General features: G+C 61.0%; 54 protein-coding genes and 3 pseudogenes (1 of these 57 running past the window's edge). 20 read left to right on the forward strand and 37 right to left on the reverse strand.

Features of this window, described 5'->3' with window-relative positions; genetic code table 11:
* Positions 1-199 precede the first annotated feature (199 nt).
* Entirely contained in the window at positions 200-1,078 is an 879-nt protein-coding gene (locus ACNA0I_RS23295; protein ID WP_415808409.1) for an HpcH/HpaI aldolase/citrate lyase family protein, read from the forward strand.
* Positions 1,079-1,177: 99 nt separating this feature from the next.
* On the opposite strand, the gene ACNA0I_RS23300 is transcribed toward ACNA0I_RS23295, so the two are convergent.
* Positions 1,178-2,254, reverse strand: a complete 1,077-nt coding sequence (locus ACNA0I_RS23300) for a sensor histidine kinase (protein WP_415808410.1) — start codon at positions 2,252-2,254, stop codon at positions 1,178-1,180.
* A gap of 186 nt (positions 2,255-2,440) precedes the next feature.
* Here ACNA0I_RS23300 and ACNA0I_RS23305 point away from each other — a divergent pair, with 186 nt between their 5' ends.
* From ACNA0I_RS23305 to ACNA0I_RS23315, 3 genes are all read left to right on the forward strand, one after another.
* Positions 2,441-3,130 carry a LytR/AlgR family response regulator transcription factor gene (locus ACNA0I_RS23305; RefSeq protein WP_415808411.1) on the forward strand — a complete coding sequence of 230 codons (690 nt, stop codon included), beginning with the start codon at positions 2,441-2,443 and terminating at the stop codon, positions 3,128-3,130.
* Positions 3,131-3,567: 437 nt separating this feature from the next.
* Entirely contained in the window at positions 3,568-4,533 is a 966-nt protein-coding gene (gene bioB, locus ACNA0I_RS23310) for a biotin synthase BioB (RefSeq protein WP_415808458.1), read from the forward strand.
* A 77-nt stretch (positions 4,534-4,610) separates the two neighbouring features.
* Positions 4,611-5,480: an EamA family transporter gene (locus tag ACNA0I_RS23315; protein ID WP_415808412.1), complete on the forward strand. Its 870-nt coding sequence runs from the start codon at positions 4,611-4,613 to the stop codon at positions 5,478-5,480.
* Positions 5,481-5,520: 40 nt separating this feature from the next.
* Here the strand turns inward: ACNA0I_RS23315 and ACNA0I_RS23320 are convergent, their stop codons facing one another.
* Genes ACNA0I_RS23320 through ACNA0I_RS23365 form a run of 10 tightly spaced genes read right to left on the reverse strand, consistent with a single transcriptional unit; the run spans position 5,521 to position 14,517 of the window.
* Positions 5,521-5,847 (reverse strand): NIPSNAP family protein, encoded by a 327-nt coding sequence (locus ACNA0I_RS23320; protein ID WP_415808413.1) that lies wholly within the window; start codon positions 5,845-5,847, stop codon positions 5,521-5,523.
* Between the two features lie 28 nt (positions 5,848-5,875).
* Positions 5,876-6,265, reverse strand: coding sequence for a cupin domain-containing protein (locus ACNA0I_RS23325; RefSeq protein WP_415808414.1), 390 nt, complete (start codon positions 6,263-6,265; stop codon positions 5,876-5,878).
* A 6-nt stretch (positions 6,266-6,271) separates the two neighbouring features.
* The gene (locus ACNA0I_RS23330; RefSeq protein ID WP_415808415.1) at positions 6,272-7,177 is read right to left on the reverse strand and encodes an NAD(P)-dependent oxidoreductase; all 906 of its coding nucleotides are present in this window, start codon (positions 7,175-7,177) and stop codon (positions 6,272-6,274) included.
* Positions 7,174-7,587 (reverse strand): carboxymuconolactone decarboxylase family protein, encoded by a 414-nt coding sequence (locus ACNA0I_RS23335; RefSeq protein ID WP_415808416.1) that lies wholly within the window; start codon positions 7,585-7,587, stop codon positions 7,174-7,176. The genes ACNA0I_RS23330 and ACNA0I_RS23335 overlap by 4 nt, the downstream gene beginning before the upstream one ends.
* Positions 7,588-7,643: 56 nt before the next feature.
* The gene (locus ACNA0I_RS23340; protein ID WP_094822568.1) at positions 7,644-8,861 is read right to left on the reverse strand and encodes an ABC transporter substrate-binding protein; all 1,218 of its coding nucleotides are present in this window, start codon (positions 8,859-8,861) and stop codon (positions 7,644-7,646) included.
* Positions 8,862-8,908: 47 nt separating this feature from the next.
* Positions 8,909-9,616, reverse strand: coding sequence for an ABC transporter ATP-binding protein (locus tag ACNA0I_RS23345; protein WP_460478161.1), 708 nt, complete (start codon positions 9,614-9,616; stop codon positions 8,909-8,911).
* A complete protein-coding gene (locus ACNA0I_RS23350; RefSeq protein WP_415808418.1) occupies positions 9,609-11,384 on the reverse strand; it encodes a branched-chain amino acid ABC transporter ATP-binding protein/permease in 1,776 nt (591 codons plus the stop codon). The genes ACNA0I_RS23345 and ACNA0I_RS23350 overlap by 8 nt, the downstream gene beginning before the upstream one ends.
* A complete protein-coding gene (locus ACNA0I_RS23355; protein WP_415808419.1) occupies positions 11,384-12,355 on the reverse strand; it encodes a branched-chain amino acid ABC transporter permease in 972 nt (323 codons plus the stop codon). Before ACNA0I_RS23355 ends, ACNA0I_RS23350 begins: the two co-directional genes overlap by 1 nt.
* Position 12,356: 1 nt before the next feature.
* On the reverse strand, positions 12,357-13,742 hold the full coding sequence (locus tag ACNA0I_RS23360) for an MmgE/PrpD family protein (protein WP_415808420.1): 1,386 nt from the start codon (positions 13,740-13,742) through the stop codon (positions 12,357-12,359).
* A gap of 31 nt (positions 13,743-13,773) precedes the next feature.
* The gene (locus ACNA0I_RS23365) at positions 13,774-14,517 is read right to left on the reverse strand and encodes an SDR family NAD(P)-dependent oxidoreductase (protein ID WP_415808421.1); all 744 of its coding nucleotides are present in this window, start codon (positions 14,515-14,517) and stop codon (positions 13,774-13,776) included.
* 195 nt (positions 14,518-14,712) lie between these two features.
* Between ACNA0I_RS23365 and ACNA0I_RS23370 the strand changes: the two genes are divergently transcribed.
* Entirely contained in the window at positions 14,713-15,528 is an 816-nt protein-coding gene (locus ACNA0I_RS23370; protein ID WP_415808422.1) for an N-acyl homoserine lactonase family protein, read from the forward strand.
* Here the strand turns inward: ACNA0I_RS23370 and ACNA0I_RS23375 are convergent.
* The 4 genes from ACNA0I_RS23375 to ACNA0I_RS23390 form a co-directional block, all read right to left on the reverse strand.
* Complete coding sequence (locus ACNA0I_RS23375) at positions 15,525-16,424, reverse strand: NAD(P)-dependent oxidoreductase (RefSeq protein WP_415808423.1); 900 nt, start codon at positions 16,422-16,424, stop codon at positions 15,525-15,527. The genes ACNA0I_RS23370 and ACNA0I_RS23375 overlap by 4 nt on opposite strands.
* Before the next feature lie 79 nt (positions 16,425-16,503).
* Complete coding sequence (locus tag ACNA0I_RS23380) at positions 16,504-17,487, reverse strand: Bug family tripartite tricarboxylate transporter substrate binding protein (protein ID WP_415808424.1); 984 nt, start codon at positions 17,485-17,487, stop codon at positions 16,504-16,506.
* Positions 17,488-17,538: 51 nt separating this feature from the next.
* The gene (locus ACNA0I_RS23385; RefSeq protein ID WP_415808425.1) at positions 17,539-18,921 is read right to left on the reverse strand and encodes an MmgE/PrpD family protein; all 1,383 of its coding nucleotides are present in this window, start codon (positions 18,919-18,921) and stop codon (positions 17,539-17,541) included.
* A 32-nt stretch (positions 18,922-18,953) separates the two neighbouring features.
* Positions 18,954-19,955, reverse strand: coding sequence for a Bug family tripartite tricarboxylate transporter substrate binding protein (locus ACNA0I_RS23390; RefSeq protein ID WP_415808426.1), 1,002 nt, complete (start codon positions 19,953-19,955; stop codon positions 18,954-18,956).
* A gap of 155 nt (positions 19,956-20,110) precedes the next feature.
* Between ACNA0I_RS23390 and ACNA0I_RS23395 the strand changes: the two genes are divergently transcribed.
* Complete coding sequence (locus ACNA0I_RS23395; protein WP_415808427.1) at positions 20,111-20,983, forward strand: LysR substrate-binding domain-containing protein; 873 nt, start codon at positions 20,111-20,113, stop codon at positions 20,981-20,983.
* 24 nt (positions 20,984-21,007) lie between these two features.
* Here the strand turns inward: ACNA0I_RS23395 and ACNA0I_RS23400 are convergent.
* From ACNA0I_RS23400 to ACNA0I_RS23415, 4 genes and pseudogenes are all read right to left on the reverse strand, one after another.
* A partial coding sequence (locus tag ACNA0I_RS23400) for an MFS transporter (protein ID WP_415808428.1) occupies positions 21,008-22,016 on the reverse strand: 1,009 nt, incomplete at its 5' end.
* 1 nt (position 22,017) lies between these two features.
* A pseudogene (locus ACNA0I_RS23405) lies at positions 22,018-22,408 on the reverse strand (MFS transporter); the annotation flags it as partial.
* A 158-nt stretch (positions 22,409-22,566) separates the two neighbouring features.
* Positions 22,567-23,070 carry a peroxiredoxin gene (locus ACNA0I_RS23410; RefSeq protein ID WP_415808429.1) on the reverse strand — a complete coding sequence of 168 codons (504 nt, stop codon included), beginning with the start codon at positions 23,068-23,070 and terminating at the stop codon, positions 22,567-22,569.
* Positions 23,071-23,189: 119 nt separating this feature from the next.
* Positions 23,190-26,828 (reverse strand): DUF748 domain-containing protein, encoded by a 3,639-nt coding sequence (locus ACNA0I_RS23415; protein ID WP_415808430.1) that lies wholly within the window; start codon positions 26,826-26,828, stop codon positions 23,190-23,192.
* A gap of 145 nt (positions 26,829-26,973) precedes the next feature.
* Between ACNA0I_RS23415 and moaC the strand changes: the two genes are divergently transcribed.
* The 5 genes and pseudogenes from moaC to ACNA0I_RS23440 all read left to right on the forward strand — a co-directional run.
* Positions 26,974-27,462, forward strand: a complete 489-nt coding sequence (moaC, locus tag ACNA0I_RS23420) for a cyclic pyranopterin monophosphate synthase MoaC (protein ID WP_415808431.1) — start codon at positions 26,974-26,976, stop codon at positions 27,460-27,462.
* Entirely contained in the window at positions 27,443-27,694 is a 252-nt protein-coding gene (locus tag ACNA0I_RS23425) for a MoaD/ThiS family protein (RefSeq protein ID WP_415808432.1), read from the forward strand. The genes moaC and ACNA0I_RS23425 overlap by 20 nt, the downstream gene beginning before the upstream one ends.
* A 4-nt stretch (positions 27,695-27,698) precedes the next feature.
* Positions 27,699-28,181, forward strand: coding sequence for a molybdenum cofactor biosynthesis protein MoaE (locus tag ACNA0I_RS23430; protein WP_415808433.1), 483 nt, complete (start codon positions 27,699-27,701; stop codon positions 28,179-28,181).
* A gap of 42 nt (positions 28,182-28,223) precedes the next feature.
* Positions 28,224-28,641 (forward strand): annotated as a pseudogene (locus ACNA0I_RS23435) (molybdopterin molybdotransferase MoeA); the annotation flags it as partial.
* A gap of 15 nt (positions 28,642-28,656) precedes the next feature.
* Positions 28,657-29,429 (forward strand): annotated as a pseudogene (locus ACNA0I_RS23440) (molybdopterin molybdotransferase MoeA); the annotation flags it as partial.
* Between the two features lie 70 nt (positions 29,430-29,499).
* On the opposite strand, the gene moaA reads toward ACNA0I_RS23440, so the two are convergent.
* Entirely contained in the window at positions 29,500-30,612 is a 1,113-nt protein-coding gene (moaA, locus tag ACNA0I_RS23445; RefSeq protein WP_415808434.1) for a GTP 3',8-cyclase MoaA, read from the reverse strand.
* Positions 30,613-30,648: 36 nt separating this feature from the next.
* On the reverse strand, positions 30,649-31,731 hold the full coding sequence (locus tag ACNA0I_RS23450; protein WP_415808435.1) for a substrate-binding domain-containing protein: 1,083 nt from the start codon (positions 31,729-31,731) through the stop codon (positions 30,649-30,651).
* A 158-nt stretch (positions 31,732-31,889) separates the two neighbouring features.
* Here ACNA0I_RS23450 and ACNA0I_RS23455 point away from each other — a divergent pair, with 158 nt between their 5' ends.
* From ACNA0I_RS23455 to ACNA0I_RS23475, 5 genes are all read left to right on the forward strand, one after another.
* Positions 31,890-32,459: a formate dehydrogenase subunit gamma gene (locus ACNA0I_RS23455; protein WP_415808436.1), complete on the forward strand. Its 570-nt coding sequence runs from the start codon at positions 31,890-31,892 to the stop codon at positions 32,457-32,459.
* 143 nt (positions 32,460-32,602) lie between these two features.
* Entirely contained in the window at positions 32,603-34,138 is a 1,536-nt protein-coding gene (locus ACNA0I_RS23460) for a formate dehydrogenase beta subunit (RefSeq protein ID WP_415808459.1), read from the forward strand.
* A 17-nt stretch (positions 34,139-34,155) separates the two neighbouring features.
* Positions 34,156-37,041: a formate dehydrogenase subunit alpha gene (gene fdhF / locus ACNA0I_RS23465; protein ID WP_415808437.1), complete on the forward strand. Its 2,886-nt coding sequence runs from the start codon at positions 34,156-34,158 to the stop codon at positions 37,039-37,041.
* Positions 37,042-37,071: 30 nt separating this feature from the next.
* Positions 37,072-37,902 carry a formate dehydrogenase accessory sulfurtransferase FdhD gene (gene fdhD / locus ACNA0I_RS23470; RefSeq protein WP_415808438.1) on the forward strand — a complete coding sequence of 277 codons (831 nt, stop codon included), beginning with the start codon at positions 37,072-37,074 and terminating at the stop codon, positions 37,900-37,902.
* A gap of 6 nt (positions 37,903-37,908) precedes the next feature.
* Entirely contained in the window at positions 37,909-38,163 is a 255-nt protein-coding gene (locus ACNA0I_RS23475) for a formate dehydrogenase subunit delta (protein WP_415808439.1), read from the forward strand.
* Positions 38,164-38,479: 316 nt separating this feature from the next.
* On the opposite strand, the gene ACNA0I_RS23480 is transcribed toward ACNA0I_RS23475, so the two are convergent.
* The 4 genes from ACNA0I_RS23480 to ACNA0I_RS23495 form a co-directional block, all read right to left on the reverse strand.
* Positions 38,480-39,229, reverse strand: a complete 750-nt coding sequence (locus tag ACNA0I_RS23480) for a lysophospholipid acyltransferase family protein (RefSeq protein WP_415808440.1) — start codon at positions 39,227-39,229, stop codon at positions 38,480-38,482.
* A gap of 128 nt (positions 39,230-39,357) precedes the next feature.
* The gene (gene ruvX, locus ACNA0I_RS23485; RefSeq protein WP_415808441.1) at positions 39,358-39,753 is read right to left on the reverse strand and encodes a Holliday junction resolvase RuvX; all 396 of its coding nucleotides are present in this window, start codon (positions 39,751-39,753) and stop codon (positions 39,358-39,360) included.
* Positions 39,746-40,360, reverse strand: coding sequence for a YqgE/AlgH family protein (locus ACNA0I_RS23490; protein ID WP_415808442.1), 615 nt, complete (start codon positions 40,358-40,360; stop codon positions 39,746-39,748). The genes ruvX and ACNA0I_RS23490 overlap by 8 nt, the downstream gene beginning before the upstream one ends.
* Positions 40,361-40,409: 49 nt before the next feature.
* Positions 40,410-40,574: a rubredoxin gene (locus ACNA0I_RS23495; RefSeq protein WP_094819754.1), complete on the reverse strand. Its 165-nt coding sequence runs from the start codon at positions 40,572-40,574 to the stop codon at positions 40,410-40,412.
* 159 nt (positions 40,575-40,733) lie between these two features.
* On the opposite strand from ACNA0I_RS23495, the gene ACNA0I_RS23500 reads away from it, so the two are divergent.
* Genes ACNA0I_RS23500 through hemL form a run of 3 tightly spaced genes read left to right on the forward strand, consistent with a single transcriptional unit; the run spans position 40,734 to position 43,568 of the window.
* Positions 40,734-41,543 (forward strand): bifunctional hydroxymethylpyrimidine kinase/phosphomethylpyrimidine kinase, encoded by an 810-nt coding sequence (locus ACNA0I_RS23500; RefSeq protein ID WP_415808460.1) that lies wholly within the window; start codon positions 40,734-40,736, stop codon positions 41,541-41,543.
* Positions 41,540-42,277, forward strand: a complete 738-nt coding sequence (thiE, locus tag ACNA0I_RS23505; protein WP_415808443.1) for a thiamine phosphate synthase — start codon at positions 41,540-41,542, stop codon at positions 42,275-42,277. The genes ACNA0I_RS23500 and thiE overlap by 4 nt, the downstream gene beginning before the upstream one ends.
* A gap of 7 nt (positions 42,278-42,284) precedes the next feature.
* Entirely contained in the window at positions 42,285-43,568 is a 1,284-nt protein-coding gene (gene hemL / locus ACNA0I_RS23510; RefSeq protein WP_415808444.1) for a glutamate-1-semialdehyde 2,1-aminomutase, read from the forward strand.
* A gap of 76 nt (positions 43,569-43,644) precedes the next feature.
* Here hemL and ACNA0I_RS23515 read toward each other — a convergent pair whose 3' ends face one another.
* Genes ACNA0I_RS23515 through ACNA0I_RS23535 form a run of 5 tightly spaced genes read right to left on the reverse strand, consistent with a single transcriptional unit; the run spans position 43,645 to position 48,264 of the window.
* Positions 43,645-44,385 carry an ABC transporter substrate-binding protein gene (locus ACNA0I_RS23515; RefSeq protein WP_415808445.1) on the reverse strand — a complete coding sequence of 247 codons (741 nt, stop codon included), beginning with the start codon at positions 44,383-44,385 and terminating at the stop codon, positions 43,645-43,647.
* 23 nt (positions 44,386-44,408) lie between these two features.
* Positions 44,409-45,179, reverse strand: coding sequence for an MBL fold metallo-hydrolase (locus tag ACNA0I_RS23520; protein WP_415808446.1), 771 nt, complete (start codon positions 45,177-45,179; stop codon positions 44,409-44,411).
* Between the two features lie 3 nt (positions 45,180-45,182).
* Positions 45,183-46,160: a Bug family tripartite tricarboxylate transporter substrate binding protein gene (locus ACNA0I_RS23525; RefSeq protein ID WP_415808447.1), complete on the reverse strand. Its 978-nt coding sequence runs from the start codon at positions 46,158-46,160 to the stop codon at positions 45,183-45,185.
* A 28-nt stretch (positions 46,161-46,188) separates the two neighbouring features.
* Entirely contained in the window at positions 46,189-47,238 is a 1,050-nt protein-coding gene (locus ACNA0I_RS23530; protein ID WP_415808448.1) for an Ldh family oxidoreductase, read from the reverse strand.
* Between the two features lie 33 nt (positions 47,239-47,271).
* The gene (locus ACNA0I_RS23535) at positions 47,272-48,264 is read right to left on the reverse strand and encodes a Bug family tripartite tricarboxylate transporter substrate binding protein (protein ID WP_415808449.1); all 993 of its coding nucleotides are present in this window, start codon (positions 48,262-48,264) and stop codon (positions 47,272-47,274) included.
* Between the two features lie 108 nt (positions 48,265-48,372).
* On the opposite strand from ACNA0I_RS23535, the gene ACNA0I_RS23540 reads away from it, so the two are divergent.
* Complete coding sequence (locus ACNA0I_RS23540; RefSeq protein ID WP_415808450.1) at positions 48,373-49,269, forward strand: LysR family transcriptional regulator; 897 nt, start codon at positions 48,373-48,375, stop codon at positions 49,267-49,269.
* Positions 49,270-49,366: 97 nt separating this feature from the next.
* Here the strand turns inward: ACNA0I_RS23540 and ACNA0I_RS23545 are convergent, their stop codons facing one another.
* The 7 genes in view from ACNA0I_RS23545 to ACNA0I_RS23575 are tightly spaced (at most 55 nt apart) and all read right to left on the reverse strand, a layout consistent with a single transcriptional unit that may run on beyond the window.
* Entirely contained in the window at positions 49,367-49,771 is a 405-nt protein-coding gene (locus ACNA0I_RS23545) for a RidA family protein (RefSeq protein ID WP_415808451.1), read from the reverse strand.
* Between the two features lie 37 nt (positions 49,772-49,808).
* Positions 49,809-50,279, reverse strand: coding sequence for an acyl-CoA thioesterase (locus ACNA0I_RS23550; RefSeq protein ID WP_415808452.1), 471 nt, complete (start codon positions 50,277-50,279; stop codon positions 49,809-49,811).
* Between the two features lie 41 nt (positions 50,280-50,320).
* Positions 50,321-51,961, reverse strand: coding sequence for an AMP-binding protein (locus ACNA0I_RS23555; protein ID WP_415808453.1), 1,641 nt, complete (start codon positions 51,959-51,961; stop codon positions 50,321-50,323).
* Positions 51,962-52,006: 45 nt separating this feature from the next.
* Entirely contained in the window at positions 52,007-53,176 is a 1,170-nt protein-coding gene (locus tag ACNA0I_RS23560) for an acyl-CoA dehydrogenase family protein (protein ID WP_415808454.1), read from the reverse strand.
* Between the two features lies 1 nt (position 53,177).
* On the reverse strand, positions 53,178-54,035 hold the full coding sequence (locus ACNA0I_RS23565) for an enoyl-CoA hydratase family protein (RefSeq protein ID WP_415808455.1): 858 nt from the start codon (positions 54,033-54,035) through the stop codon (positions 53,178-53,180).
* 55 nt (positions 54,036-54,090) lie between these two features.
* Positions 54,091-54,882, reverse strand: a complete 792-nt coding sequence (locus ACNA0I_RS23570) for an SDR family NAD(P)-dependent oxidoreductase (RefSeq protein WP_415808456.1) — start codon at positions 54,880-54,882, stop codon at positions 54,091-54,093.
* On the reverse strand, positions 54,879-56,789 hold the 3' portion of the coding sequence (locus ACNA0I_RS23575; RefSeq protein WP_415808457.1) for a bifunctional salicylyl-CoA 5-hydroxylase/oxidoreductase. It continues 534 nt past the right edge of the window; 1,911 of the gene's 2,445 nt are visible here — the last part of the coding sequence; its start codon lies off the right edge, out of view; it ends in the stop codon at positions 54,879-54,881. Before ACNA0I_RS23575 ends, ACNA0I_RS23570 begins: the two co-directional genes overlap by 4 nt.

The following is a 56,789-nucleotide window of genomic DNA, read 5'->3' on the forward strand; positions in this document are numbered from 1 at the left end:
CCCCCACTGCCCTTCACCTGCCTCGCCAGGCGGGGCGGCTGGGCAAACTCGCTCCGCTNCGCTCCACTCAAACATGCCCAGCCGACTGNCNCACTTGGTTCGGCGGACNCTACGGGCCGGCGTGGCCTTTATATGGCGGCCCCCTGCGACTTAAGAACTCCATCCCCAACCGTAAAACACAGCCCCCAAGAGACCCCTCATGAGCAAAGTCTTCACCTGGCGCTCCATGCTTTTCGTCCCCATCGTCAACGACCGCTTCATCCAAAGCGCCCTGAAACAACCCACCGACGCCATCCAGCTGGACCTCGAAGACAGCATCGCCCTCGACCAAAAAGAGCAAGCCCGCGAACGCGTCGCCAGCGTCGCCAAGCTATGCCGTGAGCAAGGAGGCAAAGACGTCATCGTGCGCGTCAATCGCCCCTGGCGTCAGCTGATACGCGACATCGAAGCCAGCATCGGCCCGCACGTACAGGCATTGACCCTGCCCAAAGTCCCCAACGCCGCCTTCGTGCAATCCGTCGCAGAAATCATCGATGAGCTGGAAACCGAACGGGGCATGCCGTTGGGCACCACCCGCCTGATCGTCATGGTCGAAGACGCCGAAGGCCTGCACAACATGCACGACATCGCCGCCGCGCACCCACGCATCTGCGGCCTCATCGTCGGCGCCGAAGACCTCGCCGTCTCCTTGCAAATGGCCGTCACCGCCGACACCCTATACGTACCGAACGTCATGGCCGTGGCCGCATGCCGGCGCGCAGGCATCGCCCCCATTGGCTTCGTCGGCTCCGTCGCGGACTTTGCCGACCGCGACGCCTTCCAGAAAACCGTCGAGCGCGGCGCAGCATTAGGATTCGAAGGCGCCTTTTGCATCCATCCCGCCCAAGTCGCCATCGCCAACGCCGCATTTGCCCCCAGCCCCGAGGCCGTCGCACGCGCCCGCCGCCTCATCGCGGCGTTCAAAGAAGAAGAAGCCAAGGGCCGCTCGGCCTGCACCTTCGAAGGCCGCATGGTTGACGCCCCCGTCGTCAAACAGGCGCAACGCGTCGTAGAAAAAGGCGAAGCATTCGGGATTTGAATACGGCCTGGGCACAGGCGAACGGACTTGCCATATGCCCAGGCCTCGTATTTCAAACAGTCGGCAGCGCATAACCGCCACCCGGCAACCGCCGTACGACTACAACAGCAACGGCTCGCCCTTCATACGAATCTCGGCCACGATCTTGTCCGCACGCTGTTCCAGCGAAAAACTGTGCCGATCCGGGTAACGCAACGCCAGGCGGCGGCACAGATTCCCCAGTCCGCCGCCGCTGCGCGCCAAATCATACGGGGCATGCAACTGCCCCGGATTGTCCACCTCGACAATCAACTCATCTCCCTGCACACGCGTCCTGACATTAATCAGAAAATGATCATATTCAGAACGCATGCCATGCTTGATCGCATTTTCCACCAGCCCCTGCATCGTCATATGCGGCACCAGTAATTCCAGCGACGCTGGATCGACCTGGCAGCGATACTCCAGCCGCTTATCAAAGCGCAGCGCTTGAATGCGGATATACGTTTCCGCTGCTTCGATCTCCTCTTCCAGCCGGCACATCCCGCGCCCGCGCCGATCCAGCGAATAGCGCAGATAGGCCGCCAACCGGCGCGTCATTTCCTCGGCAATCGCCGGACGATCCGTGATTTCCGCCACAATCGTATTCAACGCATTGAATAGAAAATGCGGCTCGATCTGCAGTTTCAGGTATTCCAGTTCCAGCCGCAGCGCCCGAGTCTCGGCCTTCATCTTCGAAATACGCTCAGTGCGCACCGCCAGCTCCGCCGACACGCCAAAGTAGATCAGCGTCCAGATCGACAAGATACCCATGTAGTAGATAAAGCCCAACCGATACTGGTCGACCGGCATCACATACCGGATCTCCGGGCCGAACATCTGATGTATCCCATAAGCGATTCCCGCCAACACCGCCGACGTTGCCAGGCACAGCAACACCGCACTGGCCAGCACCTGGATCGATGCATTCGGCTTGGGATGACGGCCATGAAAAACCGCCACGGCGCTCGTGATCGCAAACGCCAGCGGCTCCACCCCCACAGTCAGCCAAAACGCGACCGTCGCATTGGCAAACACCACCAGCCGTATACAAAAGCCAATGATCGCCAGCACGCACCACCCAACCACCTGGGCGCGCCAGAATGCTACCGACGACTCCCCCAGGCTCAATGCCTGACCGATGGGCACAAAAATCATGAAAACATCCCCTTACACCCTATTGGACGTACCGACTACGGGCCGTTACGGATTTCCGACACGCTGAACATGACCTATATTCAGGCCCTGCTGTGCAGGCGCTGCCCATTTTCGCGCCCTACCCATCCGGTCGCTCGCTGTCCACGCTCAGCTGGCTCGCCATCATCAGGCTCCCAAGGAGAACCAATGTTACGCGTGCTGATCATCGATGACGAAGCGCCCGCGCGCCGCTATCTGCGTCGATTGCTCGAACAATTCCCCACGGTTCAAATCGAGGGAGAAGCCTCCACCGCCGATCAAGCGCAGGCGATGATCCGCGAATTCCGCCCCGATGTCCTGTTCCTGGATATCGAACTGTCCAGCGGCACGGGATTCGATCTGCTGGCCGGGCTGGACCCCGTGCCGGCCGTGGTTTTTGTCACGGCGCACGACGACTACGGTGCGCAGGCCTTCGATATTGCCGCCGTAGACTATCTGCTCAAGCCCGTCAGTCCCGAACGCCTGGCTCAGACACTGACCCGTCTGCAGTCGCGCAGCAGCAGTAGCAACTACCTGACCACCAAGACCAAAAACGGCACGCGGATCATCAAAATCCAGGACCTGACCATCGCCCAGGCACAAGGAGACTACGTCCTGCTGTGCAGCGCCGCGCATGCCAACGAACTGATGCACATCACACTCAAGCGCCTGGTGCCACAATTGCCCACACCCCCATTCTGCGCGGTCTCCCGGTCGATGATCATCAATCTGGACCATATTGCCCACGTCTCCCAACGGCCCGGCGAACAGGCCGAAATCACCTTCACTCACAACAACGTTGCCCCCATCATCCTGGGCCGCACCGCGTCCCTGCGCCTGCGCCGCGCGATGGTGTGACATGGAGGCCATCGTCCCCACGTTCAGGTTGCGCCACGATCTGAGGTTGCGGCCAGATTGACAGTATGCTCAGTGGCAAAAGCCAGCTACTGTTTTTCGACGAATGTGCATAAACCCTCGACGAACTCATGGTCGGACCGGCTTGTGCGCCGCCGTTTCTTTCCCGGGGGGCGCACAAAAATTACAAAATGACACATAAAATCCGGCAAAATTTATCTCGGAAGATCGCGACACGTTAACGAACTCCCACGTGCAACGCACCGCGAACCTCCACCTACTACCGCCAAGACCCTCTCAATTCCAGCCAAAACCCAGGCATTGCCATTCCCGGACGCCGTTCTTACGATCCGCCGCTATTGCTCAGGCTGCCGCCCTTTCCGCGGCAACGTTATCGCTGGAGGATCGTCTTGCAAGTCACTACTGTTCCCGTTTCCGACATCGCCAAACCGCTGCCTGCTCCCACCGAGGTAGCGTGGCCCCACCAAGACATCCTGGCACTGTTCGAATTGCCGTTCATGGACCTGCTCTACCAGGCCCAGCAGATTCATCGCCAACATTTCGACGCCAACGCGATCCAGCTTTCCAGCCTGCTCTCGATCAAGACCGGCGGCTGCCCAGAGGACTGCGCCTACTGCCCCCAATCGGCACACTACGACACCGGCCTCACCGCCGACAAACTGATCCCCTTGGACGATGTCCTGCAGGCCGCCCGTGCCGCCCAGGCGGGCGGTGCGCAGCGGTTTTGCATGGGCGCCGCCTGGCGCAGTCCGAAGCCGCACCACCTGGACCAAGTCGCCGAAATGATCCGCGCAGTCAAAGCCCTGGGGCTGGAAACCTGCGTCACCCTCGGCATGCTGCGAGAGGGCCAGGCAGAGCAACTCAAAGCGGCCGGACTGGACTACTACAACCACAACCTCGATACCTCGCCCGAGTTCTATGGCCAGATCATTTCGACCCGCACCTATCAGGATCGCCTCGACACACTGGACCGTGTGCGCCATGCCGGATTGAACATTTGCTGTGGCGGTATCGTCGGCCTGGGTGAGTCGCGCAACGAACGCGCAGGCCTCATTGCCCAACTCGCGAACTTGACGCCCTACCCCGAATCCGTGCCCATCAACAACCTCGTACAAGTCGAAGGCACTCCACTGGCCGGCACCGACGCCTTGGACCCATTCGAATTCGTGCGCACCATCGCCGTCGCCCGCATCACCATGCCGCGCGCGCACGTGCGCCTGTCCGCCGGACGCGAAACCATGAGCGACACCTTGCAAGCCCTGTGCTTTCTGGCCGGCGCAAATTCGCTTTTCTGCGGCGACATGCTGCTGACGACCGGCAACCCGCAGGTGCAGGCCGACCAGCGCCTGATGGAACGCCTGGGCCTGCATGCCGAGGTCGCTTGATGGCTTATCCCCGAGCTCCCGACCAAGACGCCTGACTCATCTCTCCGGATATCCATCTGACTCTGGAATCGCAGCCTATGCCTCATCTCACATCCGGATTGCTGTATCTGATTGCCAGCGTCGCTTGCAGCGTCAGCGTTGCCGTCCTGCTCAAATTGGCTCGACGATACGACATCGACATACGCCAGGCCATCGCTGCCAACTACGCCGTCACGGCAACACTCAGCGCAATCGTGCTGGGCCCCACGGCGGCCCAAGTCGAATCCGCCATCCGGTCCTGGCCCCTGCTACTGGCGCTGGGCATCATCCTGCCCACCGGCTTCATCGCCATGGCGCAATCCGTGCGCCATGCCGGCATCGTCCGCAGCGACGCCGCACAGCGTTTATCGTTATTCCTGCCTTTGCTGGCGGCCTTCCTGCTATTCGGCGAAAACCTCACCTGGCATAAAGCCGCCGCCATCGCATTAGCCTTTACTGCCCTGTTTTGCGTCCTGCGCCGCCGCGACCTTGCAAACCACGCCGCCGCCGGCCCACATATCTGGATATGGCCATTAAGCGTCTGGACCACCTACGGTCTCGTCGACATCCTATTCAAACAAGTCGCAAAAACCGGTACCGCCTTTGCCGGCGCACTGCTCATCGCCTTCATTCTGGCCGGCATCGCCATGACCGCCTATCTGCTCATCCGCCGCATCACCTGGCACCGCCGTCACCTGCTCGTCGGCGTCATTCTGGGCCTGCTGAACTTCGGCAACATCGTCACCTACATCCGCGCCCATCAATCCCTGCCAGACAACCCCGCCCTGGTCTTCGCCTCCATGAACATGGGCGTCATCGCAGTAGGCACACTAGTTGGGGCGCTCGCCTTTCGCGAGCCACTCAGCCGCATCAACATATTGGGACTATTGATCGCGGCAGCGGCCATTTTCCTGATGATGCCCGCTTGAGCCACGATCGTCTCTTGTCTGCGCGTGTGCCGCCGGTCGATCAACGCATGGGAGAATAATCGGTCGGCACGAGAATGTTGTTTTCGACGCGCTCCACGATGGGCTTCTCGGCTTCGCTGGCGGCCCGTTTGGCGATCCACTCGGGATCGGCTTGAAAGGCATTCCACTTGCGCTCTCGCTCTTCGAGGCTTTCCCATTCCAACAAGTAGGTCAGCGCGTGGTTGCTGGGACCGATCAGCGTTGTCCAGAACCCGATGGGCTTGATACCGTATTTCTTGAAGAAATCCAGCGTCGTCTTGGTAAAGCGCTCGTGCAGCGCTGGCAGACGACCAGGCAAACAATGGTAAATACGCGTTTCGATGATCATGAGGTCTCCTTGTGGTATCGAATGTGACTCAGCGGTGCGCTGCAGGGTACTCGGACTGGAGCAATTCCTCCTGCCAATCGGCCTTGCCCAGCGAAATGGCCAAATGCGTCATAAACGTGTCGGCGGCCGCACCATGCCAATGACGTTCGTTGGGCCGAATCCAGACCACATCGCCCTGGCGGATTTCCTGCGGCTCGTCACCATCGGAACATATCCAGCCGCGGCCGGATGTCACATGCAACACCTGGCCGTACTCATGTGTATGCCAGAACGTGCGCGCGCCCGGCGAAAAAAATACGTGATTGATGCCAACGTTGTCTTCCGGAGGCATGACCGGATCAGCCCACACAACCCCTGTGAACGTCGCACCGCGTTGCTCCGAGGGCTTGCCCTGATCCCTGCCGTGAAATACTTGCATGACCTTTTACTCCTCTGTTGACGCGCTTTTCAAACGAACGCCACCCGACACGTCGCCGATGGCGTCCACCACACGATTGCTGATCTGGTCACCATAACCCAACGCAGTGGCCAGGCCAAAGCAGGCGGCAGGACCTGCGGCGTTCAGCGACGCTACGCCCAGCTCGCGCACCATGTCCACATACAGCACCACGTCCTTGGTCATCAGTTTGCTGGTCAAACCGCCTTCGAGGTAGTTGCCATCGATGATGAATGGAAAGCGATTCAGCGAAGCAAAATTCACGCCGCTGCTGCTGTTGATCACCTCGAGCAGACGATGCAGATCGAGGCCCGCTTTCTTGCCGGCGACCATGACTTCGGCGGTCGCCGCCAGACTGACGGCGTTCAGGAAATTGTTGAGCAGCTTGGTAGTATGGCCAGCCCCACTGCCACCCATGGTCACGACCTTGGCGCTGATGGGCGCGAACACCCAGGCGATGGCATCGATAGTGGCACGGTCCCCTCCCAACATCAACGTCAGTTTGCCCTGTTCCGCAGCGGCCGCTCCGCCCGATATGCCGGCGTCGACGTATTGCACACCGCGTTGCGCGAAGCGCGCATTCAGGCGCACAGTGGAGCTGGCAGCCGCCGTGCTCAGATCGACCACGACCTGACCGGGACGACAATGCTCCAAGATACCTCCGGCCCCTTCAATCACGGCCTCTATTACCTTGCTGTCGGGCAGCGATAACAGTACGACGTCAACGCCATCGATGGCCTCGGCAATGGTCGCGGCAGTCTGAGCGCCAGCCGCCATGGCGCGCGCCGGGTCTGTGTCATAGCCCTGCACCGCGATGCCGGCATCGACCAGGCGGCGCGTCATGCGCGCGCCCATATTGCCCAGGCCGATAAAGCCTACTCGCGTCCGGATCATTGCTTGTCCCCCTTGGCCTGCGCCGCGGTCTCCGCCTCGTATGCCCGTATGGCCTCGGAGGCTACCCGGAATGCCGCCAATCCCAGGGGCGCTCCACAATAAACCGCCGCCTGCGTCAGCACAGCGCGAATTTCCTCCGTGGTGACACCGTTGCGCAGAGCCCCTCGCACATGCACGGCCAGTTCGTGATGCTGGCTCATGGCGGTGAGCATGGCCAGATTGACCATACTGCGCACCTTGAACGACAACGTATCGTCCCCCCATACCTCACCCCAACAATACTCCGTCACCAGGCGCTGCATGGGCCGATTGAACTCATCGGCGGCTGACCACGATTTCTCGACATGATCCGCGCCGAGGACCGTTTTGCGATTCTCGAAACCCTCGAAAAACCGATCTGATTGCTGCATGAAATACCCTCCAACGTCATCAATGCGCAGTTATGCGCCGCCCTAGCGAGAACCTGTTATTTGCCGGGCCAAATGGGCTGGGCGACGGCCTGTTCCTGCGGGAATACGGTCACCGGCACACCGTCCTGCCACTGAATCACGGTGAGCGTCGCGCCGACGCGGTGGCCCGCCTCATCAAACTTGATCTCACCCCCAGGAAAATACCGGCTGGGACCTTCATCCAGGGTGTGCATCGCCTGCCCGACTGCCTCGCGATCGGCCTTGCCAGCGCGTTCCAAGGCCGCCTTCATGATCCACATATCACCATAGGTCGAAATGGCGTTCTGCGTCATCCACGGCTCTTTGTATTCGGTCTTCATCCGCTGGATCAGCGCTTCCTGGCCCTTGGCTCCCCAATTACCCACGGCCGACATAACGCCATTGAGCAACGCCGGACTAACGGTGTTCAGCACTTCGGGCTCGGCGATGGCGATGCCAAAAGAAATCACCGGCACCTTTACATTGGTCTCGTTCATCTTTTCAAGGATGAGCTTGGCATCGGAGATCACGGTGGGCAGGAAAAACAGCAGATCGGGACGCCGCGAACGCACGCGCTGGATCAAGGACGATGCATCCGCCAGTGGCGGCGTGAAGGTCTCGTCGACAACGAGCTCCAAGCCATTCTTTTTCAACAGACCGTCTTTCAGGGCCTTGACCGTCGACAGCGAGGCGGCGGTATTGTCGGTCACGATGGCCACCGTCTTGGGCCGCTTGCCCGAGGCCTGCTGCGCCAGGTCCAGGATGCTGGGCAGCGCGATCTCGGCCTGCTTGCCGGCAGGCGCCGAAGTCTGAAACACGTACTTGAATCCGCGCGAGGTGATCAGGTCGGAATACGACAAGGTCAGCATCGGCAGCTCGGCACGCTCGGTCACCTCGGTTGCTGCCAAAGTGAATGAGCTCAGGTAGGCGCCCGTCGCAGCGACCAGGCCGGGATAATCGGCCACCATTCGTTCCGCCGCGCTTTTGGCCTTTTCGGTGGAGTCGCCAGAATCCACCACTATCAGCTTCAGTTTGGCGCCGCCCAGCGCCTTGATTCCGCCCTGGTCGTTAATGTCTTTGACGCCCATTTCAGCGCCCATACGCATGACTTGGCCATAACGCGCATAAATGCCCGACATGGGTGCGATCAGTCCGACGCTCACGGGGGCCGGTTCGGCCAGGGCGCCGCCGCCGAGCAACAAACTGGCGCCCAAGGCCATGCTCACGACACTGGCCACCATGGATTGCTTTTTCATGTTGATCTCCTCGCTTTTATTCCGCCGTGGTTCGGGCGGCATGTGTGCTACATCCCAAGATAGGCGCGACGCACCCGGTCATCAGCCTGCAATGTTTGATGCGTGCCTTCCAACACCACGCATCCGGTTTCCAGCACATAGCCCCGGTCGGCATATTGCAGCGCTTCCGCTACACGCTGCTCCACTAACAGGAGGGTCAGATTCGCCTCTCGGCGAATGTCGATCAGGCGCTCAAAAATAAAATCGGCGATGGCGGGCGACAGCCCCATCGACGGCTCATCAAGCATCAACAAGCGTGGCGACGATGCCAGTCCGCGGCCGATGGCCACCATTTGCTGCTCGCCTCCCGACAGCGTGCCCGCCAATTGCCGGCTGCGCTGTTTGAGCACGGGAAACCACGCATAGATGCGCTCCAGGTTGCTTTCCCAATCGCGCCGGCCGGCCTCGGTATAAGCACCCATTTCCAGGTTTTCCAACACACTCATCGAGGCGAACACTTGCCGTCCCTCGGGCACATGGGCGATGCCCAAGTGAGGCCGCCGATCGCTGGGCACGGTCAGCAGATCCCGTCCATCGAAGCGAATGCTCCCCGAACGGGCCGACACACTGCCGGAAATGGTCTTGAACAAGGTGCTTTTGCCCGCACCGTTTGGGCCGACAACGGAGACGAACTGCCCCTCGCCAACCACCACCGACACCCCTTTGAGCACCGGCACCGCGGAATAGCCGGCCGTCAATTCATTGATTTCAAGCAGCATGTTGCGCGCTCCACTTCTTGCCCAGATAGGCCTGCACCACCTGCGGATCCTGCGTGATCGATTGTGGATCGCCACGGGTCAGCACCTGCCCATGATCCAGCACCAGGAACTCATCGACCAGATGCACCATGGTCTGCATGGTGTGCTCGATGATGACAATCGTGACGCCCTCGGCCGCGAGCGCGTGGATCGCATCGACAATGTCATCGACCTCGCCGTGTCCCAGGCCCGCCAGGGTTTCATCCAACAGCAACAACTCGGGTTGCCCGGCCACCGCGCGAGCCAGCTCCATCAGTCGCAATTCACGGGTAGTCAGCAGTGCGGCGATCTTGCCGGCGCAATCGGACAGGCCGACCCGCGCGATGGCCTGCGCCGCGAACGCCTCGGCCTGCGCCTCATTTTTGGCGCGCACGTAGGCGCCCACCTTGACGTTCTGCGCCACCGTCAGCCGCATAAAAGGCCGCATTATCTGGAAAGTGCGCCCCACCCCGGCCGCACACAATACATGCGGTTTGCGGCCCGCCATATCCACACCATTGACGATCACCTTGCCCGTATCCGGCTGCAGAAAGCCATTGAGCAGATTAAACAGCGTGGTCTTTCCCGCGCCATTGGGGCCGATAATGCCCAGGATCATGCCTCGGCGCACCGAAAAGCTGACATCCTGCACGGCCTTGAGCCCGCCAAAGCTGCGCGACACAGACTGCACGTCGAGGATAATGTCGTCGGCCGATATCGTCGGCCGCACCGGCCGCGGCGGCTTGGCGGGCCGTTGCGCAGACGCGGTCTGTTCTAACGGCGTAGCCGGCGTTGGCGCGCGATGGCGCCGTTGCAACATGTCGCGCAACTTCCAGAACACGCCTTCCGGCGCTACCAGAATCACCGCGATGATGGCTACGCCCAGGATCACGCCCTGAATACCCGGATAACTCGAGCCCAGCTCGGCATGCAGGATCTCGCCCAAGGGGACCAGAATGGCGGCACCGATGATTGGCCCCCACACAGACCCCACACCACCGAACATCGATACGGTAAGCGCCTGCGCCGACACCAGCATGCCAAACACCGATACCGGCGTGACCACCAACAGCACCACGGCGTAAAACGCCCCCGTGATGCCGGCAATAGCGCCGCTCAATGTGATGGCGCGCAATTTCCAGCGCAGCGTGTCGATACCGGCGGCTTCAGCTGCTGCTTCGTTTTGCTTGATGGCGATGAGCGCCATACCAAATCGCGTTCGCTCCACATACAGGGTGACCTGCACGAATACCAGCAGCATGATCAGGCCAACCACCGTGTAGTAACGCCGGTCAGCAAACTGCATATACAGCCCGGGATGCTCGCGTTGCATCGGAAAGGTCACTTCCTGCAACCCCAGCCACTCGAACACATATAACAATGCCAGTGGATACGCCAACATCGCCAGCGCGAAATAATGACCGCGCAAGCGGAACGTCGGCAGCCCCACCAGAATTCCGGCCACCGCGCCGATCACACCTGCCAGCGGCAACATCACCCACGGCGACAGGCCCAGATAGACTTGTCCCAATACCGCCGCGTAGGCCCCCAGACCAAAAAATGCGGCATGGCCAAACGAGACCAGGCCCGTATAACCGCTCAGCATGTTCCACGACAAGCCAAAGCACGCCCACACCAGCACCAGCGTAAAAATCAGTTGATGGTACGCATTGCTCGCCAGCAACGCGGCGGCCAAGTAGATCGCGGCAACCAGCAGCAACGTCAAGGAAGTCGGCAATCGTTTCATCAGGTCCGCTCCGACACGCGGCCGAATAGTCCTTGCGGCCGCAACATCACGATCAACAGAAAGAACACGAAAATCGCCGCGTTCTGCAATTGCGTGGGCAACACCAGCGACGACAACTGCTGCACCAGTCCGATCACCATGCCTCCCCAGAACGCGCCAAAGATGCTGCCTATGCCGCCCAGCACCACGCCGGCGTACATGATGATCACGTACTCCAGGCCGACAAAAGGATGAAACGGAAAGTTTGTCGCCAAGAGTCCACCGGCCAGCGCGGTCACGCAGGTGCCCAACGCAAAAGCGATGCGGTACGAACGGTTGACGTCGATGCCCATGTAGGAGGCGGCGACCGGATTGTCGGCCGAGGCGCGCAAGGCCTTGCCAAGCCGGCTGCGCGTAATCAATGCGCCGAGCACCACAATGGCGGCCACAGAAATCAACGCCGCCACTGCCCGGCCCTTGTTGGCGAACACGCTGACGTAGTCTCCCCACAGCGGTCCGATTTCCCAGGCACTGCTCGACAGCGGCGTGCGCAACGACACCAGTTGCGGACCGAACACCATCATGCCGCCGTTTTGTAAAATCAGGGCGATGCCCAGCGTCAGCACCAGTTGAGCGTAGTGACCATCGCCATCCAGCGCCGCACCGCGCCGGCCCGTGACGCGCGAAATCAAGAGCCGGTGCGCCAGATAGCCCACCCCGAACATCACGGGCACCGCGAGCAACACCGAGATATAGGGCCCCAGCACAGAGCCCGCCATCCAGTGCGAGCCCAACAGAATGAAAAAGTAGTACGTCACATACATCCCGAGCATCATGAAATCGCCCTGGGCGAAATTGATGACCCGCATGATGCCGAAGATCATTGCCAATCCGACGCACATCAATCCATATAGCCCTCCCACCAGCACGCCAGCGGTGAGCGCCTGCAAGAATGCTTCGAGATGAATTTGCAGTTCTGTCATGTCCATCATGTCAGGCCTCGTTCCAGGTCTGTGTCGTATCCAGCCGCAAAGCGCACAAACGCGCCAGCAGACCCGCATCGGGCTCACGCTCGTAGCCATCGACCATGGCCTCGATACGCTCAGCCCTCTCGTCCCCCAGCACCGCTTGTGCGGCGCGGCGCAAGCGCGCGCGGATGAGCGCCTCATCGGCTGCCACCACGTCGTCCAGTTCAGCTCGCGCGTGCGCCCCATCATCCAGGAGCAGGACGACGCGAGCCCCCTGCCGAGCCGGAAAAGCCGCCGTATAAGCATCGTCCGGCACGAGTTCGGTGTGTGCGATCAAGCGCGCGATCTCGGCGTCATCAAGCCGGTGGTAGTTGTCCTCCTCGATCGCGCCTCGGGCCAGCACCGCCGCCACACCGAAAGCGATACTCATCTTGGCTTGCAGTGCATGGTCAAACGGCCCCTTGGCACTACACCCCGGATACGCCAACGCGGCCCGCGTGGTCTCGACTCGCACCGCGACGATGCGTCGGCCGCGGGGCACCGTCCGCCACGCTAGCAAGGCTGCCTGGCACGGCGATTGGGCAAAATTGCAGGCTGGCGCCGGCTTGTTGAAAACGTTCAGGATGTCGGCCTCGCCCCGCGGGAACAAAGTAATCCGTCCCGGCATGGGCGCACGCGCATAGGCCTGGAACAAGCCCGCCTCCCCTTCCAGAATGGACGGCGAGGCGTGCGCGCCCTGACGCGCCAGTTCGAGACAGGTCATCGCATTGCGGACCACAAAACCCGGATGGAAGTACATCTCGCTGCCACCCGTATGCGCCCATTCGTTCAATCCCACGCAGGCATTGCCCGCCAGCGCAAAAGCGTTCAGCGCCTGATCCTCGTCCAGACCCAAAAGGTGCGCGCCGGCCATGGCGCTGGCGAAAGGCCCCACCAACCCGGTGGGCCGAAACAAACGCGCCAAAGACGGCGTAATCAACGCCCGGCCAATACGCGCGCCTACCTCGTAACCGACGACAGCCGCGCTCAACACCCGCGCGCCCGGCACCGCATGACGCTCGGCCAGCGCCAACACGGTAGGCCACACCACGACCCCGAGGTGTGCCACGCTCGCCGCGTGCATGTCTTCCCGTACGAGACCATGGCCCGCGACGGCATTGGCAAAGGCCGCGTCGGCCGGCACATACGTACCGGCTCGCCCGATCTGATGTGCGCCACGTGCGTCGGGCGCGGCCAACCGGGCGGCCTGTTCGCTCCATGGCAACGACCGTGCCTCGAATGCGCATGAAAGATAATCGAGCAGACATCGCTTGGCCGACGCCAACACCACATCCGCTAGTGGTAACTCGCTCAACGCGGCGCGCACGATTGCCCGCGCTGCGCCCGCGCCTTGTCTGTCAGGATGCGTCATCCTGCTCCCCTTGGGAACCTGCGAATCCGCGTTAGTAGCCGAGAACGGTCATCGCGCCGTCCACTTTGAGCGTGACCCCCGCCACCGTCGCGCTGGCCGGCGAAGCCAGAAACACGGCGACTTCGCCAATATCCTCGCCGGTCGACAACCGATTCAGCGGCGTGCGGCGGCGACGCGTGGCCCAGCCTTCCTCGGAAATCACCGAACTTGCTCCCGGCGTGATCACGGGCCCGGGCGCCAGCGCATTGACGCGAATACCGTAGCCGCCCAATTCGACGGCCTGCTGCCGGGTCAGGGTGTCCAGAGCACCCTTGATAGCGCTATAGACCGCCGCGTTCTTGATCGACACCGACACGGCCACCGATGAAAGATTGATGACAGAACCCCCGCCCCGTGCGATCAGGTGCGGCGTGGCCGCCTGCAACGACCACAGCGCACCCTTCAGTCCCACGTCGATCATCTTGCAGACCTGATCCTCGGGCATTTCCACCAGCGGCGCGTAGTAGAAATAGGCCGCGTTGTTCACCAAAATATCCAACCCGCCCGATTGATCTGCATAGGCATCGATCACGCGCTGCACTTGCGCGCGATCAGATACATCGCAAGGCAGCGCCTGGACGTTCGCGAGCTCCTGCTCGGCCTCGGCCAGCAATTCCGCGTTGATATCCAGTAATCCCACTTTGGCGCCCTCGCGGGCATAGGCTCGCGCGATAGCTCGGCCGATGCCGCCCCCGCCACCGGTGATGATCGCGACTTTTCCTTCCAGCACTCCCATACCATCGTCTCCTTTTTCCGCGCGCCGGCCACAACGTGGGCGACATATCGTGGGCTTCATATATTTTTGTATTCTTGTACTATAGACTGATTGTATGATTGAATGGCAAATAAATTACAATTTTGCTTTAGGATTTACCCTGACCCGCTCGACGCGGCCCGATCCCGGCAAACCACCTCACGAGAGGAGACAACAGTGATCAACATTCCCAACCTCGAACCATTCGAGGTCTATGCCATCCGCTACGCGCATCACGCCAATCGGCGAGCCTCGGACAACTATCTGGGCACGGTCGATTTCCATGATGCCGAATCCGGCCTGGACTACTTCGTATGGGTCCTGCGCCGTGACCAGGAGGTTTATCTCGTCGATACCGGGTTCGGCGAAGAGGCCGCCACCCAGCGCGGACGCCAGTTGCTGCTGCGCCCAGCGCAGGGGCTGGCGCTGCTGGACATCGACGCAGCCTCGATACGCGACATCATCATCACGCATTTGCACTATGACCATGCCGGCACGCTGGGCGATTTCCCTGCCGCCACCCTGCATGTGCAGGACGCGGAAGCCGCCTATGCGACCGGCCGCTGCATGTGTCACGCAGCGATGCGCCACCCTTACGACATCGAGGACGTCGTCACCTTTGTCCGCAAGGTTTATGCCGAGCGCGTGAAATTTCATCGTGGCACCGTTGAGCTGACGCCCGGGCTGACGCTGCACCTGGTGGGTGGCCACACCGCAGGTCTGCAGATCGTGCGCGTCTGGACGCAGCGGGGGTGGGTCGTACTGGCGTCGGACGCCTCGCACCTGTACGGCAACATCGGGCGCAACGCGCCTTTTCCGTTAGTACACAACGTGGCCGATATGCTGGAGGGCTATGCCATCGTTCGCGCCATGGCAGACTCCGAGGCGCATATCGTGCCGGGCCACGACCCCATGGTGATGCAACGCTATCCCGCCCCCAGTGCGGACCTGGAAGGCAAGATCGTGCGGCTGGACGTCGCGCCTACTGCCTAGGATTTCGCACGCACTTTCACGCCGGCCCAATCCTCCACGACGCGGGCCACATCGGTATAGTCCGCGTCGTGGCCGCAGATAGCGGTAGTCATCACCAGCATCTCGCGCACCGATGAACCCACTACCATCGGCACGCCGTGGCGCTCGGCCTCTTCCAGGCACAGGCGCACATCCTTGTGTGCCAAGCGGACCGCAAAGCCCACGTTGAACGTGCCGGTCAGCACCGCCTTGGGGAATTTTTCCATGGTGGCAGAGTTGCGGCCGGAGCCCGCATTGATTACGTCGATCATGACGCTCGGATCCAAGCCCGCCTTGACGCCCAGCGCCATGGCCTCCGACGTAATGGCAACGGCGGTCGCCGACAGCAGATTGTTCGCCAACTTCATCACCTGAGCCTGACCCGCCTCGGCGCCGAGATAAAACGGCTTGCCGAAATGGCCCAACACCTGCGTCAACGCCTCGTAGCGCGCCGGCGCGCAAGCGACCATGACTGCCAGCGTGCCGCGTTCGGCTCCAGTTGGGCCGCCGCTGATGGGCGCATCGACGTACTCGATGCCCTGCGCGGCCAGAATGTCGAAAGCACGCTGCGCCGCCACGGGGCCAATGGTCGACAAATCCACCACGCACTTGACGCGATTCGCCCGCGCCAATCCCTGCTCGCCACTCAGCACGCTCTCGACCACCTTGCCATCGGGCAAGCTCAGGAATACCACATCGGCCGCGCGGCCCACGTCCTGCGCGTTGTCGTGGGCCACGGCGCCGCAGGCCGCCAGGCGGTGCATCACCGCCGGGTCGCTATCGGTCACGTGAAGCACGTTGCCCGCCTCGAGCAAGCGTCTCGCCATGGGGCCACCCATATTTCCCAATCCGATGAATCCGTAAATCGTCTCACTCATGTCTGTTCTCCAATTGTGGGACGCGGAAAGCCGCGTCCACGCTATGCCGTCGAGTTGCTGCGCCGTCGCGGGGATTGGATCAGCGAGGTTCCAGGCCGATCTGCTTGGCCAGCTCGGCGAATTGCTTCTGGTCGCGTTGCAGGGTGCGCGCAAACCCCGCGGGACTGCGTTCGTCATCCGCGGGAATCTGCGCGGCGAGCGTATCGATACGCTCGCGGAACGCTGGTGTCTGCACCGCCTTGGTCACTGCCTCGGAAAGTTTCTCGACCACATCCTTGGGCATATCCTTGGGCCCGACCAAGCCGTTCCATATCTGCAGATCGAACTGTGGCAGACCGCCCTCGGCAAAAGTCGGCACGTCCGGCATCTGCGGCAAACGCTCCTTGGACGCCACAGCGATGGCCTTGATCTGTTTGCCTTTGTGCAGCGGCAGCATGGTGACTGTCTGATCCAGCACTGACTGAATGGTGCCGCCCATCAAATCGGTAATCGCCGGCCCCGAACCGCGATACTGCAGCAGTTCGGCCTGCACATTGGCCATGCGCAAGAACAACGCCTCAGCCAGATGCGCGGTCGTGCCCGGGCCGCCCGAACCAAAATACAGCTTGAGCGCACCACTACGCATGCCCGCCAACATCGAAGGTAGATCCTGGATACCACTCTGATTGCTCACACTGAGCACCATGGGAACATTGGCGACTGTGCCGATCGCTGTCGTGTCCTTGACGATGTTCAAACCGGCCTTGGGATAAAGCAAAGGGATCAGGACCATGGATTGATTACTGAACATCAGCGTGTAGCCATCAGGCGCCGATCGAACCAGCCGCTGAAAACCCAACAGCCCGCCCGCGCCGGTGACGTTTTCCACCACAAAGGTGTTATTCGTGACTTTTCCAAGCTCTGTGGCCAACAACCGGGCCAGGGCGTCCAGGCTACCGCCGGGAGCCACGCCCACGATGATAGTGACCGGTTTGGAAGGAAAGGCGTCATCGGCCAGGGCCGCGTGACTCACGCCAAGGCACAAAGCAATACTGGCAAGCGCGGATGCGATGCGTCGTTTCATGTTGTTGTCTCCTTGCATGATGGCCTTTGCGGCCTTCTTCAAAAAAAAACCTCAACGCCTGCTTAGCAAGCGCGTCAGCGAATGGACCGCGTCGGCGCGCTCCAGATGCGCGATCGCTTCCAGGCAGGTCTCGGCCGCGTCCGTGGGCATTCCCGCACGCGGGAACAGCTGAAAAAACTTGTCTTCTACATCTCGCCAATCGAGGCCACGCACGCCGGCGCCACGCGGCGCTACGCAGGTGGCGTGACGCATAGCGCCGTCCTTCATATGTATCGTGACACTGCCGCCATGCCGATGAGGAAAGCGATCCGGCAGTGGCGGCGGGTCGGGATCAAACTCGACTTTGTCCTGCAACGCTGCGATCACGGGATCAGCCATCTTGGCCGCGTCCATGTGTTGCCAAGCAAAGCCGTCATCGGCAATGGCCGCGGCGACGAAATAATGCAGACTGTGAGCGGCGTCGACCAGATTACGAGGATGGGGTTTTCCCTTGAAATCGGTCCACTGCACTGCCGCCGACACAACGATGCGCGCAACGTCGTCAGGACTGACGCGGCCGCCAGCCCGTGCGGCCTCGGCCGCGGCTTCGGCGGTTGCATGAAAAGGATGTGCGCCCGGCATCAGTTTGATGGCCATGTCGGTCACAATGTCCCAAGACATCCCCCAGTCGCGCACGATGTCCTCGCGCGCCTGCCCACCCAACGCATCGAGAAACCCGCGCGGCTGCTCGAACACAGCCAACTCACCCTCGAAACCTGACTGTGCCGCCAACGCAGCTCGGATGCCCGTGCTGGCGGCCAGCCCGGCGTGATACTCCCGCGCGCAACTGGTATCGGCCGCGATCGCCATACCACCGATCGAGGTCGCCGAAAGCGCGATAGCGTGAGCGAGCCGATGCGCATCCAGCCGCAACAACAGGCCGGCGGCCACACAGGCGCCAAACACCGTGGAAAACGAACCGTGAAACCCACGCTGCATGCGGCCGGGGGTCAGTGACTCGTCAATGCGTCCGGCGATCTCATAGCCCAGCACCATAGCGGTCAGCACATCCTGGCCACTCGATCCCTCACGTTCGCCCACGGCCAACGCCGCACTGGAGACAATGGTGCCGATGTGCGCGATGCTACGCATATCGCTATCATCTGACGCGGCCGCATCGCTGGCCACTGCGTTCACACGTGCCGCGCTCGCCAGTGGCAACCGGGCATTGTCAAACCACACAGTCGCCATCGGCGTGCCGCTATCTGCCAGATCCAGCTCGCGGATAATGCGGGCCGATTCGATACCGTACCCCGCGGCGGCACTGGCAAGCGTGCTGGCCAGGCTCATCTTGGCATGTTCGAGAGCCAAAGCCGGGAGGTCGCCATCACGGGTCGACAGGACGAGGTCGGCCAGTTGACGCGCCAAAGGCGGCGTCACTAAAAGGGATCGCACAGTAGGAGTTTCCTTCGTAAGTTACCGCGGCGTCACTGCGCCGACGTGCCCAATTTCTGCAGGACCGGGATCCAGGTGGCGAGATCCTGGCGCACCAGCGCTTCGAAAGCGGCGGGCTGGGGAAGAGGCGTATCGGGCAAAGTGAACCCCAGGCCGATCAGCTTCTCACGCAACGCCGGATTGCTCATGACCTTGTCCAGCGCGGCATACAGATGCGCGGAAATGTCGGGCGGCAGTTGGGCCGGACCCACCAGACCCCACCAGAGCGTGATCGAATAGCCTTGCAGACCGCTCTCGTCCAGCGTAGGGACGTCAGGCAACAAACTCGAGCGCTTGGGCCCGGTGACGGCGAGCGGCCGCAGCTTGCCCGATTTCACCAGGCCCATGGCCGCGGGCATGTTGTAGAGGCCCATGTCCACATCACCGCTCAGGATCGCGCTCAAGCCTTGCGGCGCGCCGGTATAGGGCACATGCATGAGCGGCTTGTCGAGATACTGCGCGACGGTAGCGCCGGCGATATGGTGACTGGTGCCCACACCGCTGGATGAGTAGCGGAAAGTCTCCGGCGGCTTGGCCTTGATCGCTTCCAGCAGCGCCGGCGCGCTCTGATAAGGCGATTTCTCGGACACGACCAACAGATTCTGCACATCAGCGATCACGCTGATGAAACTGAAATCCTTGATGGAGTCGTACCCTGGCGAACTGTAGAGCACTTGGTTGTTGACAAAAGTCCCCTGCGCGGCGATACCCAGCGTGTAGCCATCGGGCTTGGAACGCGCAATGTCCACCGTGCCGATCGTGCCGCCCGCCCCACCTTTGTTGTCTACCACCAGAGGCTGGCCGAGTTGCTCGCTCAAGGCCGTGGCCACCACGCGCGACAACGTATCGGCCGCACTGCCCGCGGCAAACGGCACAATGAGTTTGATGGGACGCTCGGGATAAGCCGCCTCGGCGCGCAAGCCCCCAAAAAGTGCGACGCAGGCAAACGGGATCAGTACGCGGGCGATTGCCCGGCGTCGATGAAACTTGGTCATTCTGTCTCCTCGTGGCAGGATGGCCAGCGGCGATACCGCAGCGCTAACACCAATCCGACACTTGATTTGGTTTTATTGGATAGGACAGACTGTAGGCCGCTTCCTCTCTGATGTCTGTGGAAACTTATTTCTCAATCATTGAATCCATCTCAACAATGCACAAACTGAGAAACCGCCTCGGCCCACTGCGCGTACTAGATGCCGTGCATCGCGGCGGCGGCGTGGGCCGGGCCGCCGAACTCCTGCACATCACACCGAGCGCAGTCAGCCATCAGTTGCGCCGGCTGGAAGCAGACCTGGGCGTGCGATTGGTGCAAAAAAGCGGTCGCGACATTGGTTTCACGACAGCAGGTACCGAACTGGCCATACAGGCCGCCCACTTGTTCGATCAGCTCGAGTCGGTGCTGGCCAAGGCCGGCGAGGCCGGCGCCAACCCCCGCATTCGGGTCAAAGTCATTCCCAGCCTCGCCATCAAATGGCTCATGCCCCGGCTGGGCTCGCTATACGCGCAACACGACAATATCGACATTGAGGTTGCCACGGTCGCTCGCGCCGATGACACTGACCTGCACAACGCCGATTTCGTCGTGCGGCGGGGCAATGGCAACTGGCCGGGACTGCGCGCCGATTTGCTGTTTCCCGACGAGCTGGTATTGGCCTGCGCACCATCGCTGGCCAAGCGCCTGCGCACGCCCGAGGACGTGTTGGGTGAAACCTTGTTGAATTCGATGATTGCGCCGGACTGTTGGGATCGCTGGTTGCTATCGATCGGCCTGGCCGCAAACAGCGACACGCGCTTTATCTCGCTGGCCAACGCGGTGCTGTGCCTACAGGCCGCCGCCGAGGGTCTGGGCATCGCCGTGACGCAGCGCGCCTATATCACCCAGGACTTTGCCACCGGCCAATTGGTACAGCCCCTGGCGCACAGTGCGCGCAGCGGCGACGGCTATTACCTGGTCAGCGATCCGGCACGAGCGGCCACGCTGCCGTTCAGCACCTTTGCCAACTGGATGATTGACCAGAAGTAGGCAACGAAGGCTCTGCCCGGCGCCTCAAGACCGCCCGCCAGCCTGCGCTGAGCGTTCGTCGTCAGCCTCTGCCGCGGCCGTGACCTCATTGAGCACCGGGTCAGCCGCAGCGGTCTCCGTGACATCCGCAGAAGCCGGCACCTGCACCACATCCGGCTCCGGCGACACCATCTCCATCGCCGCATCCGCCTCGATATCCACCCGAGGATCCAACGTCACCGAGGCCGGCGAACTCTGCAAACTATCCGGCATCGGCACAAAATGCACCGGCGCCTCATCCACCTGATGCGCTCCCGTCACCCGTGCCGGCCGCACTCGCCACACCAGAATCAATGCGCAGGCCGACACAAACACATAGAACATATTCGGCCCGCCCACCGACATCAACGCCCCCGCCACGAGCGGGCCGAGACAAGCCCCCACCCCATAAGTCATCAACAACACCGCGCTCAGGCTCACGCGCCGGTCCGACTCCACATGATCGTTGGCAAACGCCGCCCCCAGCGGATACAGCGTGAACTGCAACACCCCGAACACACATGACAGCAACACCAACGCCCAGAACGGAAACGTCAACCACCCCCACAGCACCGCTGGCAACAACACCAATAGACACGCATTAAAACGAATCAACCCCGCGCGATTGATCCGATCCGACAACCACCCCATCGGCCATTGCGACAACAAGCCTGCGGTCACCCCCGCCGCCACAAACAGTGCCGACTGCGACGTCGTCATCCCGTACTTCGATGCAAAAACGGGGGCCAGGCCATAAAATGCCCCCGACAGATTCCCCGCAACAAACAACACCGTCAACGACAACGGCACCCGTTCGCGGAAAAACGGAAAGTCCAGAGGCGCCGGCACAGGCGTCGGCGGGTGAGAACGCGCCGTCACCGCAATCGGCACCAGGCACAGCACCATACAAACCGCCACCAACACCAACGGCTGCTCATCCAGCGAGCCATACGCGGTCAGCACCAATTGCCCCAGCACCGTGCCCAACCCGGACACCACCATATAGACCGAAAACNCACGGCCGCGTTGATGATTTTCTGTTTGTTCGTTGAGCCAGCTTTCGATGACCATCAACTCGGTCACCATGACGATCCCGGCGACCAGGCGAAACACCAGCCAGACCGGCATGTAGTCGACCACGATCTGCGCCAGAATCATGCAAGTCGAAATCGCCGCACAGGCCACAAAAGCCCGGATATGCCCCACCCGGATGATCAGCTTGTGTCCCAGCCGCGCGCCGCACACCAGCCCCAGGTAATACCCGGCAATCAACGTACCGATCCAGATCTCACTGACTGACTGCGCAGTCAGCCGCAACCCCATGTAAGTATTGAACAGACCGCCGCCGATCAACATCAGCAGCGTCGCCAGATAAAGCGACGAAAAAGAAGAAATCGTGGTCAACATGGGATGCAGGAACGTGCCATCACACTACGCGGTGCGCAAGCCGCTCAAATTTGCCGGGCGCAAAGCCGCCCGCAAGGACTGTGCCTGTGTCCAGGCTCACCGCCAAGGAAATTGCCCTGGGGCTGCCCGGTGACAGGGATAGCCCCGGGCGGAAAAAATTAAAGCTGCGACAACATCGTGCCCGCGTCGCTGACCTCGAATTTGCCAGGCGCTTCGACGTTCAATTGCGTCACAACGCCGTCTTTCAACAACGCCGAATAACGCTGCGAACGAATGCCCATCCCACGCGCATCCAGATCCAGCTCCAGACCCAACGCACGCGTCCAGTGAGCTGCGCCATCGGCCAGCATGCGGACCTTGCCTTCGGTGTGCTGTTCGCGGCCCCATGCGCCCATCACAAACGCATCATTGACCGACACGCACCAGATTTCGTCCACGCCCTTGGCCTTCAGGGCTGCCGCTTGCTCGACGTAGCCTGGCAGGTGTTTAGCCGAACACGTCGGCGTAAAAGCGCCCGGCACGGCGAACAGGGCAATCGTCTTGCCCTTGACCAGATCTGCGACCTGAAAAGCGTTGGGTCCCAGGGAGCAACCATTGGCTTCGGTCTCGAAAAACTCAGTCAGGGTGCCATCAGGCACGCGATCGCCGACTTTGATCGTCATTTACATCTCCAAGTGAACGCAGAAACGCGGACGCGAGCCGTCCGCCAAACCCTCATCATAGTGCCAAGTCGAGGGCTTGCGTTTGATGACAACGAAAGAACCACATTGACTGCCGTGCATCATTGCAACGAAAACTCCACACGTGAGGGCAGAGCCTCGCCCTCGCCTGCGCCGCCCTCGAGATTAGGCGTCACAATGAAAATACGGTCGGCCGGTCCGATCTCCTGCAGCTTTTCATAGACGGCCTGCGCACGCGCCTGCGCCAATCGTTCCAGCGACTGCTCATTGATCGGTGCGGCCTTGCGCAGCAAAGACTCCATCTGATCAGCTGGAATCGATTTGGCCATGCCAATGAAATTGCGCGGTTTTTCCTCGATATCGGTATCGTCGTAGACTTCTTCGAGATACTTGGCTCGTTCGGCGCTCGATACCGTGACCGTAGAGAGATCAGGCTTTTTACCTTTGCCCGAGGTGTCCTCAGCCTTGGCGCGGCGAATCTGACGATCGACCCAGGCTTGGCGCAAGCCCTCCTCATCCGTCGTCGGATCTGCGCGGCCGATGATATCCAGCTTCAGGGCTGGCCGATCATTCAGCGCCTTGGCCAGGGTCGAAATCCGTTCGTCCGCATCTGTGGCCAACACCGCGCTGCCAGGCTCGAAATTGATATACGACAGCTCTTCGCCACCGCCAAACGCCGACGCCAGCAACGAGAACGGCGAGGTCACTGCCTTGACCAGCAAATTGCCCAACACCCGCAGAATAATTCCGCCGACCGAAAACTCAGGATCGTCCAGCGAGCCTGAAATCGGCAGATTGATATCGATGTTGCCCTTGCTGTCTTTCAACAGGGATACGGCCAGCATCACAGGCAAGGTCGTCGCATCCGGGCTGTTCGTCTTGTCGCCGAACGTCAATTGATTCAGCACCACATGATTCGTGGCCTGCAACGCGCGGTCTTCCAACTTGTATTGCAAGTCCACCGATAACTTGCCACGCTTGATGGGATAGCCCACATATTTCGAGGAATACGTCGTAAAGCGGGGTAAATCAACTCCCTTGGCCGAGACCTTCAAATCCAGGGATAGAAACTCGGCAAAAGGCTGCACCGTCCCACCGATCGACAAGGGTGCTGTGTCGTAAACACGCCCCGTCACATTGACCTTGGCAGGTTTGGGTGCACGCGACGACACTGCCGACAAACCGCCTTCGATACGAGAAAGCTGGGCCGTATAGTTCGGTTTGACGAAGTGATCGGTGAACGTCATGCGGCCATTTTTCAGCGTGACGCTGTTCAGGGCGATATCCGGCAGTTTGCCGGTCTTGGCGGCCTGGGCCTCGCGTGCCGAGCGTCCGCGCGTCTGGGTATCCTGAGTAATCGACCCGCCGGCCTGCCCCGGCTCGGCCACCAGATCCATCACGTTCAAACGACCGTCAGCACTGAGCAGAATACGGCCGTAAAAATCATCCAACGTGATGTCGCCCAGATTGGCGGCAAACTGATCGCCGTTGACCGACACCTGCATGCCGCTCAGATCCAGGGTTTTCCAGCGCAGAAAGTCATCGCGGTTCACGCGATCCGCCAGATGCAGATCGGTGATGTCCACGCCGCCTTTCCAATTGGCCTTCATCGGCGCATTTCCCGCCGCCGCCGTGAATGCCGCTTCGCCATTAGCGCCCACGACCAACGAGCGCACCGTCGCATTCAGACTCGACGCGCCATAAGCCGCCAACGATGCCGCGTTGAAATTCTGCAGATCCACTTTGGTTTGCAACGCCAAAGGCTGCGTGATCAAGGTACCCTGCAGTGCCAGACTGCCATCGCCCTGCACACCCGCGGCCTGCAGCGTGAACGGCGTCGGCGTGGCATCGAGCGCCACCCGATCGGCCGCCAGGCTGAGCTGTTTCACACCCAGATCCACCGCCGGTTTCTGTGATTCGTCACGCGCGGCCAATTGAGACAAATCAACTTTGACGCCCGTCGCCGCGACTTGCGTCGCATTGCCCTGTTGGGCCACGGTGATCAATCCTTGCACGCCGAGCAAACCATCCAGTACCTGGATCGGCGACAGGCTGCGCACTGCCGGCGCATATTGAGCCAGCCCCAGATGGCCAGCGCGAAAATCGAGCTTCAGGCTCAATGGGCTGAGCATCAGCGGACCTTTCGAGCGTATCCAGCCGCCGTCTCCTGGGTTATCCATCGTCAGCCACAAATTGATGGGCTGCTTCGCCGGCTGCGGAAACTGCACGCTTTCCACCGTGACCGCCACGCCCGCAAAGGTGGTGTTGAGTTTGGTCACCGCGTCCTGCACACGCAGTTCAGCATCGTGAATATTGATCGCATCGACCGCGATCTGCCACTCGTCCGGCGCCTTGGCAGCAGGTGTGGCGGCTTCGTCCTGCGCGGCGGGTGCATTTCCCGACGCCACGGCGGCATTCCCGTCAGTGGTATTCGACTTCGGTACGCTCGATGCAGGCGCAACAGCGGCCGTCGTCGTTGCCGCGACGGCTTGCAGCGGGGCGACGCCATTGTGTCCCGATGCCTTGGCCTCAACAGTCGCCTTATCACTGACCGGCTTGCCATCAGCGGCTTGCGCCGCAGCAGGTTTATCAGTGGCCGATTTACCTTCCGCCGATCGAACTGCAGCCGGCTTATCAGCTTTCGCCGTCGCAGTAGTCGCCGGTCCTCCCAAGGCCTTGAGCTTGTCGACCACGCGCAGCCAATTCAGCTGTTGATTCGCATCCCGGCTGGTCTGCAGCACCGGCGACCACATGTCCACCTGGCCGATCGAAAACTGCTTGGCCAGCATATCGAGCCTGACCCGCTGCACCTCCAGCGTGCTCCATTGGACCAACGACGCGCCCGAGGCCTCGCGCAGATCCAATTGCCGTAGTCCCACATCCCCTGTCACCAGGATCTTTGCCGCCGCGTCGCGCGGCTGCTCGAACACGACCTTCAGATTCGAATCCAGTAATGCCCGTTCGACCTTGATCGGCAGAGCCATGGGCCACACATCTGCCCATTTTTCCAGCTCCAGCCCCCGAAAATCCACATTCAACGTCGACGAGGGCACGGCCTCGAACGGCCGGGCCACGCCCCGCATATCGAGCGGACTGCCGTTAATACGCAAATGCACCAGCGGCTCGACATCGATATCCGTCGCATAGCCAAACGAGGAAATAAAAGGCACGCCGAGCGTGATCTCGTCGATCTGTTGTTTACGGCCGGTCACCTTGTCATCCAGGGTGATCGCGCCGCCTTCCAGCACCAGGTTATTCAAAGAAAAACGCGGCAGCCCGGCGTCCTCGTCTTTCTTTTCGGGCTCGGGCTGAGCCGCCGCCATATCGGCCAGTTTTTTCTGGATATCCGAGAAATTGAATGTGGTCTTGTCCTCACGCACCAACGCGATCTGCGGCCGCTGCACTCGCACAGAGTCCACCACCGGCGCAAACCAGAACAATGACGCCCACGAGGCGCTGGCCTCCATCTGCCCGACCTGCAGCAGCGGTGTCGCGCCGTCCGGCTGTTCGATCGCCAGGTCCTGCGCTCGCACAGTCAGCGTAAAAGGATTAAAACTGATATCACCGACCTGCACCGGCCGGCCCAACAACTGGGCGACATCGCCAGTCAGCGCTGAACGCAGCACCTTGGGCACCTGCCAGGCAGCCACGCCGAACAGAATAAGAATAATGGCCACTATCCACAGAAGGATTTTTGCAAGACGCCGAGTGAATCTCAACCTGGGCATCGTAAGGGCCATGCGTAATCTCCTGGTGTGAACAGCCGGGCATAGGCAAGGGCAATTATCCCCTCGGAACCATAGCTCGTCTATCATAGGGTGTAGCCAAGCCTGGCTCGGGCGAAAACCCGCTTTCGTTTTCAATCGTTAACATTTTTTCTACCCCATGTCCTCTTCATCTCCTACGCTTAGCCATCTGGACGAATCCGGCCAGATCCGCATGGTTGACGTTGGCGCCAAGACCGAAACCGACCGCATCGCCATTGCGGCTGGCCGCGTACGCATGAACGCCGTGGCCTACGGCCTGTTGACCCAACCGGGCCAGGGAAAGGGCGAAGTGCTCAACACGGCCCGCGTCGCCGCCGTCCTGGCGGCCAAGCGCTGCGCAGAGCTGATCCCGCTCTGTCACAGCCTGCCATTGGCCTTTGTCGGGGTAGAGTTCGCCCTGAACGACGACACCCATACTGTCGAGATCCGGGCTACGTGCCGCACCCGCTACAAAACCGGCGTCGAAATGGAAGCCATGACCGCCTGCAGCGTTGCGGCGCTCACCATTTACGATATGTGCAAGGCTGCCGACAAAGGCATCCTGATTGAACAAATACACCTTGAATACAAGGCAGGAGGAAAAAGCGGTGAGTGGCGCAACCATTAATCTGCTGTATTTTGCGCGGGTCGCCGAACTGGTAGGCAAGCGCAACGAAGCCTGGCCGCTGGCCGAGCCGACAACGGGCGCCGAACTGCTGCAGGCCCTGCAGGCCCAGTATCCGGACCTGGCGCCGGCGGCACGCCTGAAACTGGCGATCAACCAGAACCACGCCAAAGCCACCGCCTCGATCCAGCCGGGCGACGAGGTCGCGATTTTCGAACCCGTCACGGGAGGCTGACACCATGATCATCGTTCAGGAAGCCGACTTCGACAGCACGGCATTGCTGGCGGGTCTGCGCGAGCAGGTCGGCGCCCAGGCAGGTGCGATCGTCACGTTCACAGGCTATGTGCGCGACTTTTCCTCGGATCAAGCGACCGAGACACTGTTCCTGGAGCACTATCCCGGCATGTGCGAACGCCAGTTGCATGAAATCGCAGATACGGCGCGCGAGCGTTGGAATCTGGCCGGTACCGTCATCGCCCATCGTGTCGGCGCCCTGCCCCGCAGCGCCCAGATCGTCTTCGTGGCGGCCGCCAGCGCCCATCGCGGCGACGCGTTCCGGGGCTGCGAATACATGATCGACGCGTTGAAAACCCGCGCACCGTTCTGGAAACGGGAAACCCTGTCCGACGGCAGCAGTTTCTGGGTCGAGTCCCGCCAATCCGACCAGGAGCGCACCGAGGCCTGGAACGACTCGCATGCCCCCAATTCCCTTCGCCGCTAGCCCCATACTGTCCTGTCCGACGTACATCGCATGAATAACGATCTGCTAGATTTCGAGAGTGCTCAAACCCTGCTGGCCCAGGCGGCCGCGCCGGTCACTCGCCACGAAACCGTATCCTTGGCCCACGCCGTGGGCCGTGTCCTGGCGGTCAATCTGGCAGCCACGCTGGATCTGCCTCCCGCCGATAACAGCGCCATGGATGGCTATGCCATCCGCTACGCGGATTACCAGCCTGATGCCGTCCTGCCTGTACAGCAACGGACCTATGCAGGCGAAATGCCGGCCGCGCTGATTCCGGGTCAGGCCACGCGGCTGTTCACGGGCAGTTTGATCCCCGACGGCGCCGACACCATCGTCATCCAGGAAAACACCCGCGAATCCGACGGACAGGTCCACATCCTGCAAGCTCCAAAGGCCGGAGAATTCGTACGCAAACGCGGTATGGACACCACCGCCGGCCNGCCCCTGCTGGCCNCCGGCACCGTGCTGGAGGCCGCGCATATCGCGCTCCTGGCCTCTCAAGGGCTGACGCAGGTTCAAGTATTTGCGCCATTACGCGTGGGCATCCTGACCACCGGCGACGAACTGGTTCATCCCGGCGAAACACGCGCCGCGCAGCAGATCTACAACTGCAATGGCCCCATGCTGGCCGCCCTGGTGCAGAAAACGGGCGCGCAGGCGATACACGTGCTGCATGCCCGCGACAACGAACCCGACCTGCGCGCCGCCATCACCACCATCCTGGCCGACTGCGATCTGCTGTTGAGCATCGGCGGCGTGTCCGTTGGTGAAAAGGATCTCGTCAAACCCGTACTGGAGTCCCTGGGCGGCAAACTGGCGCTCTGGAAAGTCCGTATGAAACCGGGCAAGCCGGTCGCCTTGGCCCATATCGACGGCAAACCCGTTGTCTGCCTGCCGGGCAATCCCGTCTCGGTCTATGCGGTATACGCCATGCTGGTCTCGCCGCTGGTGCGGCGCATGCAAGGGCGGACCAACCTATTTCCGCAAGTCAGCGCCGCAGCGCTGCGCCTGTCGCGCCCGCACAAAGACAGCCGCGAGGAATTTCTGCGTGTGCAATGGCGCCAAACCGCCGAAGGCGCACCAGAACTCGTGCCTTACGCAAACCAGGACTCATCAGTGATCAGCTCCATGCCCTGGGCAAGCGGGCTGGCGCGTACCCCGGCAGGAGAAACCGTCAACGATGGCGATATCGTGAAGTACTACGACGTGGCGCATTGGCTGGCGTAACCCGTCAAATCAGCATGAAAAAAGGCGGCTATTTCACAGCCGCCTTTTTTGTGCATCGATTGAAATCGAGTCACCCGCCGATATAGCTCATCTCTACCTTGCGCTCACCCTGCGGCACAATCGGCACGCCGCGTCCCCGCAGTTCAGAGTATCGATCATCGCGCTGCGCCCAAATCCCGGCCATCGCACGCGCGACCTGCTCATCGTCTGCGCCGCTGCGTAACAGCGTACGCAGATCGTGCCCCTGCGATGCAAACAAACACAGAAAGATTTTGCCTTCCGGCGACAACCGTGCACGTGTGCATCCGCTGCAAAATGCATGCGTGACGCTGGAGATCACGCCGATTTCGCCGCCGCCATCGGTATAGGCCCAACGCTCTGCCACACGGCCCATCACCTCGGCATCCAGTGCCCGCAACGGGTACTGCTCCGAAATGCTGCGCAGTACCTCATCGCTGGGCACGACCTCCTGCAAATTCCATCCGTTGGTGTTGCCCACATCCATATATTCGATGAATCGCAGCACATGGCCGGTATGCCGGAAATGCCTTGCCATCGGCACTATCTGGTCATCGTTCAGTCCGCGGCGCACCACCATGTTGACCTTGACAGGCGCCAGTCCCGCCTCGGCCGCCGCATCGATGCCGCGCAACACGTCATCCGGCGTGAACGTACTGTCGCTCAGCCGAGCAAACATCTCGGCATCCAGCGCATCCAGGCTCACCGTCACCCGCGTCAACCCCGCCTGTTTCAACGCCGCTGCTTTACGGCCTAACAAGGTGCCGTTAGTCGTCAAGGTCAATTCCAGCGGCCTGCCCTCTGGCGTGCGCAATTCGGCCAGCATACCGATGAGGATTTCGATATTTTTACGCAGCAGCGGTTCGCCGCCCGTCAGCCGGATTTTCTGGACACCCAGTTGTACGCCCAATCGCGCCACACGAGTGATTTCCTCGAACGACAGCATCGCCGAATGCGGCATGAACGCATAGTTGCCGTCGAACACCTCGCGCGGCATGCAGTACGTACAGCGGAAATTACAGCGATCCGTGACCGAAATCCGCAAATCGCGCATCGGCCTGGCAAACTTATCCTGCGCCGGCTGCCCTGGTGGCGGCAATGCTGACTGCGGCAGCTGGGCGGCTCGCGACGCAGTGTGATCGGTCAGGAAAATAACTTTGCTCATTGAAATATCATATCGCGCAATGGCGCGGAACTCTTTCTATCGGCCGAATGCCTCGTGCAAAGTCTGTAACTGCCCCGTATTCGTCGTATCGTAGCCCACCAATTGGCGCACGTACGACAGGTACTCATGGCCTCGCATGATGCTCAGCAGGTCCTGCATGGCGGGCGTTTCCAGCGACTCGCGGCGTATGGCAAAGAAATATCGCTCCAGCACCAGCGGGATGAAATCCAATCCGAACCGTCCGGCGGCCGTTTCAACGCCAACACCCGTATCGGCCATCCCGCTGGCAATATGTGCCGCGATCGCCATATGGGTGAACTCGTTGGTCTCGTACCCCTGCACCTCGCTGACCGATACGCCTGCTTCCTCCAGCATCAATCCCACCAGATAACGGGTGCTGGAGCCGATCTGCCGATTTACAAAACGTACATCCGGCCGCGCCAGGTCCGCCATACCGCGAATATGCTTCGGATTACCGGGCATCACAAACAAGCCCGTGTTGCGCACCGCCAGATGAATCAACAGATAATCATCCGGCGACAACCATTGCGCGTAACGCGCCAGGATAGGCCCCTCGAACGCACCGCTCGGCACCTGGAAACCCGCCAGATCGCATTCGTTGCGCTCCAGCGCAGCCAGCGCCTCGATCGCCGTGCGATAACGCAGTTCCAGGCCGGACTGCCGTCCGCTCATGTGCTGCATCAACGCTTCTACCGCGAAACCATGGCTCGCGTGCAGGCGCAGGTGCGGCATCGTCTCGGGCAGCAGTTTTTCCAGTTCTTCCTGCAGCTCGGATGCCTGGCTCTCCAGTGTGGGCATCAACCGGGCCTCGATACGGCGGTTGGCCCACAACAAGCGCTGTGCAAACGGCGACAGCTTCGTGCCCTGACGACGATTGGTGATCAACAGCGGCGTGCCGAATAGGGCCTCGAATCGACGCAACACCCCCCAGGCGTGCCGGTACGACAGACTGCAGGCGCGGCAGGCGCCGGCGATATTGCCTGTCGCATCGATCGCGGACAGCAACGCCAACATGTCATGCAGCGCCTGAGGCGGGTGCTCGGCGTCTCCCTCCAGTACCCATTGCGGGCGCAGCCCGATTCGGAACTTATATGTCATTAATTTCCTATTGAACACCGTAAGTTAGGTGTTTACAGTACGGCCAATGAGCACGTTGCGTTCATTTTATATGCTTTACAAAGCATATTATCAATGCAAGCAGCTAGCAATAAGAAACCGACGCGGCACGATCACAAAGCCGCCTCCAGGAGATCTGCATGTCCACCCCTCAGGCAACGCCGAATCCCCCCGGCAGCGCCGGTGCACGCGGCGGTGAGTCGGCCCTCTCGGCCGCTCGTCAGTCAGCCACGCCGGCCGTCAAAGCCGCTGCGCAGGCCGCCACGCAGTGGCGAGGCCAACCCGGCGCACTGTTGCCGATCTTGCACGACGTGCAAGACCAGCTCGGCTGTATTCCGGCCGACGCGGTTCCCACCATCGCCGAGGCCCTGAACCTGTCCCGCGCCGAAGTCCATGGCGTCGTGAGTTTTTATCCCCATTTCCGTACCGAACCCGCTGGCCAGCACGTACTGGAAGTCTGCCGCGCAGAATCCTGCCAAGCCATGGGCGCCGAGGGCTTGGCCGACCATGCACGGCAGGCCCTGGGCTGTGATTTTCATGGCACGACGAGCGATGGCACCGTCACCCTTGAGCCCGTGTATTGCCTGGGGCTATGTGCGCAATCCCCCGCGGTCATGCTGGATGGCAAACCTCATGCGCGCGTCACGCCCGACAAGCTTGACCGCATTCTGGATCGCGCGATGCAACGCACTCAGGAGGCAACAGCTTGAACACCGCTCCCTCACAGCCCACCGTCGCATCCGTTGACGCCACTGTGACGACTGATGGCGTCAACGCCGCATCGTCGACAGGCGTTTCAGCCAAACCTGACATCATCACCATCTACCTGCCCCGCGATGCAGCGGCACTGGCCATGGACGCCGACGCCGTCGCGCTGGCCATCGAACAAGAAGCCCGCCGCCGCAATCTCACGATCCAGCTAGTGCGCAACGGATCGCGCGGCATGCTTTGGCTGGAGCCACTGGCCGAAATCGTGACGCCGGCGGGCCGCATCGCCTATGGCCCTGTCCAGGTCGAAGACGTCGCCAGCCTGTTCGAAGCCGATTGGCTGCATGGCGGCGCGCATCCCCTGAATCTGGGATTGACCGAAGCGATTCCCTATCTCAAAAACCAGCAGCGCCTGACGTTTTCCCGAGTCGGCATCACCGATCCGTTGTCCACGGACCACTACCTCGCTCACGACGGGTTGCAAGGCTTACGGCGGGCACTGACGATGACGCCGGAGCAGATCGTCGAGGAAGTCACGACGTCCGGATTGCGCGGGCGAGGCGGTGCCGCCTTTCCGACGGGCATCAAGTGGAAAACCGTCCTGACCACACCCGCGCCGCAGAAATACATCGTCTGCAATGCGGACGAAGGCGACTCCGGTACTTTCTCCGATAGGCTCATCATGGAGGGCGATCCCTTTCTGTTGATCGAAGGCATGACCATCGCCGGCCTGGCGGTCGGCGCGACCTACGGCTATATCTATGTCCGTTCGGAATACCCCCAAGCCATCGACACGCTCAATGCAGCCATCGCCCGGGCTCACCATGCAGGCTGGCTGGGTGACGATATACAAGGCAGCGGCAAACGTTTTGACCTCGAGGTCCGCAAAGGCGCCGGCGCCTATATCTGCGGCGAGGAAACGTCGCTGCTCGAAAGCCTGGAGGGCAAACGTGGTGTCGTGCGCGCCAAGCCTCCGTTACCCGCGATCTCCGGATTGTTCGGCCAACCCACCGTCATCAACAACCTGATTTCGCTCGCCACGGTGCCCGTGATTCTGGCGCGCGGGGCTGCGTATTACCGCGACTATGGCATGGGCCGTTCACAAGGCACGCTGCCCTTCCAACTGGCGGGCAATCTGAAACACGGCGGCCTGGTCGAAGTCGCATTCGGCATCACACTGCGCGAGTTGCTGTACGACTACGGCGGCGGCAGTGCCTCGGGCAGGCCTCTGCGCGCAGTACAAGTCGGTGGTCCGCTAGGCGCCTACCTCCCTGAATCCCAATGGGATGTACCGTTGGACTACGAGGCATACGTCAAGATCTCGGCCATGGTAGGCCATGGCGGCATTGTCGCCTTTGACGATACGGTCGACATGAGCCGCATGGCGCGTTATGCCATGGAGTTCTGCGCCGTCGAGTCCTGTGGCAAATGCACGCCCTGCCGCATCGGTGCGGTACGCGGACAGGAAACGCTGGACAAAATCCGTGCCCGCGGCCCGCAACACGAGCAGCACATTCATCTGCTGCGCGATCTGTGCGACACCATGCTGGGCGGCTCGCTCTGTGCATTGGGCGGCATGACGCCCTACCCGGTGCTATCCGCGCTGAACCATTTCCCTGAAGACTTCGGCATCGCAGCGCCTGCCACGTCCGGCAACCCAACCGCCTCTCATCAGGCCTGATTCGAACGAGACCCGCCATGCTCGAAACCGTCATCAAACGCGACCGCGATCTGGGCACGCCCGCCCGCGGCACACAAGCGGATGCCCGCCTCGTTACCCTGACTATCGACGGCCAGGAAATCTCCGTCCCCGAAGGCACCTCCGTCATGCGTGCCGCGGCCGAGGCCGGTATCAACATCCCGAAACTCTGCGCCACCGACAGCCTGGAGCCTTTTGGCTCGTGCCGTTTGTGCCTGGTGCAGATCGAGGGCCGGCGCGGCTATCCCGCCTCATGCACCACGCCCGTCGAAGACGGCATGGTAGTCGCCACCGAAACGCCCAAACTACATGATCTGCGGCGCGGCGTCATGGAGCTTTATATCTCCGACCACCCGCTCGACTGTCTGACCTGCCCTGCCAACGGCGACTGCGAGCTGCAGGACATGGCAGGCGTAGTGGGATTGCGCGCGGTGCGTTATGGCTACGACGGCGCCAATCATCTGAAAGACGAAACCGACGCGTCCAATCCATACTTTTCCTACGATCCGTCCAAATGCATCGTCTGCAACCGTTGCGTGCGCGCCTGTGAGGAAACCCAGGGCACATTCGCGTTGACGATTTCCGGTAAGGGCTTTGCCTCGCGCGTGACCGCCGGCCAGAACCAATCGTTCCTGGAAAGCGATTGCGTTTCCTGCGGCGCCTGTGTCCAGGCATGCCCGACATCTACCCTGCAAGAAAAATCCGTCATCATGATGGGCCAGGCCGAACACTCGGTCATCACGACCTGCGCCTATTGCGGTGTCGGTTGCGGTTTCAAGGCCGAAATGAAAGGCCAGGAAGTCGTGCGCATGGTGCCCTGGAAAGACGGCCAGGCCAATCGCGGCCATGCCTGCGTCAAGGGCCGATTCGCCTGGGGCTACACCACGCACAAGGAACGCGTGCTCAAGCCCATGATCCGAAAACACATCACGGATCCCTGGCGCGAGGTCTCGTGGGAAGAAGCCATCGCCTACACCGCGTCGGAATTCCGCCGCCTGCAGGCCACGTATGGCCGCGATTCCATCGGGGGCATCACATCCTCGCGCTGTACCAACGAAGAAACCTGGCTCGTACAGAAACTCGTTCGTGCGGCCTTTGGCACCAACAACGTCGACACCTGCGCCCGCGTCTGCCATTCGCCGACCGGCTATGGCCTGAAGCAGACCCTGGGTGAATCCGCGGGCACGCAGACATTTGATTCGGTCATGCATACCGATGTGGTCGTCCTGATGGGCTCGAATCCCAGCAGCGCGCATCCGGTCTTTGCGTCGCGCCTGAAGCGCCGTCTGCGCCAGGGCGCGCGCTTGATCGTCATCGATCCGCGCCGCATCGAGCTGGTGAACTCGGCGCATATCAAGGCCGACTATCACCTGCCCGTGCGTCCCGGCACCAACGTCGCTTTGTTGACCGCGCTGGCGCATGTCATCGTCACGGAAAACCTGGTCGCCGAGGACTTCGTGGCACAACGTTGCGAAGCCAAAGCCTTTAACGAATGGCGCGACTTTGTGGCGCGCCCCGAAAATTCGCCAGAAGCCACTGCAGACATCACAGGCGTGCCTGCGACGGATGTGCGCGGCGCGGCCCGACTCTACGCCACAGGCGGCAATGGATCGATCTATTACGGCCTGGGCGTCACGGAACACAGCCAAGGCTCGACCGCCGTCATGGCCATCGCCAACCTGGCCATGGCCACGGGCAACATCGGCCGCGAAGGCGTAGGCGTGAACCCCATGCGCGGCCAGAACAACGTGCAAGGCTCCTGCGACATGGGCTCGTTCCCGCATGAGCTGCCGGGTTACCGTCACGTCTCCGATAACGCAGCACGTGCGCAATTCGAGGCCGACTGGGGCGTCACCCTGCAACCCGAGCCGGGCCTGCGCATCCCCAACATGTTCGAGGCCGCGTTGGGCGGCAGTTTCAAGGGACTGTACTGCCAGGGCGAGGACATCGTGCAGTCCGATCCCAATACGCAGCACGTGGCTGCCTCGCTGGCGGCAATGGAATGCATCGTGGTCCAGGACCTGTTCCTGAACGAAACGGCCAAATACGCGCACGTCTTCCTGCCCGGCTCATCGTTCCTGGAAAAAGACGGCACCTTCACCAATGCCGAACGCCGCATCTCGCGCGTGCGCAAAGTCATGGAGCCTCGCAACGGCATGGCCGATTGGGAAGTCACCGTCGCACTCTCGAATGCGCTGGGCTATCCCATGAACTACGCGCACCCCAGCGAAATCATGGACGAGATCGCCCGGCTCACGCCTACGTTCACCGGTGTGACCTACGCCAAACTCGATCAAATGGGCAGCCTGCAATGGCCCTGCAACGAGGCTGCGCCCGATGGCACGCCCATCATGCATATTGATGAATTCGTCCGGGGCAAAGGCAAATTCATGATCACCAAATACGTCCCGTCGGATGAGCGCAGCACACGCAAGTTCCCGCTGCTACTGACGACGGGGCGCATTCTGTCTCAGTACAACGTGGGCGCCCAGACCCGCCGCACGCACAATGTGGCCTGGCACAGCGAAGACGTGCTGGAAATGCATCCCCAGGACGCCGAAGACCGCGGCGTATCCGAAGGCGATTGGGTCGGCGTGCAAAGCCGCTCGGGCGAAACGGTGCTGCGCGCCACCCTGACCGACCGCGTGCAGCCGGGCGTGGTGTACACCACCTTCCATTTTCCCGAGTCCGGCGCCAACGTAGTGACCACAGACAATTCCGACTGGGCAACCAACTGCCCGGAATACAAGGTCACCGCGGTGCAACTGATGCGTGTCTCGCAACCGTCTGAATGGCAACGCCAATGGTCGCGCTTCACCGACATTCAGCACAAACTGCTGAGCGAGCGTGCCCGTGACAACGAAGCTGCCGTCGTCAGTAAATAGATCGTCTCCTTCGATACAAGTATTGATTTCATGGATCGTCAACCTTCGTTCATCCGGCATCGCGCAGACTGCGCGCAGACCTCTGTCGTGCGCGTGCGAGGCGGCACGACAGAGTCTGTCACGCAAGTCGATCGCGTCGCCGAGGAAACGCCCATCGCATTGGAATACAACGGCATCAGCCACGCGACGATGCTCGCCTCGCCTGCCGATCTGGAAGACTTTGCACTGGGCTTTTCCTTGACGGAGGGCATCATCGATCGGCCCACCGACGTGCGTGGCATCGATGTCGTCCCGCAGCACGACGGCATCGTTGTGCAGATCGAGATTTCGAGCGCCTGCGAGGTCCGCCTGAAAGAACGCCGGCGCGCGATGGCAGGCCGCACAGGTTGCGGGCTGTGCGGTGTTGAAACCCTGCCGGAGGTGTTGCGGGCAGTCGCACCTGCTCCCGATGCGTCGCCTGTCGCGATATCGGCGATTCTGCGGGCGATGCGGGCAATGCGGGCGAGCCAGACTTTGCACGACATCACTGGGGCGACTCATGCCGCGGCATGGGCCGATACCGATGGCCAGGTTCACATGGTGCGCGAGGACGTTGGACGTCATAACGCCTTGGACAAGCTGATCGGTGCGCTGGCCCGTCGTGATGAACCGTTCCAGCAGGGCTTGGCCCTGGTGTCGAGCCGCGCCAGTTTCGAAATGGTGCAAAAGTGCGCGGCTGCCGGGATCGGCATCCTGGCGGCGGTCTCGGCACCGACTGCGCTGGCGATTCGGCTGGCACAAAACACTAACGTGGCATTGCTTGGTTTCGTACGCAATGCCGACGCCACCATTTACTCACATGCTGAACGCATCCAGAGCTGAACCGTCATGGATATTGCCAACTTGATCCGCATGGCCAATCGCATCGGCGATTACTTCGATGCCCTGCCCGACCGCGAAGAAGCCCTCGAAGGCGCCGCCACACATATTCAAAAATCCTGGGAACCCCGCATGCGCATTGCGTTGCTGGATTTCCTGGCTCAGCACGCGGATGGCCAGGGTGATGAGGTCCGCCTGCATGCGTTGATGGTCGAGGCGGTTACGCGATACCGGACGCGGCTGGTTCCGGTGCGAGCTGTTTGATCGCTCCTGTGGGTTTAGGCTGGTGCTGCAGGTTTCGGGCTGCTTTTGCGGGTCGTGTTTTCGTTTGCTGTCGTTAGAAATGAGTTCTTTTGGCGTCGGTGCGGGGCAGTGGCCGTGTTGGGGCTTCGCGNNGTCGGTCGGCCGCCTGCGCGGCCGACATCGCTTCGTCAACCTCGTCGCTGCGCTCCTTCGGTTTCCCTCGCTCGACCACGAGGCGCCCCCACACCGTGATTGCCCCTGCTCGACTCGCGATGTCTCAGGCTTCCCGCATCGCCGGGACGGGTGTCTTGCTTAGGCTTCGTGGGGCGGGCTTTTTTTATAAACGGTCGGCGATGGCGGAGCGGGCTTGTTTGGAGATTTCCAATCGGGTGACTGGGGTGCCATCGGGGGCCTGTGTGGCCAGCGGGGCGACGAATTCGACTTCGACTGAGAGGCCTGTGGCGCCCAGGACGCGCCAGAGATTGGTGGCAAGGGTTTCTTCGCCGACGAAGGCGGCCAAAGGACTGCGCTGGCCGTGTTGCAGAAAGCGCAGGACGACAGGCTGGATCGGGATACAGGCTACGCGGGCAGGCTCGAAGAGGCTGGCGTGGAAGGGACGGACGGTGTCGCCTTCGCTGGTAGTGCCTTCGGGGAATAGGCCAACGGCCTCGCCTTGTTTAAAACGGGCCTGGACGGCTTCGCCGACGGCATGGACGGCATGACGTTGGCCTCGTTCGATAAATAGGGTGCCGGCGCCTGCAGCAAGCCAGCCTATGACAGGCCAGCTGCGGATCTCGCTTTTGGCCACGAACGAGGTGGCGCGAACGGAGTTGACGACAAAGATGTCGATCCAGGAGACGTGGTTGGCGACCCACAGGACTGCACCGGTCAGCAGGGGTTGACCGCTGACAACCACGCGGATGCCGCAAAACGACATCAGCCAGCGTGACCAGAAGCGATTTAGCCGCGCACGTGCGGACAGCCCCAGAAAGGGATAGACAAGGCCTACGCAGAGCAAGCCAAAAATGATCCACAGCACCACGAGGATCAAACGCAGAACGATGCGTGGAAACTTGAGCAAAGACAAGTTCAGGACTCCCTGGCCATCAGCGTGCCCTCCCGTGGGGCGGTCGGCCGGCCAGCATCATACCTGTGATTGCTTGCTGGCATCTCATTACCGTTGGGACGGCACCTCGCTGCACGAGCGGATAGGGGTCAAGGCAAGGCATCGAGATAGCGTTGCAGGATGACCGAGGCGGCCATCGCGTCATCGGGCTCGTTCGTGCCCAGCAATTGCTGGGCCTCCATGCTGGAGCCGCGCTCGTCGACGAGCTCGACCGTCAAGCCGAAACGGCCGTGAAGCTGATTGGCAAACCGGCGACAGCGGGCGGTGGCGGGTTGTTCTCCGCCGTCAGGGGCCAATGCCAGCCCCACGATCACGCGTTGGGGCTGCCATTCTTCGAGCAATTGGGCAATGCGCCCAAACCGGGCATCGCGCACTTCGGAGAAAATGATTTCCAGCGGCCGCGCTTGCCGGGTCAAGGTGTTCCCGATGGCGATACCGATTTTCTTTTCCCCGAAATCGAAGGCCAGCAGGGTTTCCTCAGGCATGCCCCGCACCGCCGGACAGCATGACGGGATCGACGCCCAGCAGTTTCAACGCCGCGGGGTAGCGGTCTTCGGGCGGCACATCGAAGATGACCTTGGCGTCAGCACCTACGCTCAGCCAAGCGTTCTGGGCCATTTCGCTTTCGAGTTGGCCAGCGCCCCACCCGGCATAACCGAGCGTCACCAAGATGCGCGCGGGCCCGTTACCATCGGCAACAGCTTGCAGCACATCGCGCGAGGTTGTCAGGGCCAGATCGCCCAACTTGATGCTCGAGCTGTAGTCCCCGGCAGGCGCATGCAGGACAAATCCGCGATCTGTCTGCACCGGGCCGCCAAAGAAGACCGGCGCATCGTTCACCGGCTGGATTTCGAGTTTCAGGTCAATACGCTCGAACAAACCGGACAAGGTCAGGTCGGTAGGGCGATTGATCACCAACCCCAACGCCCCGCGCTGGGTATGCTCGCAAATATAAATGACCGACCCAGCCAGATTGCCCTCGACCATCTGCGGCATGGCGATCAGGAACTGGTTGGAAAAATCGGTGGCCGGTGCCTGGGACGTATCGTCGTCCGCGTCATCAGCATGCGTATCGTAATGCTCGTCGGTCATAACATCCCCTTGTTGGGGCTGGACGGGGACAGCCAGGCTGCCCGCACGTTCAGATTTCCATCAATTCAAAGTCTTCTTTCCGGGCGCCGCACTCGGGACAGACCCAGTTCGGCGGGACGTCTTCCCAGCGGGTGCCCGGCGCAATGCCTTCTTCTGGCAGGCCAGACTCTTCATCGTATACCCAGCCACAAATCAAACACATCCAAGTACGCATAGTTCTCTTTTCTCTGTTACATCAATTGCGGCCGACCCGCCCGCGACGGGCAAAGCGTAAGCCGCATCCATTAGAATGGGGCAATCTTACCGAAACCCAATAGGGGTTGCCCGATTTGCCGTCGTGCGATCGGACAAAATCCCGCCTTTCACGCAGCATTTGACCTCTGTGACTCCCCCTCTCATCCTGATTTTCGGGCCGGTTGACCCCTCTGGCGCCGACGGACTCCCCGCTGACGCCGTGACCAGCGCCCGCCTGGGCTGCCACGGGCTGGCCGCGGCGACGGCCCTTACCGTGCAGGATACTGCCGGAATCGAAGACATCCAGCCCATTTCACCCGAATTGCTCGACGATCAGGCACGCTGCCTCCTCGAAGACATGCCGGTACACGCAATTAAAGTCGGCGGACTTTACAGTGCCGAGACGGCCAGCGTGGTAGCCCAGATCGCCGCAGACTATAGCCAGGTGCCGCTGGTGCTGCACCTGGGCCAACGCGGTGTGCTGGCCCAGGACGTGGCCGCCGAGGACGACGCCCAAGACCTGCTGGCCGCCACCCTGGAGCTGGTGCTGCCTCAAACCGATCTGGTGGTGGTCGAGCACATACGCCTGGCGCAATGGCATGCAGATGGCGAAATCAACATCGGTGACGCGGCCAGCCCCATGCATGCGCTGGTCGCGGGTGGGGCGCAGTGGGCGCTGGTACTGGGCGCCCCCGTGCGTCCTGGACATAATGGCAATGTACTGCTGGGCCCCGAGGGACAAACCGTCACGTTGCCATGGCAGGCTCCTCCCGAGCGCAATGCCGATACAGGCGGCGTCGCTGCCACAGCGGCTGCCGCCATGCTGGCGCAGGGGCTGGACATGCCCAAAGCGGTCGAGCAAGCCCTCCACCACGCCGACCAGACCCTGGCAGCCGCCTTTTTGGCGGGAATGGGCCGACGGATTCCAAATCGGATAGGCACTCCATGACCACATTACGCTTTCCGTCGGGCCTCTACGGTGTTACCCCTGAATGGGACGACACGGATCGATTGCTGGATGCCGTGCGTGCCGCGGCCGCGGGCGGCATGCGTGCCCTGCAACTACGGCGCAAGAACGCCACCCCTGAGCAGCGTGCGGCCCAGGCTCGCGCCCTGGCGCCACTATGCCGCGAGCTCGGTGTCGTATTTTTGATCAATGACCATTGGCGTCTGGCGCTGGACGTCGGCGCCGATGGCGCACACCTGGGCCGTGACGACGGTGATCTGGCGCAGGCGCGTGCGGATGCCGGACCCAACCTGATCCTGGGCGCGTCCTGCTACAACGAATTGGATCGGGCGCGTCAGTTGCTCGATGCAGGCGCAGACTACATCGCGTTCGGGGCCGTATTTTCCTCGCCCACCAAGCCGCAAGCGGTGCAAGCGCCCTTGAGCCTGCTCGCGCAGGCTCGTGAACTGGCGACTCGTCATGCCGCTGAGCAAGGCGCGACCGCATTCGCGGCGGGCACATCGGCGCAGCCCTCCTCTACCGTGGCACGTGCTGCTGTGGTTGCCATCGGCGGCATTACGCCTGCTCTGGCCCCGCAGGTCGCTCAAGCAGGTGCAGACAGTATCGCGGTGATCACGGGGCTTTTCGAAGCGCCTGATATTAAAGCGGCGGCCCAGGCCTGCGCTGCGCCGTTTCCCTCATCATGCCGCGACGCGGACGCGTCGTTTTTTTCATAGAAACATCATGTCCACCAACGCCCAACTTTTTGATCGTGCTTGCCGCAGCATCCCTGGCGGCGTCAACTCTCCTGTACGCGCCTTCCGCTCGGTGGGCGGCACACCGCGCTTTATCAAGCGCGCCCAAGGGCCCTACGTGTGGGACGAGGAAGACACCCGTTACATCGACTATGTCGGCTCCTGGGGTCCGGCCATCCTGGGCCACGCCCATCCCGAAGTCGTCGAGGCCGTGCGCGAAGCTGCGCTGGGCGGCTTGTCGTTCGGCGCACCGACCCAAGCCGAGATCGAGCTGGCGGAAACCTTGATCGAACGCCTGCCCTCTCTGGACAAAGTTCGCCTGGTGAGCTCGGGCACCGAGGCTACGATGACGGCTATCCGTCTGGCTCGCGGCGCAACCGGCCGTGCCAAGATCGTCAAATTCGAGGGCTGTTATCACGGCCATTCAGACAGCCTGCTAGTCAAAGCCGGCTCGGGCCTGTTGACGCTGGGCAATCCCAGTTCTGCTGGCGTGCCGCCTGAGTTTGTCTCGCACACGCTGACCCTGGAATACAACAACCTCACCGCCGTCGAAGCCGCGTTTGCGCAGCACGGCACCGACATTGCCTGCGTCATCGTAGAACCTGTCGCCGGCAACATGAACCTGATCAAACCCGCCGATGGATTCCTGCAGGGCCTGCGGGATCTGTGCACGCGACATGGCGCCGTTCTGATTTTCGACGAAGTCATGACAGGCTTTCGTGTGGGCCCTCAAGGCGTCCAAGGTCTGACCGGCATCAAACCCGATCTGACGACCTTGGCGAAAGTCATCGGTGGCGGCATGCCCGTCGGTGCATTGGGTGGCCGTGCCGATTTGATGGAACATCTGGCTCCGCTGGGCGCTGTCTACCAGGCAGGCACACTGTCGGGCAACCCCGTTGCGGTCGCCGCCGGTCTGGCCACCTTGCGCCTGATTGGCGAGCCGGGTTTCTATGATCGCCTGGCAGCCCAGACGACGCGCCTGGTCGACGGTCTGCGCCAGCGCGCCCAAGCCGCCAATATCGCTTTCTCGGCCGATTCCGTCGGCGGCATGTTCGGCCTGTACTTCCGGGACACGGTACCCAACTCGTTCACCGAGGTTTCCGCCAGCGACGGCGAAGCGTTCAAGCATTTCTTCCACGCCATGCTGGATCGCGGCGTACATTTTGCGCCGTCGGCCTTTGAGGCCGGTTTCGTCTCGGCCACGCATGATGACGCAGTCATCGATGCGACGCTGGACGCAGCCGAGGCAGTTTTTGCGGGAATGCGTGCCTAACGGCCTGACCGCCCAAGGAAACATCGCAACATCATCAGGCCGTCTACTGACCGTAGATGGCCTGATGACATCGTACTCAGGCCAAGGCCGCAGCTGGGGCCACAGCAGCCCCCTGGATGCCATGACGTTTCAGCGCATCCTCAACAAATCCACTGCGCTTCATCTCTTCGACAAAGCTTGCCAGCACTTTCGCAGCGGCCTCTCCTCGCCCGCGCGGCAGCCCCATCGCTTGGCGAATCGTCATAAAGCTTCCTTCAAGCAAACGCAATCCACCATGGTGGCGCGCATCCGACTCAAGCTGTTGCTTGACCCCTGCGGCCACCTCGGTCCCATCAGCCAAAAAGGTTGCCACAACCGTCGGAGAAGTCGCTGCCCGCGTGATAGACGCGTGTTTTAACTCGCGAGACAAGAACAGATCGTAGGCACTGCCTTGGCCTACCGTCACGCGATGTCCCGCGCGATCGACTTCGTCCATGTGCTGCAACGGCGAGTCATCACGGACCAGATAGGCCCCCTCAATCAGCACATAGGCATCGGTAAAACATATCCCTGCCGCACGTTTCGGATCGATGGCGAAAAAACCGATATCGGCTCGTTCTTGTGTCACCGTGTCCACCGACTTGCCAGCGCTATCAAGCACCACCAGCTCCAGCTCCACACCGAGGCGCCGGGCAAAAGCATCCGCGAGGTCTACAGACACACCGGCCGGTTCACCCGCCGCATTTCGATTCGCGAGAATGGGATTACCGAGATTGATAGATGCTCGTAAACGGCCAGTAGGGGTGAAGGAAGAAACGACATTCGGATCAATAGTCATAGAGAAAATTGCCAAGTGATAATTCAAACGGAAAATCGTTGTAGTCGCGGCTGACAGCAAAGATCGATCTGCATAGGCTCCAGATCATCACCGAACCACGCGTTAATGGCCGCGTGGCGTTCGCTCACGTATTCGGGCAAGCCCTGATCATTCAAAACCATTCCCACATCATGCCCCGGGACGAGCAACGTATTAGGCCGACGGCGCCACAGCGCCCAGATCTGTTCCACGCTTGCCTGACTCGCAGCGACGTCCCCTGTATCCACGACACGGCCGGATATCAACTCCGCGCGATTCTTTGCCGCGTCTCCGGTAAACAGCACGGGCTGGCGTTCGTCGTCCATATAAAACAGGAGGTGGCCCGGCGTATGTCCCGGCGCGGCGATGGCTGTAATACCGGGAATAAACATTTCGTTATGACGCAGACGCTTGACGCGGGCCAACTGCGTCAGCTCTCGTACATACAGCTCGGGCAAGGGATTGAAACCGGGAGGTTGTTTTGATGCCCAGTCGAGTTCCAGTTCCCCTATCCAAACGGTGGCATTGGGGAAAAGCGTGAAATTCACGGCATGATCGTAATGGGCGTGCGTCAGCACCACATCCGTGATCTCTGACGCATCGACACCACAAGCATGCAATTGCTTGTTGAGCAGATGGCGTATACCGAAAGCCCCTACATCAACCAGGATCTTGCGATCCGCTGCCCGCAATAACGTGCTGGTGCTCCAACCCAGTCCCCCGTGACAGACGGCACGCCCGGGGTATCCCTGCACAAGAATATCGATCTGATACATCGCTTACTCCGCTTTCACATGAGCATCTTGAATCAGCTGCCGATAGCGCAGCAGATCCTCGCGTATTTGCTGCGCAAACGCTTCGGGCGTCCCGGCGATGATCTCGTTGCCACCCTCGGTCTCCAGCTTGCGAACCACATCAGGATGTTTTGCAGCGCGCACGGCGGCGGCGTGCAGCTTCGCAATGATCTTGGGGCCCGTTCCGGCCGGCGCCAAGAGACCTTGAAACTGTGTCACGACGAAATCCTTGTAGCCTAACTCCTGCATCGTGGGAATGTCCGGAAGCCCTTCTGCCCGGCGAGGACCGGATACCGCGTACCCGCGCAGTTTTCCCGTACGCAGATAGGGCGTGGCAGTAACCACCGTATCAAAGGTGAAAGAGAGTTGGCCACCCAGGACATCCGTCAACGCCTGCGCATTGCCTTTGTAGGGAATGTGCGAGAGTTCGGTCTTGGTCTGCATCGCCAACAGTTCCCCGGCCAAATGTCCGCCGGCACCGATACCGGCGGAGCCATAAGTCACCTCACCGGGTTTCTCCTTTGCGGCTGCAATGAGTTCATCAAGACCGTGAATCGATGATTGCTCAGGCACGACCAGCACGTACTGGTAGCTCGCGATCTGACTGATAGGAGCAAAATCCTTGACAGGATCGTATGGCGTTTTTTTGTAAAGCGAAGGGTTGACGACGAGCGGACCGCTCGCATCGAGCAGCAAGGTATAGCCGTCCGGCGCAGACTTGGCGACCATATCGGTGCCAATCATGCCATTGGCTCCTGGCTTGTTCTCCACAACAATCGTGCCGCCGAGCTCATGAGACATCTGTGCGGCCAACACGCGCGCGGTGATATCGGCGGCACCGCCCGCGACGTAGGGCACAATCATCCGGATAGGTTTATCCGGGTAATCGGCCATGGCGGCACCGGAAGCCCCCATCAATCCCGCGATTAATGCCACGCTCAAGCACAGCCTTTTTTTCTTCATCGCCTGTCTCCTCTATACGCCGCAACACTCAGGCGGGCTGCTCACCCGCATGCTTGCGCAATAACGCCAACACCTCTGGCTCAATGGCGATACCCTCCCTTCGTTGCACGTTCAATCTGGACAGTTCAATGTCGCCGGGTTGAATGACTGGCCGCTCGGCATCTGCAGCAGGACTGTCGTGCAAAATAGAGGCGAAATCATTCATTCTGTCAGTGAGCCACTGCGTCGAGCCCAGTTTCCTGGTATCAATCAATAGAAAGAAATGCCCTAGATTCTGGGGCTCGTCCGGTGCATCTACCCATGATTTCACGTGCGTCAGATAGGCCGCCCCGGATAGCAATCCGGCAAAAAGATCCACCATCAGCGCAAGCCCGTAACCTTTATGTCCGCCGATAGGCAACAGGAAACCATCGAGCGCCTGCTTGGGATCGGTCGTCGGCCGGCCTGCGGCATCCGTCGCCCATGTGTCGGGAATCGACGTGCCGGCTTTCAGAGCATTGCGAATCTTCGCTCTGGCGACAACGCTCATGGCCATATCCAACAGGAAAGGGTTCCCTCCTGGATTGGGAACGGCAAAGCCAATCGGACTATTGCCCACGCGAGCATCCGTTCCCCCCCAAGGGGCTATGGTCGTGGTCGCGTTGCTGCCTATGATGCTGGCAAACCCGGCCTCTGCCGCGATCAAGCCATAAGGCGAAATCGGCCCGAAATGATTACTCTGCCGTGCAAACGCGATACCAACGCCACACTGCTCTGCCGCCTGCATGGCAGCCCGTAACGCATGCATTCCAACCAGAGGGCCAACGGCGTTATCTCCCGCCACCAATCGCAGCCCGGGTGCGGGGCTCGTCACGTGAATATTTGGACGGGCATTGATTCCGCGAACCTGCAGGCGTTCACCATAGGACTCGATGCGCGACAAGCCGTGTGTGGACAATCCAAACAAGTCTGCAAGCACGAGAATTCGAACCACATCCACCGCATCTTGATGAGGCAATCCCAGCCCTTCGAAGGCGCGGATGCCGAGCTCCGTTAACTGCGCTTCCGGTACAACGATCTTTTCTCGTGCTTGAGTCATGCTGAATATTCCTGGATGGTATGGTGTCTTGATTTATTCAATAGAGAGATGTGCGTCTTTCACGACCCGGCCCCACCGCAGTTCTTCTGCGTCGATAAAAGTCGCGAATTCAGCGGGCCCCGCGCCGGACGGTTCGCTCGCATCGTGGGCCAGACGGTTTCGGACAGCATCGGTGTTAAGCGCATGCACCGCCGCCTGGTGCAGTCGTTTGATAACCGGTTCAGGGGTTCCAGCTGGCGCCAAAAGGCCAAACCACTGCGAACTTTCAAAGCCTGGATACCCCTGTTCAGCAACAGTGGGCACATCAGGCAACACAGAAAGCCGAGCTGCTGATCCCACTGCCACGATTCGGATCTTGCCCGCCAGGGCATGCGGCAGCAGCCCTGGCGTTCCCGCTGCGGCAGCGTCGATATTGCCAGCCAACAAGTCGTTGACCTGTGCGCCGGTACCTCGATAAGGCACATGAACCACGTCGATCTTTGCCGCCGTTTTCAACATCTCGAATGCGAGATGCCCGGCACTGCCGTTACCTGCAGACCCGTAATTGATCTCGCCAGGTTTAGACCTCGCCAACTGAACGAACTCGGGCAAAGTCTTTGCCTGTACATTGCCGCCAACGGCGAAGACCATAGGCAGTTTGGCCAGCAAAACGATCGGAGCGAAATCGCGGCGCGGGTCGTAGTTCAGTTTCGGCATCATGGTGGGATTGACCGCCAACGTTCCCACATGTCCCAGAATCAAGGTATATCCATCCGGATTGGCCCTGGCAACCTCGGTCGTGGCAATCGTTCCCTGGCCACCGCCCTTGTTTTCCACGATGACTTGCTGTCCCAAGTCACGCGACATTTCTGCGGCAACTGCCCGCGCGACCACGTCCGAACTGCCGCCAGGCCCATAAGGGACGAGCAATCGAATAGGCCGCTCGGGCCACTCGCCCGCGTTTGCCGCCGCCGCCGCACCGATCAATAGGGAAATCCAGGCAAGCCGCGCCCATCGGCGCAGAGGGTTTCTGCGTAAAAGCATCATTGGTTTGTCTCCTCGCTCGCAGACCGTTCTCTGCGATGGGAGCTATCGTCTCCCAGGCTGCAGAATGGAGTAAAGTGCAAAAATTCGATCTATTCTTGTCCAAAACGCATGAAATTCGATCTTGCCGATCTGCGCGCTTTCTTGGCCGTTGCCGATTTAGGAAGCTTTCGAGCAGCATCCGAGGCGTTGCATCTCTCACAATCGGCGCTATCGCGACGCGCCGACAAACTGGAGGACGCGCTTGGCGTCCAACTGTTTACGAGGACCACAAGAAAAGTCGAACTGACCACGATAGGACGCGGTTTTGTTCCCAGGGCCAGGAACGTTCTGAACGAACTGGAAAATGCGTTGGTCGGCATTCAAGACGTGGCCGAGCGGCTATCGGGAATGGTGACCATCGCCTGCGTACCATCAGCTGTCGGATATTTTCTGCCAGACGTGATTCGTGAATACCATGCACGCTATCCACGTATCAGGATACGCATCATCGACGAATCCTCGTCGCAGGTATTAACGGCAGTGTCTCGTGGCGATGCCGATTTCGGCTTGACTTACATCGGTACCAACGATGCAGAGATCGAGTTCAAGCCATTGCTCGAGGAACCTTTTGTCGCAGCAGTCAGCCGCACACATCCCTTGGCCAGGCGGCGATCCGTCAATTGGGCAGACCTGGCCCATCACGCCTATATCACGCTGGCCCAAGGCAGCGGCAACCGCTTTCTGATTGACCAGGCGCTCGCGCGCAGTGAGCAGCGGCCACGCCATTTCTGTGAGGTACAACACGTACCGGCGCTGGTCAGCATGGTCGAAGCGGGCCTGGGAATCGGCGTCGTCCCGCGCCTGGCCATGCCATCCAAGGGCCATGACACCTTGGTCAGCATCACGCTGCGTAATCCCACAATCACGCGAACAATTGGACTGATACATCCCCGGGGCAAGGACCTCAACCCCGTCGCGCGGCTGCTGTACGACCTGCTGGCCGAAAGGGTGGAGTCCAGGCGTTAACCGGCAATCAAGCGCAAGGGCCACATGCCGTCCGTGCGCCACTCGATCTGCGCAATGTTGCAGGTGCTGGTGCGTCCACCCTGCCGATAGAGGTTGATCAGCCCGGAATCACCGCTGTCACCTCGATCTCTACCTTGGCCCGATCCTCGACCAGATCGGCGACCTCGACCGCACTCATCGGCGGGAAATGCCGTCCGACGATCTCTCGATAGTGCTTGCCGATCTCTGGATAGGACGCCACATATTCGCGCTTATTCTTCACATACCACGTCATGCGTACGATGTGCTCTGGCTTGCCGCCGCCTTCGGCCAATATCGCCATCACGTTCAGCAGTGCCTGCCGCACTTGTCCGGCAAAGTCATCCGTCTCGAATTGCTGCTGACCATTCCAGCCCACCTGGCCCCCGACGAACACCAGCCGGTCCCCGACCGCGACTTGCGTCATCACTCCGTTCGAATAGCCGCGCGGCGGCAGCCAGTCAGGCGGTTGCAAAATCTTCATGGAATCATCCTTTTATTAAAAACCTCGAACGCCGCCCCTATGGCTGGCGGCTTTCATCGAAGGCACGATTGCCTTGCTGCGGCGGCTCCGCGATTAAAAACTCCCGCATCCGCAGGCGCAAATCATCGGGAATCGCGGTAGACCGCATACGATCCAGATCCACCGTGACGATGGTGAGCATTGCCTTCAGCCGCACACCGCCATCTGGCCCGAAGAACGTCACTTCGGCGCTGAACGACGCGCCGCCGATACGGTGCACAACCAGTTCCTGGCGCAAGGTCTCATGCCAACGGCTCGGCGCGGAAAAATCACATTGCACCGATGCCAGCGGCGTTCCGATGCGGCGCCCGACATGCAGCGTGTGAAACGGCAGACCCATCCCTTTATCGAACCATTCCTCGACGAAATCATTGATCATCTCGAAATAGCGCGGGTAAAACACGATCCCGGCCGGGTCACAATGCCGAAAACGTACGTCGACTTCGCTGATAAAGGGCTGTCCTGACATGGCCGTCGATCCTATGGGTGAAACCTGCTCCATATCCTGTCTCAGGCTCTTTGCCTCAACGCAAAGCGTTGCAGTTTCCCGGTTTCGGTGCGCGGCAGGGCCTCCACGAACTCAATCGCACGCGGATACTTATAGGGAGCCACCGTCGCTTTTACAAAAGCCTGCAAAGCCTTTACCAGCTCGGCACTCGCTTCGTAGCCGGGTTTGAGCACCACGAACGCTTTCACGATCTGGCCGCGTTCGTCATCCGGCACGCCGACAACGCCGCACTCGGCCACGGCTTCATGATGCAGCAGCGCATCCTCGACCTCGGGTCCGGCAATGTTGTACCCCGCCGAGACGATCATGTCGTCATTGCGCGCCTGGTAAAAGAAATAGCCGTCGTCGTCTTGTACAAAGGTATCGCCCGGCAGATTCCATCCCTGCTGCACAAAGCGGCCTTGACGGTCATCTGCCAGGTAACGGCATCCCGTCGGCCCCTTGATCGCCAAACGTCCTGCGGTGCCATTAGGCACCGGCTGCATGTCTTCGTCCACGACGCAGGCCACATAGCCTGGCACGACCTTGCCTATGGCTCCCGGGCGGACCTCATCGGGCGGGCTGGAGACGAACACATGAATCATCTCGGTGCCACCGATCCCGTCGATCATCTCGATTCCGGTCGCGTTCCTCCATAGCTCACGAGTGGCATCGGGCAAGGCCTCGCCTGCAGACACGCTTTTCTTTAACGAGCTGATGTCGTATTTGCCGACCAAACCAGCCATCTGACGATAGAAGGTCGGCGCGGTGAACACGATCGTCGCGCGAAAATCCTGGATCAAGGCCATCAACGCATCGGGATTGAGTTTTTCTGCCAACGCCACACTGGCGCCTACGCGCAGCGGAAAACACAGCAGGCCGCCCAAACCGAAAGTGAACGCCAAGGGCGGCGTACCGCAGAAAATATCGTCGGGCCCGGGCTTGATGACATGGCGAGGAAACAGGTCGCACATGGCCAGCACGTCGCGATGGAAATGCATGCATCCTTTAGGCATGCCCGTCGTGCCGCTGGTAAACGCAATCAGGCACACATCATCGGCAGCCGTATCGCACACAGTGAAATCATCGGATTTGGCCTGCGCCCGCACGTCCAGCGAATTCGGCTCGCTATCATTAAACAGCACGATCTGACGGAGCGGCTCGCAATAATGCTCATGATCCTGCTGCAGGCAATGCTCAGCCTCGCCGCGCAACTGCGCGTCGCACAGCATGGCCGTCACCTGCGCTTTCTCGATGATCTGTTTCAGTTCCTTCGAGCGCAGCAACGGCATCGTCGGCACCGTGACCAGGCCGGCCTTGATGGCGGCCAGCCATGAGGCGGCCATCATCGGGTTATTCGGACCACGCAATAGCAAACGATTTCCGGGGACCAACTGCATATCTTCGGTCAATACGTGAGCGATCCGATTGCTCAGCGCTCGCAACTCGGCATACGTCATGGTCTTGAGCTGGTCGCCCTGACGCCAGCGCAGTGCAATACGGTCGCCACGTCCCGCCATCACCGCTGCATCGACGAGTTCCGCGGCGCAATTCATGCGTTCGGGATAGTTCACATCGGGGCTATCAAGCAGAAATTCGGGCCATTCCTCAGGAGGAGGCAGATGATCTCTTGCGAAAGTATCCTGATGAGCGGAGCGTTCCATGGTGTTCCCCTTGCGATGCGATGATGGGCTGCCGTTGCTAGTGGGCTAGTCTTTAAGCAGCTCTCTGGCGATGATGAGTTTTTGGACTTCCGTCGCGCCCTCGTAAATACGCAAGGCGCGGATCTCTCGATACAACTTTTCGACGGGCACGCCCGACACCACGCCGGCCCCCCCGAACATTTGCAAAGCGCGATCGATGACCGTCTGCGCCGACTCGGTAGCGGCCATCTTGGCCATCGCGGCCTCTCGTGTCGTGCGCACCCCTTTGACGTCACGCAGCCAGGCGGCGCGATACGTCAACAGCGCAGCAGAATCGATTGCCGTCGCCATGTCGCCCAGGGCCGCCTGCGTCAACTGCAAATCCGCCAGAGTCTGGCCGAACATGCGGCGCTCGCGCGCGCGTGACAAGCCCTCGTCCAACGCCCGGCGCGCAAAGCCCAACGCCGCGGCCGCCACCGATGCGCGGAAAATATCCAGCGTCATCATGGCGAGCTTGAATCCCTGCCCCGGTTCGCCCAATCGTTGCGCCACAGGAATACGGCAGTTATCGAACGTCAGTGTCGCCAACGGATGCGGCGCGATGACATCAATGCGTTCGGAAACGCTGAATCCCGGCGTGTCGGCATCCACCACAAACGCGGAGATGCCTCGCGCTCCCGGCGCCTCGCCCGTCCTGGCAAAGACGCAATAAAAGTCCGCGATGCCGCCGTTGGAAATCCAGGTCTTGGCGCCATCGAGTACATAGTGATCACCGTCGAGACGCGCCGAGCAAGACAGTGCGGCCACATCGGAGCCGGCCTCCGGCTCCGACAGCGCAAACGCAGCAATCGCCTGCCCGCTGGCCACTCTGGGCAAATAACGCTGACGCAGCGCATCTGAGCCCATCAGCGCAATCGCCCCACTGCCCAATCCCTGCATCGCCGCTGCAAAATCCGCCAATCCCTCGTGCCGTGCGAGCGTCTCGCGCAAAATGCACACCATGCGCGAGTCAACCTGAGGCAACGCGCCGCCCCAGGTATTGTCGGGCCCTGCCGGCACGCAGTAACGCAACCAGCCTGCCTGCCCCAACGCAGCGACTAATCGGCGGCACGCTTGGTCCGTATCATGATGATCGATATCGGCCAAGGCGTCGACGCACCACGCCTCGAGCTCGGCAGCCATCTCGCGATGACGGTCCTCAAAAAAAGGCCAATCCAGCCATGACGTGTCCGCCATCTCAATCCCCTTCGAAGACCGGTTTTTGCTTGGCCACGAACGCCTCATAGGCCCGATGAAAATCGCGCGTCTGCATGCAGATGGCCTGGGCTTCGGCTTCCGCCTCGATCGCCTCGTCCACGCCCATGTTCCATTCCTGATGCAGCAGTTTTTTCGTCATGCCATGCGCAAACGTCGGGCCGGCGGCCAACTGCGCGGCCAGCGTCTGCGCCGCCGTCAACACCTGCGCACTATCATGCAGGCTATTGAAGAACCCCCATTGCGAACCTTCCTCAGCGTTCATGGAACGTCCGGTATAGAGCAGCTCGGATGCGCGCCCCTGGCCGATCATCCGAGGCAGCAACGTGCATGCCCCCATGTCCGCCCCGGCCAGCCCTACCCGCGTGAACAGGAACGCGGTCTTCGCCACCGGCGTCCCCAGACGCATATCCGATGCCAAGGCGATCATTGCCCCCGCACCTGCACATACACCGTCCACAGCCGCCACAATCGGCTGCGGGCACGCCCGCATCGCCTTGACCAGATCGCCCGTCATCCGGGTGAAATCCAACAGCTCGGGCATACTCATTTTGGTCAACGGCCCGATGATCTCGTGTACGTCGCCGCCCGAGCAGAAATTGCCGCCAGCCCCGGTCACCACGACCACTTTGATATCCGTGGCATAGCACAGACTACGAAACAGATCCCGCAGTTCGGCATACGAGTCAAACGTCAACGGATTCTTGCGTTCGGGGCGATTCAAGGTGATCGTCGCAACCTTGCCATCCGCTGACACCTCCCACAGGAAAGTCCGCGCCGCATAGTTTGCATACGGACGGCGATGATGTTTCATGGTGTGCTCTGTGGATGCTTCGGTCATGATGTCTCCTGCTGATCCGCGACGTGCCGCTGGGATCGAAATAAGGTTGAAAATTTCAGCCTGGCATGACTTCGCCGCCATCGACGGCAATGGCCTGGCCATTGATGGATGACGATGACGGCAGGGCCAGCCAGGCGACCGTCTCGGCAACCTCTGCGGGTTGCACCAGACGGCCCTGGGGATTGCGGGCAGCCAGCTCGTCACGCGCGGCGTCAGCCGAGCGGCCGGTCTTGCTGACAATATTGCTCACGGCATCGCGCACGATGTCGGTCTCGGTAAAACCCGGGCAAACCGCGTTGACAGTAATGCCCTTGCGCGCCAATTCCAGCGCTAATGCACGAGTCAGTCCGACCACACCATGCTTGGCTGCACAATAGGCACTGACGTAGGGATAGCCGATCAAGCCTGCCGTGCTGGCGACATTGATGATTCGTCCCCATCCGGCGGCCAACATGCCTGGCAGCGCGGCCTGCGTGCAGTGATAGGTGCCGGTCAAGTTCACCGCCAACATGGACTGCCATGTTGCTGCGTCGGTGCGATCGAATCGCTGACTGACCGCCTGGCCTGCATTGTTGACCAGAATATCCACGGCACCGCCATACTGTGCGGCCTGTTCGAAGGCGGTTCGCACTGAGGCTTCGTCGGCAATATCAGCGACTACGGCATGGACCTTGCCGTGTTTGCTCAAGGCAGTCACGGCGGCATCCAGCGCTGCCCGGTCACGCCCCAGCAAGGTCAGCGTTGCGCCACGTTGCTGCAAGGCCTGCGCGCAGGCCAGGCCTATGCCGCGTGCACCACCCGTCACCAGGGCATGGCGGCCATCCAATACGCCGATAGACGTGTTCATTTCGCATCCAATTGCGCCATCAGTGCGGCGCGTTCAAAGTTGGTTTCGAGTTGGCGCTTGCCTGCCGCATACTGTTTCGGCCACGCCGTATCACGGTAACCGACGCGCGCGGCCTCTCGCAATGTCCATGCCGCATCGGCCAGATGCGGGCGAGCCAGCGCGCACAGATCCGCACGGCCCGAGGCAATGATGCCGTTGACATGATCGGCCTCGAAAATCGCGCCGACTGCGATTGTGGGGATGCCCGCCTCGTTACGCACCCGATCCGCAAAGGGAGTCTGATACATGCGGCCGTATACCGGATGTTGATCCGGGCTGACCTGGCCCGACGAGCAATCGATCATGTCTGCGCCTGCCGCCTTGAAGTGTCGCGCGATCGCTACCGCATCGTCCGCGGTGATCCCTCCTTCCACCCAATCGTGGGCGGAAATACGCACGGATATTGGCAAATCCTGAGGCCACACTTCGCGCACCGCGTTAAATACCTCCAACGGATAGCGCAATCGATTTTCCAGGCTGCCGCCGTACTCATCATCGCGCTGGTTGGTCAAAGGCGAAATAAAGCTGGACAGCAAATAACCGTGGGCGCAGTGCAATTCCAGCCAATCGAACCCGGCCTGCGCCGCACGGCGCGCCGATGCCACGAAATCATCGCGCACGCGGTCCATATCCTCACGCGTCATTGCTCGCGGCGTTTGAGAAATGCCCGGCAAATAAGGCAATGCGGAGGCCGACAACAGTGGCCAGTTGCCGTCTGGCAACGGATGATCCATCTGCTGCCAGCCTAACTGCGTAGAGCCTTTGCGGCCCGCATGGCCAAGCTGCATGCCGATACGCGCATCGCTGTTGGCGTGCACGAAATCCACGATACGGCCAAACGCCTGCGCCTGCTCGTCGTTCCATAGTCCCGGACATCCCGGTGTGATGCGTGCATCGGGCGAAGGGCATGTCATCTCGACCATGACCAGGCCTGCGCCGCCCATCGCGCGGGCACCCAGATGCACCAGGTGGAATTCGCCGGGAACGCCATCCACGCATGAATACATGGCCATTGGAGAGACGACAATGCGGTTCTTCAGCGTCGTACCGCGCACGCGATACGGCGTCAGCATCGGCAAAGGCGCGGCGGTGGCAGAAACGTTGTCCAATGCAGCGTCGGCCTGAGGAGCTGCAGTCGCAGTGCCAGAGGCGCGCGTTGCGTTTTTCAGGCCCGCTGCCTCAGTGACATCGCCCACCTGCATTGCTGCGCGCTGGGCCAGACGGCTCTCGTAGCCATTTAACCAGGCAGGATCGCGCAAGCGCAGATTTTCGTGCGAGATCCGTTGCGAACGCGTCAACAGCGAATATGCAAACTGCTCGGGGTCCAGGTCCGCATAACGCTGCACGTTTTCAAACCATTCGGTGGAGTTGCGGGCAGCGTTTTGAATCTTCAGCACCTCGACGCTACGCACGTCTTCGTAATGTTGCAGGCCCTGCTCCAGCCCGCCCTCTGCGCCTCCCAGGCAGCGCGCCAACTCAATCGCGTCCTCTAACGCCAATTTGGTGCCCGACCCGATCGAGAAATGCGCGGTATGTGCGGCGTCGCCCATCAGCACCACCGGCACGCGGCGCTGGCCGCGAGGCGTATCAAGCGTATTCCATTGGACCCAGGTGTTGCAGATCACTCGCGGAAAGCGAATCCAGATCGCCGCACCGCGCAAATGCGCTGCATTGCTGATCAATTTATGCCCGTCCAGCCAGGGCGCAAACAGCTTTTCGCAGAATGCTATGCCTTCCTCTTGGCTCATCTCGCCTATCCCGGCGGCCTGCCAGGTTTCCTCGGGCGTCTCGACGATGAACGTCGACAGTCCGTCCTCGAACCGATAGGCATGCGCTTGGAACCAGCCGTGTTCCGTTTGCACGAAGGC

The sequence above is a fragment of the Bordetella muralis genome, assembly GCF_965139205.1.
GTDB classification, from domain to species: Bacteria; Pseudomonadota; Gammaproteobacteria; order Burkholderiales; family Burkholderiaceae_B; genus Bordetella_A; species Bordetella_A muralis.

Excerpts from the sequence above, each read along its gene's own strand:
- fdhD (WP_415808438.1), top strand. The coding sequence starts at position 37,072 with ATGGATCGTCAACCTTCGTTCATCCGGCATCGCGCAGACTGCGCGCAG.
- ACNA0I_RS23555 (WP_415808453.1), bottom strand. The coding sequence starts at position 51,961 with ATGGAACGCTCCGCTCATCAGGATACTTTCGCAAGAGATCATCTGCCT.
- ACNA0I_RS23380 (WP_415808424.1), bottom strand. The coding sequence starts at position 17,487 with ATGAAACGACGCATCGCATCCGCGCTTGCCAGTATTGCTTTGTGCCTT.
- ACNA0I_RS23340 (WP_094822568.1), bottom strand. The coding sequence starts at position 8,861 with ATGAAAAAGCAATCCATGGTGGCCAGTGTCGTGAGCATGGCCTTGGGC.
- ACNA0I_RS23335 (WP_415808416.1), bottom strand. The coding sequence starts at position 7,587 with ATGCAGCAATCAGATCGGTTTTTCGAGGGTTTCGAGAATCGCAAAACG.
- ACNA0I_RS23390 (WP_415808426.1), bottom strand. The coding sequence starts at position 19,955 with ATGACCAAGTTTCATCGACGCCGGGCAATCGCCCGCGTACTGATCCCG.
- ACNA0I_RS23460 (WP_415808459.1), top strand. The coding sequence starts at position 32,603 with ATGGACGCCGACGCCGTCGCGCTGGCCATCGAACAAGAAGCCCGCCGC.
- ACNA0I_RS23365 (WP_415808421.1), bottom strand. The coding sequence starts at position 14,517 with ATGGGAGTGCTGGAAGGAAAAGTCGCGATCATCACCGGTGGCGGGGGC.
- ACNA0I_RS23535 (WP_415808449.1), bottom strand. The coding sequence starts at position 48,264 with ATGATGCTTTTACGCAGAAACCCTCTGCGCCGATGGGCGCGGCTTGCC.
- ACNA0I_RS23550 (WP_415808452.1), bottom strand. The coding sequence starts at position 50,279 with ATGTCAGGACAGCCCTTTATCAGCGAAGTCGACGTACGTTTTCGGCAT.
- ACNA0I_RS23375 (WP_415808423.1), bottom strand. The coding sequence starts at position 16,424 with ATGAGTGAGACGATTTACGGATTCATCGGATTGGGAAATATGGGTGGC.
- ACNA0I_RS23350 (WP_415808418.1), bottom strand. The coding sequence starts at position 11,384 with ATGAAACGATTGCCGACTTCCTTGACGTTGCTGCTGGTTGCCGCGATC.
- ACNA0I_RS23300 (WP_415808410.1), bottom strand. The coding sequence starts at position 2,254 with ATGATTTTTGTGCCCATCGGTCAGGCATTGAGCCTGGGGGAGTCGTCG.
- thiE (WP_415808443.1), top strand. The coding sequence starts at position 41,540 with ATGACCACATTACGCTTTCCGTCGGGCCTCTACGGTGTTACCCCTGAA.
- ACNA0I_RS23455 (WP_415808436.1), top strand. The coding sequence starts at position 31,890 with ATGTCCACCCCTCAGGCAACGCCGAATCCCCCCGGCAGCGCCGGTGCA.
- ACNA0I_RS23450 (WP_415808435.1), bottom strand. The coding sequence starts at position 31,731 with ATGACATATAAGTTCCGAATCGGGCTGCGCCCGCAATGGGTACTGGAG.
- moaC (WP_415808431.1), top strand. The coding sequence starts at position 26,974 with ATGTCCTCTTCATCTCCTACGCTTAGCCATCTGGACGAATCCGGCCAG.
- hemL (WP_415808444.1), top strand. The coding sequence starts at position 42,285 with ATGTCCACCAACGCCCAACTTTTTGATCGTGCTTGCCGCAGCATCCCT.
- ACNA0I_RS23320 (WP_415808413.1), bottom strand. The coding sequence starts at position 5,847 with ATGATCATCGAAACGCGTATTTACCATTGTTTGCCTGGTCGTCTGCCA.
- ACNA0I_RS23515 (WP_415808445.1), bottom strand. The coding sequence starts at position 44,385 with ATGACTATTGATCCGAATGTCGTTTCTTCCTTCACCCCTACTGGCCGT.
- ACNA0I_RS23565 (WP_415808455.1), bottom strand. The coding sequence starts at position 54,035 with ATGACCGAAGCATCCACAGAGCACACCATGAAACATCATCGCCGTCCG.
- ACNA0I_RS23525 (WP_415808447.1), bottom strand. The coding sequence starts at position 46,160 with ATGAAGAAAAAAAGGCTGTGCTTGAGCGTGGCATTAATCGCGGGATTG.
- ACNA0I_RS23410 (WP_415808429.1), bottom strand. The coding sequence starts at position 23,070 with ATGACGATCAAAGTCGGCGATCGCGTGCCTGATGGCACCCTGACTGAG.
- ACNA0I_RS23430 (WP_415808433.1), top strand. The coding sequence starts at position 27,699 with ATGATCATCGTTCAGGAAGCCGACTTCGACAGCACGGCATTGCTGGCG.
- ACNA0I_RS23395 (WP_415808427.1), top strand. The coding sequence starts at position 20,111 with ATGCACAAACTGAGAAACCGCCTCGGCCCACTGCGCGTACTAGATGCC.
- ACNA0I_RS23530 (WP_415808448.1), bottom strand. The coding sequence starts at position 47,238 with ATGACTCAAGCACGAGAAAAGATCGTTGTACCGGAAGCGCAGTTAACG.
- ACNA0I_RS23330 (WP_415808415.1), bottom strand. The coding sequence starts at position 7,177 with ATGATCCGGACGCGAGTAGGCTTTATCGGCCTGGGCAATATGGGCGCG.
- ACNA0I_RS23520 (WP_415808446.1), bottom strand. The coding sequence starts at position 45,179 with ATGTATCAGATCGATATTCTTGTGCAGGGATACCCCGGGCGTGCCGTC.
- ACNA0I_RS23315 (WP_415808412.1), top strand. The coding sequence starts at position 4,611 with ATGCCTCATCTCACATCCGGATTGCTGTATCTGATTGCCAGCGTCGCT.
- ACNA0I_RS23360 (WP_415808420.1), bottom strand. The coding sequence starts at position 13,742 with ATGACGCATCCTGACAGACAAGGCGCGGGCGCAGCGCGGGCAATCGTG.
- fdhF (WP_415808437.1), top strand. The coding sequence starts at position 34,156 with ATGCTCGAAACCGTCATCAAACGCGACCGCGATCTGGGCACGCCCGCC.
- ACNA0I_RS23355 (WP_415808419.1), bottom strand. The coding sequence starts at position 12,355 with ATGATGGACATGACAGAACTGCAAATTCATCTCGAAGCATTCTTGCAG.
- moaA (WP_415808434.1), bottom strand. The coding sequence starts at position 30,612 with ATGAGCAAAGTTATTTTCCTGACCGATCACACTGCGTCGCGAGCCGCC.
- ACNA0I_RS23540 (WP_415808450.1), top strand. The coding sequence starts at position 48,373 with ATGAAATTCGATCTTGCCGATCTGCGCGCTTTCTTGGCCGTTGCCGAT.
- ACNA0I_RS23305 (WP_415808411.1), top strand. The coding sequence starts at position 2,441 with ATGTTACGCGTGCTGATCATCGATGACGAAGCGCCCGCGCGCCGCTAT.
- ACNA0I_RS23475 (WP_415808439.1), top strand. The coding sequence starts at position 37,909 with ATGGATATTGCCAACTTGATCCGCATGGCCAATCGCATCGGCGATTAC.
- ruvX (WP_415808441.1), bottom strand. The coding sequence starts at position 39,753 with ATGCCTGAGGAAACCCTGCTGGCCTTCGATTTCGGGGAAAAGAAAATC.
- ACNA0I_RS23570 (WP_415808456.1), bottom strand. The coding sequence starts at position 54,882 with ATGAACACGTCTATCGGCGTATTGGATGGCCGCCATGCCCTGGTGACG.
- ACNA0I_RS23495 (WP_094819754.1), bottom strand. The coding sequence starts at position 40,574 with ATGCGTACTTGGATGTGTTTGATTTGTGGCTGGGTATACGATGAAGAG.
- ACNA0I_RS23560 (WP_415808454.1), bottom strand. The coding sequence starts at position 53,176 with ATGGCGGACACGTCATGGCTGGATTGGCCTTTTTTTGAGGACCGTCAT.
- ACNA0I_RS23545 (WP_415808451.1), bottom strand. The coding sequence starts at position 49,771 with ATGAAGATTTTGCAACCGCCTGACTGGCTGCCGCCGCGCGGCTATTCG.
- ACNA0I_RS23325 (WP_415808414.1), bottom strand. The coding sequence starts at position 6,265 with ATGCAAGTATTTCACGGCAGGGATCAGGGCAAGCCCTCGGAGCAACGC.
- ACNA0I_RS23415 (WP_415808430.1), bottom strand. The coding sequence starts at position 26,828 with ATGGCCCTTACGATGCCCAGGTTGAGATTCACTCGGCGTCTTGCAAAA.
- ACNA0I_RS23490 (WP_415808442.1), bottom strand. The coding sequence starts at position 40,360 with ATGACCGACGAGCATTACGATACGCATGCTGATGACGCGGACGACGAT.
- ACNA0I_RS23295 (WP_415808409.1), top strand. The coding sequence starts at position 200 with ATGAGCAAAGTCTTCACCTGGCGCTCCATGCTTTTCGTCCCCATCGTC.